Raw genomic sequence first — 57,671 nt, forward strand, 5'->3', positions numbered from 1 at the left:
ATTGAGGCCGGTGATCGGTTGCGATCACCGGGACTGGGTATGAGAAGGGTAACGGCTGAAGCCTTGGGGGTGATCCGGCGGGCATTCTGAATAGGGACGGTCTGAATAGCGAAAGGGCCGGACACCCCGACGGTATCCGGCCCTCCCGTTCCACCCGGTTTCCCGATGATGGAGAATTAGTTGCCTTCCGGCGGCGGGGTCGTGGTGTCCGGCGCGGGCTCGGACGGCACGGTCTCACCCTCAACCGGGGCTTCGGCCGGCACATCGGCCGGGGCTTCCTCGGTCATGGGGGCGGCTTCTTCCGGAACCGGAGCGGGCGCGGGGGTCGGCTCAACGACCGGCGCCTCGGCGGGGGCTGCCGGTGCCGCCTCCTTCGACTTGTCCTGGCCACAGGCGGCCAGGCCCATAACCATCAGGCCAGAAAGAACCAGGGGAAGCACGCGCATTTTTCGCTCCTTCGCTTTTATGTGACCGGTACGCGAGGGCCCATCCCCCCGTTACCGGGTACGCTTCAACATACGCACCTTGAAGCGTTAAGGGTTTGTTGACAACAACGTCGATGGATTTTTTTACCGCCGTTGATCATTTAACCGGCAACCTGCCCTCAACGCGGTCAAATCGATTGCCATCATGGGGTCGAAATGTGGCAATCCCGTGCCCTTGTGAAGGAGTTTCAAGGGCTTGGATCAGTCGAACCCTTGAGCTGCAGCCGTTGGCAGGCAAGGTCCAGCGCCGTGCGGAGTTGCTGGGCCGAATAGGGTTTCTGCACGAATCCAAGCGGCTTGGCCTGTGCCACCCGCTCCATCGTCTGTTCATCGGCATAGGCGGACAGAAAGATGCTGCGCACGCCTTGTTCCAGCCACAGGCGCCGCGCGACCTGCACGCCATCATTGGCCCCGCGCAGGCGGATATCCATCAGTGCCAGATGTGGTTCTTCCAGGGCTGTAATGGACAGGGCTTCCAGCTCCGATGCTGCAATACCGACGACGTAGTACCCTAATTCCGTCAATGTCAGGCGCACGCCCAACGCTACAAGTGCATCATCCTCCACAATGAGGACACGGACAGGAGAATCGGATAACGGGATCATCGGTATCTTGAATCCTCACAGCTTCCTTCCCCAGTGGCAGGATGCCATCAAGAGTATGTGCTTATTGAAGGGGATACCGGATTGTCCCCTCCTTAGCAACTCATCCAACCGGCTGTTGCAGCCTTAGGCCGAAAGGTCGGGGATTAGGCAATGGCATTTTTCGAAATGTACAACGCAGGAGGGATGTGAAAAATTCTATTTGACGCACGATAAATGGGTAATAATTTTATTCGACGACGCCGGTTTGAAGCCAAATTGCTGGCGCGCTTGAAATTCCACGCTGGGCGTGCCAAAGGCGCCCACGGGGTCCAGTAATGGCCGTTAAGCCAGAGGGAGTAGCCTGATGTTGCGTCGTTCCTTCCTGTCCCTTGTTGCCGGCATTGCGCTGGCCGGTGCCGCCCTGTTGCCGTCGGGCACGGTCATGGCGGCCGATCCCGGCACCGTGACGCTGGACTGGGCCTATTACAATCCCGTCTCGCTGATCCTGAAGGACAAGGGCTGGGTGGAAGAGGAATTTGGCCGCGACGGCATCCGGGTGCGCTGGGTGCAGAGCCAGGGGTCCAACAAGGCCATCGAATTCCTGAACGCCAAGGGTGTGGATTTTGGCTCCACCGCTGGTGCCGCTGCCCTGCTGGCCCGCATCAATGGCGGGCCGATCAAGTCGATCTACGTCTATTCCAAGCCGGAATGGACCGCCCTGGTCGCCCGCAAGGACAGCCCCATCACCAAGGTCGAAGACCTGAAGGGCAAGCGGGTGGCGGTGACGCGCGGCACCGACCCCTATATCTTCCTGTTGCGGGCCCTGGCCGATCATGGCCTGACGGAGCGGGATATCCGTACCGTCCTGCTCCAGCATGCCGATGGCCGTCTGGCGCTGGAACAGGGGGCGGTGGACGCCTGGGCCGGCCTGGACCCGATGATGGCCCAGACCGAACTGCTGGAAGGGTCGCGCCTGTTCTACCGTGCGCCGGATCTCAATACCTGGGGTGTGCTGAATGTGCGGGAGGATTTCGCCGCCGCGCATCCGCAGATCGTCGCCCGCGTGCTGAAGCTTTATGAGAAGGCGCGGGCCCATGCCCTGGCCAATCCGGCGGAACTGGCCGCCACGCTGGCCAAGGCCGCCAGCCTGACGCCGGAGGTGGCCGGCCGCCAGTTGGAACGCACCGACCTGTCGCACAGTGCCATTGGTGCCACGCAGCATGATACGATCCTGAAGGCAGGACTGGCCTTGCAGGAAGCCGGCATCATCGCCGCCGACGTGGGTGTGAAGGCCGTCACCGACGCCCTGATCGATCCGTCCTTCAGCGCCAGCCTGACGGCGCCGTGACGGCGGCGGCGATAACGGGGTCGAAGGAAGTATGGGATGAGTGATGCGGGACAGGGAGGCGGCCGGATGCCGGACGCCTCCCGGTGGGACCGGTTCGGCGGGGCCGTCCTGGGACTTGAGGTGCCGGTCGGCCTTCTGGCGGCATGGGAAGGGGCGGCGCATCTGGGCTGGATATCGGCCAAGCTGCTGCCGGCCCCGTCCACCGTGCTGGTGGCCGTGGCGGATCTGGCGGCCAGCGGCGACCTGTGGATGCATGTCTGGGCCACTTTGTGGCGGGTGCTGGTCGGCTTCGGGCTGGGTGTGGCGGCGGGTACGGCCATGGGAGCCCTGACGGGCTATTCCACCCTGGCCCGCCGGCTTCTGGACCCGATGCTGCAGGCCTTGCGCAATATCCCTTCGATTGCCTGGGTGCCGCTATTCATCCTGTGGTTCGGCATTTTCGAGACATCGAAGGTGCTGCTGATCGCCGTCGGCGTCTTCTTCCCCGTCTATCTCAACCTGGCCAGCGCCATCCACGAGGTGGACCGCAAGCTGGTGGAGGTGGCGCGGGCCTATCGCTTCTCGCCGCTGGAACTGGTCTGGCGGGTGCTGTTGCCGGCCAGCCTGCCGACCTATGTCATTGGCCTGCGGTCGGGCCTGGGGCTGGGCTGGATGTTCGTGGTGGCGGCAGAGTTCATGGGGGCCAGCGAGGGCCTGGGCTATCTGCTGATCGACGGGCAGATGACGGGGCGCACGCCCGTCATCCTGGGCGCCATCGTGCTGTTCGCTGTCCTGGGCAAGCTGACTGATCTGGCACTGGCCCGCGCCACGGCGCCGCTGGTCGCCTGGCAGGATGGTTTCAAGTCGAAGCGCTGAGCGAAGGGAACCCGTCATGCTGCGCCTGACCAATGTCGAAAAGCGCTATGCCAACGGCTATGTCGCCATCCGGGGCATCGGCCTTTCCGTTGAACGCGGGGAAATCCTGGCCATCGTGGGCGGGTCGGGGTGCGGCAAGAGCACGCTGCTGCGCCTTGTCGCCGGGCTGGACAATGTCAGCAACGGCCAGGTCGAACTGGACGGCACGCCCGTGACGGGACCAAGGCCGGAAATCGGGGTGGTCTTCCAGGAACCGCGTCTCATGCCCTGGCTGGACATTTCGGCCAATGTCGCCTTCGGGCTGAAGGGGCTTTCCAGGGCCGAACGGGCGTCGCGGGTGGGCGAGGTGCTGGCCCGCGTCAACCTGTCGGCCTTCGCCCGGGCGCTGCCGCGGCAATTGTCGGGCGGCATGGCCCAGCGTGTGGCCATCGCCCGCGCGCTGGTGACGCGGCCGGAGGTCTTGCTGCTGGACGAGCCGTTCAGTGCGCTGGACGCCCTGATCCGCATGGAATTGCAGGACCATCTGCTGGATGTCTGGGACGCCTATGCCGAGGATGAGCGGCCGACCCTGATCCTGGTCACCCATGATATCGAGGAGGCGCTGGCCCTGGCCGATCGCGTGGTCGTGCTGGGCGGCACGCCGGGGCGCATCCATGGCGACTATCATGTCGGCCTGCCCCGCCGGGGCCGGCGCGAACATGACAGTTTTCCGGGCTGGCGGGCCCGGCTGCTGCAGGAGTTGCGCAATGCGCGCCACCCCGGCACGGTGCAGCCCGATTACGCCATCTGACGACGCCTGAAGCCAAACGAAGCCAAACGAGGAACGATTCATGAATGCCGATGATCTGCGCAGCCTGCAGGCCCCGCTGAAGCAGCGTTACAAGGACGAGGCGACCGCCGCCATCGTCACGCTGAAGGCCGCGGGCGAACTGGACAGCGAGAATGTCGTCTGCAAGGTCGATACGGGCCGTGCGCTGGTGGAGGCGGGCCTGCACCCCGCCACCGGCGGACCGGGCAGCTTCGCCTGTTCCGGCGACATGCTGCTGGAGGCCCTGGTCGCCTGCGCCGGCGTGACGCTGAAGGCCGTGGCCACGGCGCTGGGCCTGAATGTTGCCGGCGGCACGGTCCGGGCCGAGGGCGACCTTGATTTCCGGGGCACACTGGGTGTTGCCAAGGATGCGCCCGTCGGGTTCAAGGATATCCGCCTGTCCTTCGACCTGCAGGGCGACCTGACGGATGAACAGCGGGCCACGCTGCTGAAGCTGACGGAACGCTATTGCGTCATCTATCAGACGCTGAAGAACCCGCCGTCCTTCCAGGTCGACCTGACCAGCGCTGCCTGACCGGCGATCCCGCTTTCCGGGGACCAGGCCCGGCGGATGCCGGGCCTGGTGATTGTGAGTGGATCACTGCCCCGGAATGGGGGCGTACTTGCCGTTGGACCAGCGGTAGACGACATAGTCGGTGACCTTGCGATCGCCCTTATCATCGAAGGAGAGCGGACCGATCACGGTGGTATATTCACCATCCCGCATGGCGGCGGCCACCTTTTCGGCATCCACCGACTTGGCCTTCACGGCACCCGCGGCCCAGACCTGGACGGCGGCATAGGTGTAAAGCGTATAGGCTTCCGGTTCGAACCCGCCATCGCGGAAGCGCTTCACAACGTCGGCTGCTTCGGGCTTGTCGCGGTATTCATTGCCGAAGGTCACCAGCGTGCCTTCACCCGACGGGCCGGCGATGTTCCAGAATTCCTGGTTGACGATACCGTCCCCCGACATGAACACGGCCTTCAGGCCGGCATCGGCCATCTGACGCACCAGCAGGCCGGCCTCCGTATGCAGCCCGCCGAAATAGACGATGTCGATGCCGGCATCCTTCATCTTGGTGACCAGGGCCGACATGTCGCGGTCGCCGACATTGACGGCATCGAACATCGCCTCGTTCTTGCCGCCCTTGCGCAGGGCGGCGCGAGTCGCTTCCGCCAGGCCACGGCCATAGGTGGTCTGGTCGTGGATGACGGCCACCTTGCCGTCCTTGTGATGCTTCAGAAGCCAGGCGGCGGCCACATCGCCCTGCTGATCGTCCCGGCCGCAGGTGCGGAATACGGTATCCAGCCCCTGTTCGGTGAGCTGCGGGTTCGTGGAAGCCGGGCTGATCATCACGATCCCTTCGTCCGCATAGACGCGGGCCGACGGGATGGAGACGGCGGAATTGAAATTACCGAATGCGGCCACGCCGCCCTGCGTGGCCAGGCGGTTGGCGATGGCCACCCCCTGGCTGGGGTTGGAGGCATCGTCCAGGTTGACCAGCACCAGCTTCTCACCCAGCACGCCGCCCCTGGCATTGATGTCGTTCACGGCCATTTCGGCGCCGCGCCGCATCTGTTCCCCGAATACGGCATTGGGCCCCGTCAGCGGGGCCGCCAGACCGACCACCGTATCGGCCAGCGCGGGCAGGCCCGTCAGCATGGTGGCGGCCATCAGGACGGCGGGCAGGGTTTTCTTGAGGTTCATTGTCGCCAATCTCCCGTGGGGGTGTGGAACGTGAGCGTGAAGCTATCATGCGGACCCCTCCCGTCAAATCCGTACATGGGTCGGGACTGCGTCCGGCGTGGTCTGGACTGCGTCCGGCGTGGTCTGTCGTTCTTCTCATGGCATGTCGATTGGTGCTTGATGCGCCCGCCGCGATTTGCTATCCACCGCCAACCGCCGGGGGCTTCCAGCCTGAAGCGGTGTTCCGGCATGTGTTTTGCGGCCGTGGCGGAATTGGTAGACGCGCAGCGTTGAGGTCGCTGTGGGGCAACCCGTGAAAGTTCGAGTCTTTTCGGCCGCACCATGCTGAACGATGAAAAAAGGGCGATGCCGGCCGGCATCGCCCTTTTCATTTTGGCCCGTGCCATGCCCTTCTCCCTGTCGCAGCCGTCCGGCTTTCCAGAACAAGTGTCCGTCTTTTCAGCATTCCGATCACTGCAACGCAGCCTAGCGCCCTTATCGCCGGGACCCTGGCGGCAAGCTGTCTGCTATGGCTGGACAGGGCGGGGCGGACGGGCCTAACTAGGCCCCAACAAAGACCCCTCGGATGCTGGGAGCTATTCAGGAAATGACCGACGCCTTCCGCGACGCGGCACTCGATTACCACCGTCTGCCGACGCCCGGCAAAATCGCCGTCACCCCGACCAAGCCCCTGGCCACACAGCGTGACCTGGCGCTCGCCTATTCCCCGGGTGTCGCGCATGCCTGCGAGGCGATCGTCGAGGATGAGGCGAACGCCGCCAAATATACTAGCCGCGGCAATCTGGTCGCTGTCATTACCAACGGCACCGCCGTGCTGGGCCTGGGCGATATCGGCCCGCTGGCGTCCAAGCCGGTGATGGAGGGCAAGGGCGTCCTGTTCAAGAAGTTTGCCGGCATCGATGTGTTCGATATCGAGATCAACGAGAAGGACCCGGAAAAGCTCGTCGATGTCATTGCGGCGCTGGAGCCGACCTTCGGGGGGATCAACCTGGAGGATATCAAGGCGCCGGAATGCTTCTATGTCGAAAAGACGCTGCGCGAGCGCATGAAGATCCCGGTCTTCCATGATGACCAGCACGGTACCGCCATCATCGTGGCGGCCGCCATCACCAATGCGCTGAAGCTGACGGGCCGTGACTTCGCCACCGTCAAGCTGGTCTGCTCCGGCGCCGGTGCCGCAGCGCTGGCCTGCTTGGACCTGCTGGTCGATATGGGCCTGCCGGTGGAGAATATCTGGGTCAACGACATCAAGGGTGTGGTCTATCAGGGCCGCACCGAGCTGATGGACCCGCGCAAGGAACGCTATGCCAAGGCCACGAATGCCCGGGTTCTGGATGATATCATCGGCGATGCCGACATCTTCCTGGGCCTGTCGGCACCCCGCGTGCTGACCCAGGACATGGTGAAGAAGATGGGGCCGCACCCCATCGTCATGGCGCTGGCCAATCCGACGCCTGAGATCATGCCGGACGAGGTGAAGGCCGTGCGCCCCGATGCCATCGTCGGCACGGGGCGGTCGGACTTTCCCAATCAGGTCAACAACGTCCTGTGCTTCCCCTTCATCTTCCGCGGCGCGCTGGATGTCGGGGCCACCACCATCAACGAGGCGATGAAGATCGCTGCCGTCAACGCCATCGCCCGGCTGGCCCAGGCAGAGGTGCATGACGTGGTGGCCATGGCCTATGGCGAGGCGCCGCCCAGCTTCGGGCCGGAATACCTGATCCCGCGCCCCTTCGATCCGCGCCTGATCCTGGAAATCGCGCCCGCCGTGGCGAAGGCCGCCATGGATAGCGGCGTGGCCACCCGTCCCATCCAGGATTTCGACGCCTATCGCGAGCAACTGGGCCAGTTCGTCTTCCGCTCCGGCCTGCTGATGAAGCCCGTCTTCGCCAAGGCCAAGGCGGACCCGCGCCGCGTCGCCTATGCCGAGGGGGAAGAGGAGCGCGTGCTGCGCGCCGCCCAGCAGGTGCTGGAGGATGGCATCGCCCAGCCCATCCTGATTGGCCGCCGCGAGGTCGTGGCCCGGCGTATCGAGAAGCTGGGCCTGCGCCTGCGCCTGGACGAGAATGTCCGCCTGATCGATCCGCAGAACGACCCGGCCTATAATGACTATTGGCAGACCTATCACCGGATCATGCAGCGCGGTGGCGTTTCACCGGACCGGGCGCGTCAGGTGGTGCGCACCAACCCCACCGTGATCGGCGCCCTGATGGTGGAAAAGGGGGAGGCCGATGCCGTGATCTGCGGCACGGTCGGCCTTTACGACTGGCACCTGAAGCATGTGAACGACGTGGTGGGGAAGAAGCGCGGCGCGCGCGTGATGGCGGCTCTCTCCGTGCTGATCCTGAACCGTGGCACCTTCTTCCTGACCGACACCTATGTGAATGCCAGCCCCACGGCCGCCGATCTGGCGGAGATCACTGACCTGGCCGCGGAAGAGGTGCGGCGTTTCGGCCTGGCGCCGAAAGTGGCGCTGCTGTCGCATTCCAGCTTTGGCAGCCACAACGACCCCTCTGCCATCAAGATGCGGGAGGCCCTTCAGGCCATTGCCGCACGCTGCCCCGACCTGGAGGTGGAAGGGGAGATGCATGCCGATGCCGCCATCAGCCCGGTGATCCGCACCCGTATCTTCCCCAACAGCCGTCTGCACGGGTCGGCCAACCTGCTGGTGATGCCCGACCGCGACAGCGCCAATGTCTCCTTCAACCTGCTGAAGGTGCTGGGCGACGGGCTGGCTGTCGGGCCGGTGCTGCTGGGGGCGGCCAAGCCGGCCCACATCCTGACCCCGTCGGTCACGGTGCGCGGCATCGTGAACATGTCGGCGCTGGCGGTCATCGACGCGCAGATGCACAATCCGGCCACCTGACGGTATCAAAGCGGGACGGCTGCGGCCGTCGCCCGCCCTGTGGGGGATATATGGAAGTACCGGTGAGACGCCTGCTGCATGTCGGTTGCGGGTTGAAACGGCGGGACGGAACGACCAGGGGCTTCGCGGGGGCGGGTTGGACGGAAACCCGGCTGGATGTCGCTTCGGATGTCCGGCCCGATATTGTCGGCAGCATCACAGACATGTCGATGATCCCGTCCGGATCGTTCGATGGCGTCTATTCCAGCCATGTCCTGGAGCATCTTTTTGCACACGACGTCATCACTGCGCTGCAGGAATGCCGTCGCGTGCTGTCACCCCGGGGTGTGATGGTCCTGACCTGTCCGGATATGCAGGCCGCCGCGAAAGAGATTGCCGAGGGCAGGTTGCTGGAGCCGATGTATCAGAGCGAGGCCGGCCCCGTCGCTGCCATCGACATGGTGTTCGGCCTGCGCTGGGCCATCAAGGATGGCCATGTCCACATGGCGCATCGCAGCGGCTTCACGCTCCCGGTGCTGGGCGGCCTGTTGTCGGGTGTGGGTTTCGGGCAGGTGATGGTTACCAGTCGCGGGCATCCCTTCTACGACCTTTGGGCTGTCGCGGCGAACTGGCAAGCGACGGAAGATGAGATGAGGGAACTGGCCGGCGCGCATTTCCCCGTCTGAGGGCGGGTGCCGGACCTGGACGGAAGGGGGGCCCTTGTCGATGGCAGGCGGCATGGATCAGAAGGACCAGGGATCGATCGAGGAACTGCTGGAGGCTGGCGATCTGTCCGCCGCCGCCGGCATGCTGGCCGACCTGCACCCGTCCGATGTCGCCGACCTGCTTGAACAGGCGGACGAGGATCGGCGCGAACTGCTGATCGCGCTGCTGCGCCCGCAATTCGATGCAGAGGTGCTGGCCTATCTGCCCGTCGATCTGCGTGACGAGGTGATCGAGCGGCTGGAGCCCAAGGCCCTGGCCGCGGCCGTCGCGGAACTGGATACCGACGACGCCGTCGACGTGATCCAGGATCTGGACGAGGATGCCCAGCAGGCCATCCTCGCCAACCTGCCGCCCGAGGCCCGCGCCCTGGTGGAAGAGGGGTTGACCTACCCTGAATATTCCGCCGGCCGCCTGATGGGCCGCACCCTGGTGTCGGTGCCGGAATTCTGGACGGTGGGCGGGCTGCTGGACTATCTGCGCGCCGCCGCGACGACCGATGACAGCGACCTGCCGGCCGAATTCTACGACATCTTCATCGTTGATCCAATGCACAGGGTGGTCGGCAGCGTGCCCCTGTCGCGCGTGCTGCGCGCCCGGCGCGGGGTGAAGCTGAACGAGATCCTGCACAAGGATATACGCCGTATTCCCGTTACCATGGACCAGGAGGAGGTGGCCCGCCTGTTCCGCAATTACGGGCTTGTGTCGGCGCCTGTCGTGGACGCAGCACAGCGACTGGTCGGGGTCATTACGGTCGATGACGTGGTCGACGTGATCGAGGAGGAGGCGGAAGCCGACATGCTGGCCATGGGCGGCGTGGGCGGCGACGACCTCTACCGGGCCGCCGCCTCCACGGCGCTTTCACGTTTTCGCTGGCTGGCGGTCAATGTCCTGACGGCACTGATCGCAGCCGTCGTCATCGAGCAGTTCGCCGGCACGATCGAAAAGGTGGTGGCGCTGGCCGTGCTGATGCCCATCGTGGCCAGCATGGGCGGCAATGCCGGCACCCAGGCGCTGACGGTTGCGGTGCGTGCGCTGGCGACCAAGGAACTGACCAAGGCGAATGCCGCCCGCGTCATCGGCAAGGAGGGGCTGGTCGGGCTGTTCAATGGCCTGGCCCTGGCGGTCATCATGGGTGTCATCGCCTATCTTTGGTTCAACAGCCCGCTGATCGGCGGCGTGATCGCGGCCGCCATGGTCATCAATCTGGTGTGCGCCGGCCTGTGCGGTGCCCTGATCCCGTTCGTTTTGGACCGGATGAAGATCGACCCTGCCGTGGCGTCGGGTGTTTTCCTGACCACGGTCACCGATGTCGTCGGTTTCCTGGCCTTCCTGGGCCTTGCCACCTTCGTGCTACTATAAAATGCGAAAGGCCCGGCGGATGTCCGCCGGGCCCCTTTTTACCGCCGGGATCATGTCGCCGACAGGCATCAGCCTTCCTGCAGGCGCTTCATCCAGCCTTCCATCCATTTGATGTCATAATCGCCGTTGATGAAGTCCGGCTCGGCGATGATGCGCTGATGCAGCGGGATGGAGGTGTCGACGCCGGTGATGACGAACTCCTCCAGCGCGCGACGCAGGCGCATCAGGCACTCGTTGCGGGTGTTGCCGTGAACGATCAGCTTGGCGATCATGCTGTCGTAATGCGGCGGGATGCGATAGCCGTCATAAAGCGCGCTGTCGACCCGCACGCCCAGCCCACCCGGTGCGTGGTACTGCTTCACCTGTCCGGGGGAGGGCAGGAAGGTTTCCGGATGTTCCGCATTGATGCGGCATTCGATGGAATGACCGTGGAAGCGGATATCCTGCTGCGTATAGCCCAGCGGCGCGCCAGTGGCGACACGGATCTGCTCGCGGACCAGATCGACGCCCGTGATCATTTCCGTGATCGTGTGCTCGATCTGCAGGCGGGTGTTCATCTCGATGAAATAGAACTGCCCGTCCTCGTACAGGAATTCCATCGTGCCGACGCCGCGATAGCCAAGCAGCTTGGCCGTGCGGGCGGCAAGGCTGCCGACCTTTTCCCGCTCTTCCGCATTCAGTGCGGGGGACGGGGCCTCCTCCACCACTTTCTGATGGCGGCGCTGGATGGAACAGTCGCGCTCGCCGAAATGCACCACGTTGCCATGGTGGTCGCCCAGCAACTGCACCTCGATATGGCGCGGATTGGCGAGGTACTTTTCAAGGTAGACCTCGTCATTGCCGAAGGCGGCCCGGGCCTCGCCACGGGCAAGCTGGTAGGCTTCCCGCAGTTCCTCCTTGCTGAAGGCGACCTTCATTCCCTTGCCGCCGCCGCCGGCCGCGGCCTTGATCAGCACGGGGTACTGGATCTTGTCCGCCACGGCGGCCGCCGTTTCGAAACTGTCCACCGGGCCGTCCGAACCGGGCACGCAGGGCAGGCCACGGGCGATCACGGTCTTCTTGGCCGATACCTTGTCGCCCATGACACGGATATGCTCCGGCGTGGGGCCGATCCAGGCAAAGCCATGCTCGATCACCATGTCGGCGAACTGGGCGTTCTCGGCCATGAAGCCGATGCCGGGATGGATGGCATCGGCACCCGTGATGCTGGCCGCCGACAGGATCGCCGGGATGTTGAGGTAGCTTTCCTTGGCCGAAGGCGGGCCGATGCACACGCTTTCGTCGGCAAGACGCACATGCATGGCATCGGCATCGGCCGTGGAATGCACGGCGACGGTCTTGATGCCCATCTCGCGGCAGGCGCGGTGGATGCGAAGCGCGATCTCGCCGCGATTGGCGATCAAGACCTTGTCGAACAGGCCGTCCTGGGGATACGCCGTCATGGCCTGGTCACTCGATGATCAGCAGGGGCTGGCCGAATTCGACCGGCTGCGCGTCGGCGACCAGAAGCTCCGTCACGGTGCCGCCCTTGGGCGCCTTGATCGGGTTCATGACCTTCATGGCTTCGATGATCAGCACGGTCTGGCCGGCTTTCACTGTATCGCCGGCCTTCACGAAGGGGGCCGCACCGGGCTCGGACGCGAGATAGGCAGTGCCGACCATCGGGGATTTCAGCGTACCGGGATGCTGGGCCGGCGCCACGACGGCAACCGGTGCCACTGCCACCGCGGCCGGTGCGGGCATGGGGGCCGCAGCATAAGCGGCCGGGTTGAAGCCCACCGGGGCGGGCGGGGCGGCCCGGCTGAGCCGGATGCGGCGTTCGCCTTCCGAATATTCCATTTCCGTCAGGCCGGACTCCTCCAGGAGTTTGGCCATGGTGCGCACGAACTCGGCATCCAGATCGAAGCTCGACATGGTTTTCTCAACCTTATCCAAAAGGCGCCAGGGATGTCAGGGCCGGGTCCCGGCCCGAAGCAGGCGGTCCGCCGCCTGCAGGGCCAGTACATAGCCGTGCGACCCCAGGCCGCAAATAACCCCCCGGGCGGCCATCGACACATAGGAATGGTGCCGGAATGGCTCGCGCCGGAAGATGTTGCTCAGATGCACCTCGATGACGGGCAGGTCAACAGCCGTCAGCGCGTCCAGTATGGCCACGGAGGTGTGTGTATAGGCCCCGGCATTCAGCAGGATCGCGGATCGGACGCCCCGCGCCTGCTGGATCCAGGTGACCAGCTCGCCCTCATGGTTGCTCTGCCGGAAGTCGATCTCCAGGCCCAGGCGTTCGCCTTCGGCCAGGCACAGAGCCTGCACGTCGGCCAGCGTCTCCGCCCCATAGATATGGGGCTCGCGCGTGCCGAGCATGTTCAGGTTTGGCCCGTTTAGGATGAGGATCGATGGCCTTTGCGCCAAGTTGGTCGCCCTGCTGTGGTGATCACCGGAAGCCGGGCGGTTATAACACGGCCACGGATTGGAGCAATGGGGCGCGAACATTACGTAAGGCGCCAGCCTGCCATCGCAAAATCTTGTCCCTTGATCTATCCGCTGAGGAATTAATGGTGCGTGCCAACAAGATATTGTGTTGGAGACCTTCTTGCCATCGGCGTGGAGCAGGATTGTCACAATCGGGGATCGGCCGAATGTCATAGGTCATGCCGGCTATGCCGACCGGATCATCCTGTCCGGCCGGCTAGCATCCGCGGCACGGGTCCCGAATCAAGAGGGGCGCCGGTCAGCCGCCCTTGCGCCCTTCGCGGACCGCATTGAACAGATTGACGAACTGATCGGCCTCGATGGCGCCGGGCACCACCGTATCGCCGATCACGAAGCCCGGCGTGCCGCGGATGCCCAGCTTCTGTGCCAGTTCGGCGTTGGCCTTCAATTCCGCCTCGATGGCGGGGTCGCCCATGTCCTTTTCCATCTGCTTCACATCCAGCCCGACATCCCGGGCGGCCCGGCGGATGGTATCCGTGTCCAGCCGGCCCTGATGGGACATCAGCGCCGTGTGGAACGCCTCGTACTTGCCCTGGCGGTTGGCGGCCAGGGCGGCGCGCGCCGCCTCGCGGGAGGAGGCGGCCAGGATGGGGAATTCCTTGTAGATGACACGGACCTTGCCGTCGCCCTTGACGGCGGCGGTCCGTTCCGGATGGGTGCGTTTGCAATAGCCGCAATTATAGTCGAAGAACTCCACCAGGGTCACATCGCCCTTGGGGTTGCCGCCCACAGGCGACGTGGGGCTCTGTTCCAGCGCTGCGCGATTCGCGGTCAGCGCTTCCTTTGCGGCCTGGGTGGACGCGGCCTGTTCCCGGTTTTCCAGCGCCTGGAGGGCTTCCAGGATCACTTCCGGGTTGGCGACCAGATATTCCCTGACGATCTGTTCCACCGCCGCCTTGTCCAGCGGCTTGTCGGCCGCCGTGACGGGCATGGCGGGCAGCAACCCCAGGGCCAGCACAGCCAGCCCCCGGTGCAGACGGTTCCGGCGGAAAATGAACGGGAATATCGGCATATCTGTGGTTCCATCCTTGCAACGTCCCCGCACCATGCGATGCCTGGGCGGCGCTTGCAACAGGTGGAGGTTCCACCGCTGGGGTTTCAAGACACTTGCCTACACGAACGAGGTATGCGGTGATACGCAGGTGTGTAAAGTCCGATATAATCAGTAGATAAGGCCGTGGAGGGGAATCCGCGGCCCGCAGGACGGAGCGGGTGGCACCGGATGGGCGTGAACAACGACGAATTCCTCTTCCATGAGGAGACGCCGGAAAGCCCGGTCGCCGTTGGCCCCCAGGTCGACCGGCCATGGCTGATCCTGATCGTTGATGACGATCCGGAGGTGCATGCCATGACCCGTCTGGTCATGAAGAAGTTCGTCTATAACGGCCGTCCCCTGCAGTTCCTGTCCGCCTTCTCCGCGGCGGAGGCCTTGCAGATGCTCGCCAAGGACCCTGGCATCGCCATGATCCTGCTGGATGTGGTGATGGAGACCGACGACGCGGGCCTGCGCCTTGTGCCCCTTATCCGGGAGGATCTGGGCAACAGCCAGGTGCGCATCATCCTGCGCACGGGCCAGCCGGGCCAGGCGCCGGAAGACGCCGTCATCCATGCCTATGACATCAATGATTACAAGGCGAAGACCGAGCTGACGGCCCAGAAGCTGGGAACCGCCACGGTGGCGGCCCTACGCTCCTATGAGCATATCACGGAACTGGAACGTTCCCGCCGGGGCATGGCGCGCATCATCGACGCCGCCGGCAGCCTGTTCACGCTGCGCGCCATCGACCGGTTCGCACAGGCGGTGCTGGGCGAACTGGCGCAGGTGCTGGACGTGGCGGCCGACGGTTTTGTCTGCGTCACGCGGGGCATCGCCCGCAATGATGCGCAAATCCTGGCGGCATCCGGCCGCTATGCCGACCTTGCGGGCATGCCGCTTGGCTACAGCGCCGATCCGGCCCTGTCGGCCATGGTGATGGCTGTACTGAACGGCCGTCAGCATCATTACGACGATCAGCGTCTGATCCTCTGGCTGCGCACGGCGGACGGCCGTGATGCGGCGGCCTGCCTGCATGTTGGCCGGCCGCTGGACGGGCTGGAACGGAAGCTTGCCGAACTGCTGGGCACCAAGATCGCCATCGGCTTCGACAATCTGCACCTTTACGAACAGGTGCGGCGGTCGCACAAGGCGGCCGTCATCGCCCTTGCCGGCCTGGCCGATTACAAGGACCCGGATGGCGGCGGTGACCACGGGTTGCGGCTGTCCCGGCTGGTGACGGAGATCGCCTTCGCCCTGCGTGGCAATGCCGGTTGGGACACGCCCATCGATGACGAGTTCCTGGACCTGATCACCATGGGGGCCATGCTGTACGATATCGGCATGGTCGGCGTGCCCGACCGGCTGATCACGAAGACCCTGCCGCTGGACGATCAGGAACGCCAGCAGATGGAGATGCATTGCGAGCGGGGGGCCGCCCTGCTGGAAAAGGCCTCCCGCATGGTGGAAGGCAGCAACTACCTGTCCTTCGGTGCGGCCATCGCGCGGGCCCATCATGAGCGCTGGGACGGCAGCGGCTATCCGCGAGGTCTGGCCGGCACCGCCATTCCGGCCGCGGCCCGGATCGTGGCCGTGGCCGATGTCTATGATGCCATGACCCACCGGCGAAGCTGGCGGGCCGCCGTTCCCCATGCGGAGGCGTTGCGGGCCATTCAGGAAGGGGCCGGCACCCTGTACGACCCAACCGTCGTCGAGGCCTTCTTCCAGGCCCGTCAGGCGCGCGTCCGGCCGCGTTGACGATCTGCCTTCGGGGCCCTGCCCGGGGCCCCTGCCTTCGGCTTTTGACCGGTTCAGAACTCCGAGGTCGAGACCCGGCTTTCCACCATCACGCGGATATCCTGGGCGCGTATCCATTCCGGGGAGCCGGCGGGAAGCATACGCTCCGCCCGGTCGGCATGGAATTTTGCGGCGCGGATGTCGCCGCGGGACAAGGCTTCCTCGGCGCGCGCATAGGCCAGTTGCGGCGGCATGTCGGCGCGGCTGTAGGCCGATGACAGCAGCCGCCAGGTGATGGCGGAACTGCGCTCCACCCGCGCGGCCACCGTCAGGTGGTTGATGGCTTCCTCCAGGAACCGGTCGTCGCCCACTTCCAGCAGCGCATGGCCCAGCGCATTGCGCAGCAGGCCCGAATCGGGGTTCAGACGCACCGCCTCGCGATAGGGGGCCACCGCATCCGCCACCCGCCCTTCCTCGAACAGGATCTGGCCTTTCAACTCATGGAAATAGGCATTGTCCTGTTCGGCTGCGATCAGCGCGTCTGTCATGGTGACGGCTTCGTCGGCGCGGCCGGTACGGTAGAGCGCAATGGCCCGGGCATAGCGGGCGGGGATGGCATTGTCGGTGGCCGAATAACGTCGCAGGGCGATGCCCGGCCGCATGAAGCCCATCAGCTTGGCCACCATGCGCTCATGCAGGTCATGGAAATTGTCGGGCAGGCGCTTGCCGTTGTTCTGCGACCGCGTCTCCACGAAATTGCGGATGGCCTCGATACGGTTGCGGGTCAGCGGGTGGGTGCGGACATATTCAACCTGCCGGTTCTCGGGCAGCAGTTCCTGCCCGGCCAGCCGCTGCATCATCTTCAGCAGCCCTTCCGACGACCAGCCCAGGCTTTCCAGATATTTCATGGCCGCCTCGTCGGCGGAGCCCTCCTGCGCGCGGGTGAAGGCGAAGAAGGTGCGCATCGCGGCTTCCTGGCCGCCGCCCATCAGGCCCATGCCCACATCGCCGCGCCCGGCACCGATCGCGGCGGCCAGGCCCAGCAGGGTGAAGATGGTGGCGATGGTCGCGGCGTTGGCCATGGCATCCCCCATGCGGGCCAGGTGGCCGCCGGCGATGTGGCCGGTTTCGTGCGCCGTCACCCCGATCAGTTCGTCCAGCCCCGTATCCATCAGGAATCCGGTATGGAAGAACATGTTCTGACCGCCGGCCACAAAGGCGTTCAGCGTGTCGTCATTGACCAGGGCGATCGTCACGGCCTCCGGCACGATGCCCGCCGTCTCCAAGATCGGTGTGGCATAGACGCGCAATATATGCTCGATTTCCGTGTCCCGGATGAAACTGATCGATCGGGCCTGGGCCACGGCCGGCTGTAGGGCCAGCGTGGCCGCCATCAGCAACGCCACCGCCGCATTGGCAATCCGCTTTGGAACCGCAAACATGAGTCTATCCATCGGCAACGCCCTTCGCCCCGACACTAGCCACGAAAAACATGGCGAGGGAAGGGCGACGTTGCGCGAAGCGATCGCCACGGACCCCTGGGCCCCGTCGCGCCGGGGTTCGGTGGCCCCCTTCATCGTGATGGAGGTGATGCGCGCCGCCAACGAGCGGGCCGCGGCGGGTGGTGATGTCCTGCACCTGGAGATCGGTCAGCCGGGCACGCCGGCCCCGCGCGGCGTCATTGCGGCGGCCCATGCCGCGCTGGACGCCGACCGTATCGCCTATACCGAGGCGTTCGGCATCCCGTCCCTGCGGGAGGCCATCGCCCGCTGGTATCGTGACCGCCATGGCGTATCGGTCGGGCCAGAGCGTATCGCCGTCACCACGGGGTCGTCGGCCGGCTTCCTGCTGGGCTTTCTGGCCGCGTTCGAGCCGGGGGACCGTGTGGCGCTGGCAGCACCCGGCTATCCTGCCTATCGCAACATCCTGCGCGCGCTGGATCTGGTGCCCGTGGAAATTCCGACGGGACCGGAAACCCGTTTCCAGCCGACGCCGGCCCTGCTGGCCGCCCTGGACCGGCCCGTGAAGGGGCTGATCGTGGCCAGCCCGTCGAACCCCGCCGGCACCATGCTGTCACCCGACGCCCTGCGCGACCTGGCGCGGTGGTGCGAGGAAAACGGCGTGCGCCTCATCAGCGACGAGATCTATCACGGTATCGAATTCACCGGCCTGCGGGCGCAGACGGCCCTGGCGTTCAGCGACCGGGCCTTGGTCATCAACAGCTTCAGCAAATATTTCAGCATGACGGGCTGGCGCCTGGGCTGGATGGTCGTGCCGCCGGAGCTTGTCCGGGCCGCCGAATGCCTGGCGCAGAACCTGTTCATTTCCGCCCCCACCCTGTCGCAGCGGGCCGCCGTCGCGGCGTTCGACTGTGTGGAGGAGGCCGATGGCCATGTCGCCCGGTATCGCCGCAGCCGGGAGTTGTTGCTGAATGAACTGCCGCGTGCCGGGTTCGATGATCTGGCCCCGGCCGACGGGGCCTTCTATGTCTATGCCGATGTCAGCCGCCTGACCGATGACAGCGAGGCGTTCTGCAAGCGCATCCTGGCCGAGACGGGTGTGGCCATCACGCCGGGCCTGGATTTCGACACGGCCCGTGGCCATCGGTTTCTGCGCATCAGCTTCGCCGCGGCGGAAGCAGAGGTGGCAGAGGCGGCCCGGCGGCTGGTGGCCTGGTCGGGCCGGCGGTGATCACTCCGCCGCCGTCGCCGGCTGTGCCTCCGGATCGTCCTGCCTGGGCATGGGAAGGCCGTTGATGGTGGCAACGGCCAGCGCGGCGATATAGGGCAGGGACTGCACCACCAGCATGGCCGACCAGATATAGGCGTCGCGATTGTCGCCGCCTTCGCGCCAGCCCACCAGGAAGGCGGTGATCCAGAGCAGGATCATCAGCACCACCTCTTCCCGCGCATGCAGGAAGCCCTGGATCAGGGCTGGCTGGTCCTCGCACTTGGGCGTGCGCACAAAGGGGCGGCCCTGCGTGAACAGGCCCGTCCAGACGGCGCGGCCCACCGTATGGGTCAGCGCCATGCCGGCCACCGCCGCATTCACCTTGTCCAGGAACCCGCATTTCACCCGCGCCGCATAAAGCCACAGGCCGCACGCCACCTTGAAGAAGAACACGCCCAGGGTAGGCATGATGAAGACGGTGGGCGGGAACTCGAAATATTTGGGGGCAAGCAGCAGCCCCATGGACCAGAGAATGCCGCCCATCACGAAGCCCATATGCGCGGCATCGGCGAACCAGGGCAGCCAGCCCGTCACGAAATGATATTTCTGGCCGAAGGTCAGCTTGGTCCCCGACGGCAGGAACTCCCGCCAGTGCCGCTTGATGATCTGCACAGCCCCATAGGCCCAGCGGAAGCGCTGCGTCTTGTAGCCGGCGAAACTGTCGGGTACCAGTCCCTTGCCGAAGCTGTCGGGCATGTAGACCGACTCCAGCCCCTCCTCGAACAGTCGCAGGCCCAGCTCGGCATCCTCGCAGATGCACCATTCGGCCCACCAGCCCACCCGCTTCAGGATGGAGGTCCGGATCAGGGTCATGGTGCCGTGCTGGATGATGGCGTTCCGCTCGTTGCGCTGCACCATGCCGATATGGAAAAAGCCCTGATATTCCCAGTTGATCATCCGATGGAACGGGTGGATGTGCCAGTCGCGGTAGTCCTGCGGGCTCTGGACGAAGGCAACCTTCTGGTTCTCGAAATAGGGGATGGTGGCCGACAGCCAGTCCGGCGTGACCTGATAATCGCTGTCGATGACGCCCACCACTTCGGCATCCGGCGCCGTCACGGCCAGTCCGAAATTGAGTGCGCCGGCCTTGTATCCCGGCCATTTTGCCAGATGGAAGAAGCGGAAATGCGGGCCCAGCCTGGCGCAATGCGCCTCCAGCGGCTTCCACACCTCCTCGTCCTTGGTGTTGTTGTCGATCACCAGAACTTCGAAGTTGGGATAATCCATCTTCGCCAGCGCGTTCAGTGTCTCGATCACCATGTGTGCCGGTTCGTTGTAACAGGGCACATGGATGGAAACCTTGGGATAGTAGCCGCTGGTATTGACCTTGACGGGTGTGAATTTCCGCTTCCAGCGGTCGGTCCATACCACCTCGGTCAGTTCCAGACCATCGATCAGAACGACGATCAGCAGCAAAATCTGCGCGCAGATCAGGATCAGGAAGGCGACGAAGGACATGGTGTTCATGCCCGTCGTCATGGCTTCCGTCGCGGTCCAGACCAGGCCCGAGGCGATGGCCTGGATCAGCGCGCCATAAAATAGCTGCCCGCCCGGCCGCAGGTCATCGCGGGACAGCACGAACCAGAACATGGGGATGAAGGCCAGCGCCACGGCGATGGCGCACAGCACGGGCCAGCCCGGCACCTCGAAGACCCCGCCTTCCATTGGGAACTTCATGCTGCGATGGGTGTCCCAGATGCCCCAGTTTGCCTCGGCCTCACCGCCGATCTGCCGCTTCCACGGCTGGTCGAAGCCTTCCATGATGTAATAGTCCCAGCGGTTGTCGCCCGCCAGGTTCAGGAAATTCCGGATGAATTGTGCCTGATTGACCAGGCTGGCCTGCGCCCCGCCGCGATAGGGCCCGTCGGACGGCCATCCGGCCTCGCCGATCAGGATGTGCTTGTCGGGATATCTGGCGCGTACTTCGTCATAGCCGCGGCGCACCTGATCCATGGCCTGCTCGATGGGCACCTTCTCCCAATAGGGAAGCAGGTGGATGGTGATATAATCCACCGCCTCGGCCAGTTCGGGATGCTTCATCCAGACATAGGGTGGCTCGGCGGTGGAGACGGGCACGTCGAGCTGGCGTTTCACGCGCTGGACATAGTCGATCAGGGCCTCGACCTCCAGGTCGCCGCGATACATCACCTCGTTGCCGACCATGACGCGCGTGACATTGGGATTGGCGCGCGTCACCCGGACCAGGGAATTGATCTCCTGCTCGTTCTTGCCCAGGTCGCCCGAAATCCAGGCGCCGGCCGTCACGTCGAGGTCATATTTGGCGGCGATCTCCGGGATCACCTCCAGCCCGTCCGTGGCGGAATAGGAACGGATGGACCGGACATAGGGGGCTACGACGCCCATGTCGCGTTCGATATCGGTGCGCGACGGGTGGCGCCCATCCTGCGGGTTCTGATTTTCCTGGTAAGGGCTGAAGGCGACGCCGGCAATGGTCCCGGCCCAGAGCTTCTCCGGCGTGGTCGGCCGGTTGGACAGCGCCCAGGCCCCGATATTGCCCAGGACCAGCAGCACCAGCACCGCCCAGGCCGATGCCCGCATCTTCAGGATTTTGCCCATCGTCTCGTCTTGCCCCCGGAGCCCGCCCGCAACGGCGGTAACCAACCTGTTCTGGCAGCCGTTTCTGTTATTTTTGTGGAAAGCGCAATGATGATCGACATCAAGACCGTCAATCACCATAACCCAGGGCCCGTTCATTGGTATAGTTCGGGGATAAGGGTACAGAACGGAGGGCAGCGGGATGGAAGACGGGTTCAGGCTTGATGAGCGGCTTGCCGGGGATACGATCACGCTGGGGGACTGGCCGCTCAGCCGGCTGCTGCTGATGCGCAACCGTTTGTTCGCCTGGCTGATCCTGGTGCCCCGCCGGGCCGGTGCGGTGGAAATCCACCGCCTGACGCCGGCCGATCAATCCCTGCTGATGCGGGAGATCGCCGCGGCGGGCCGGCTGCTCGAACATGTCTTCACGCCCGACAAGGTGAATATCGGTGCGCTGGGCAATCACGTCTCGCAATTGCATGTGCATGTTATCGGGCGCCGGCACACTGACCCGGCCTGGCCCGGCCCCGTATGGGGTGCCGGGCATAGTGCGCCCTATGGCGGGGACGAACTGGCGGCCCTTGCCGACCGGCTGTGGGAAGCCGCGCGACAGGAATTTCCCTGACCATCCGGCCGGGCGGCCGGAATCAACCGGGTGCCGCCCGATATTCCAGCCGCAGCCAGCGGCCTGTGAAAAGCGCACCTACGCCGGCAAGGACACAGCAGCCCAGCGACGCGGCCATGGCATAGCGGATGCCCTCCACCCCCTCTGTCGGGGTCAAGGCATCGCTGACCATGCCGACGAACAGCGGCCCGATGGCACCGCCGATGCTCTGGAAGATGGGAATGGTGGCGGCGGCCAGTGCGCGCGACTGGTCATGCACCAGCCCGACCACGACGGTGATGACCGGCGGCGCCCAGAAACCCAGGAAGAAAGTGAAGGCGCCGAACCAGATGACCGATCCCAGGGCATCGGGCCAGAACAGCGACAGCAGCCCCGTCGGGACACAGGCCAGCAACCCGTACCCCGCCGTCCAGATCAGCCAGCGCACATCGCGCCCGCCCATCTTGTCGGCGATGGTGCCGCAGCAGATGTTGCCCAGCAGCAATCCCAGCGCCAGGGCCGTGCCCATTTTCAACCCGACTTCCCCCGAAGACATGCCATGCACGCGAATCAGGAAGGCCGGCATCCAGGACAGCATGGCGAAGGCGGCGATGGATGCAAACAGGGCGATGGCAATCAGCGCGCGATAGGTGGTCAGGTCCAGGAAGGACAGCAATGTGCGGAACAGGCCCTGGATCGGGGGGGCATCGGTCGCCCTGGCCGGGCGGGCGGGCTCCGGCACCGTCAGCCAGAACAGCAGCCCGATCACCAGGCCCGGTGCCCCTACGACCAGGAAGGTGGTCCGCCAGCCCAGCACCTCGTTCAAGGTGCCGCCCAGATAGACCCCGAACGCGATGCCGAAGGCGCTGCCGCAGCTCATCAGCGCGAAGATGCGGGTGCGGCGCTGCGGCGGGAACAGGTCGGCCAGCAGGGAATAGCTGGCAGGCGCGCTGCCCGCCTCGCCCACGGCCACCATCATGCGGCCGAAGGCCAGTTGCACATAGCTGGTGGCAATCCCGCAGAACATGGTCATGGCGCTCCAGAACGCCACGCACAGGGAAATCAGCGTGCGACGGTTCCCCCGGTCCGAAATGCGGGCCAGCGGAATGCCGGCAATGACGTACAGCACGGAGAAGAAAACACCGGTCAGCAGCCCGATCTGCGTGTCGCTCAGCGACAAATCCTCCTTGATGGACTGGATCAGGATCGTGACGATCTGGCGATCGACATAGCTGATGAAGGCGACGATCATCACCATCGCCATGATGTAGCTCTTGCGCAATGCGGACCAGGACCCGGGTGCCGGCGGCTGTGCGGCCATTGATCTCTTTCCTCCCACGGTTTTTCTGTTTTCTGCGGCCGCCACCGATACCGGGACGGTCACGGCGCGGCCGGCCGCAACTTAACGTGCAACGGCCCCATTGACCGCATGTAAAGGCCACGGAAGCAGGGGGCCGGCTGCTCCGCATCGGGGGCGACGGCGGGGAACCGGTCCAGCAGCAGTCCCAGCGCCTCCTGCATTTCCGCCCGGGCCAGTTGCGCGCCGATGCATGACCGGATACCCCGGCCGAAGGCCAGATGGGCCGTCGGTTCCGGCCGGTCCAGCCGCACCTCGTGCGGGCATTCGAAGCGGGCGGGGTCACGGTTCGCCGCGGCATGCAGCAGGATGATCACTTCCCCTTGCCGGATGGTGGTGGCACCGACCTGCGTATCGGCCAGACAACGGCGATGGCGGAACTGCACCACGTTCAACAGCCGCAGCGCCTCTTCCACCAGCGCCGGCAGGGCCGTGTCGCGGTCGGCCGCCACGCGGTCCTTCACTGCCGGATCAGCCAGCAGAAGGTGCAGCGCGTTGGCGATGCCATGCACGGACGTGTCGGAGCCGGCGAAGAACAATTCCCGGCAGATGCCCATCACGCCGGCCTCATCCAGGACGACCCCATCCTTGGGGGCATCCAGCCAGACCCGGCTGATGAAATCGTCGCCCGGCCGCTCGCGCCGGTCCCGCACATAGGGCAGCAGCATGGCGTTCAGCCGTTCCGATGCCGCCAGGGCTGCGTCGCGCAGCACCATGTCGCGGTAACCGGATGCGATGAAGCGCACGATGGCCTCGTTGGCGTCCAGTATCTGGCCCACCGTCCTGTCATCGGTCGGCATGCCCAGCAGGGCGCAGATGATCCGCGGCGGAATTTGCGCCGCATATTGCTCGGCCAGATCGGCCGTGGCGGCCCCTTCCAGGCGGTCCAGCAAGCCGGTGATCACGGGCCTTATGTGACGGCCGCGGAAGACACGGACACTATCGGCGGATAACAGCCGGAAATGGAAGCGGCGCAGCTTCATATGCTCCGGCTCCCGGCTCAGGGTGATGTTGGCGCCACCGCCCTTGATGGCCACCGTGATCGGGTCGGCGTCCAGGTACATGTTGGCGAAGCGCGTTTCATTGCGCTCGCAGTCCAGGCATTGCTGGAAATCATGGACCAGCCAGGCCTGCGCCCCTTCGTCCCACACCGGCGACGGACCGGCCAGCAGTCCGGCATAGAAACCAAACGGGTCCTTGTCCGTGAAGTCCAGGATACCGGCCGCATGCGGGCAACCATCCTGGCTGTTCTGGTTCATCCGGCCGTCGGGCATCCCATCCTCCCCATTCCCTGTGGTTGGCACGGGCAGCGTAAGCGGGGGCAATTTCGTGTGAACCTCTCGATTGGCAGGTTCCCGGTATGGCCGGGGCATGGACAGTGGCCGCGGGTCTGTTGTGCCGCCGATCGATGATGGCGACAGAGCCCGTAATGCAGACATGGGTATGGATCTATCTTGCATCGCCGGCGCGATGCAGGCCAATCCTGCCGACAAAGGCGCGATCCCGCGAAGGACACGCCATAGGGAGGTATGCATGAAGAGGAAATCCGGTATTTCGTACGGTATTTCAGTCCTGGTACTGTCGCTGGCCGCCGATTCCGCTTGGGCCCAACCTGTTCCGATGTCCGAAGACGCGATGCAGCTTGACGAGATCGTTGTTACTGCGCGCAAGCGGGCGCGCGGTGAAAGCCTTCAGGAGACGCCGATTTCCGCGACGGCCTTTGGTCCGGCGCAGATGGAGAATTTCTTCGTCAACGATATTGTCGATGTCGGCCGCCTGGCCCCGTCGGTGGCCTTGCAGCCTTCCGCGCAGAAGGGCGTGCAGAATTTCGCCATCCGTGGCATGGGCGTGTCGGGTTCCACCCCGTCGGATGAGCCGGCCGTCGGCATTTTCCAGGATGGCGTCTATTGGGGTTCCAATTATGGCGCGCTGGGCGACCTGTTCGACGTTGAAAGCGTGGAAATCCTGCGCGGTCCGCAGGGCACCCTGTTCGGGCGCAATGTCACGGGTGGTGCCGTATCCTTCCGCAGTGCGCGGCCATCCTTTTCCGACAGCACGAAGGCCACGGTCGGGATCGGCAATTACGGCAGCTACGAGGCGTCGGCCGTGCTGAACCGCCCGTTGGTGCAGGACAAGCTTGCCGCCCGTCTGGCGGTGCAGAGCCGCTGGCTTGACGGCTATTTCACCGATGCCACGACCGACAGCGACTATGGCGAAAGCCATTCGCTGATCGTGCGGCCCAGCCTGCGCTTCACGCCCAACGACAATCTGGACGTGACATTGATCGGCGAATGGTATTCGGAGAAGGGCGACCCCGTGGTGGCGCGGGGCGTTTCGCCCTCCACCCTGCCGGGCTCTCCCCTGACCCTGCCGCAGCAGGAAGGCTATCTCACCCCGGCCAATTTCTGGACTGTGGCCCCGGACACGCGCGGCAGCAACGATATCGATGTGCTGTTCGGCGTGCTGGAGGTGAACTGGAACCTGGGCGGTGGCGTGCTGACCTCCGTCACCGGCTATCGCGACGTGCGCACGCGCGTGCTGACCGATTTCGACGGCACGCCCAGCCGTGCCTTCCTGCAAAGCATTGCGCAGGACCAGGATCAGTTCAGTTCCGAACTGCGCTATGCCATGCCGCTGTCGGACAGTTTCGACTTCACCACGGGACTTTACTATTTCGAGCAGAATTTCAATTTCCGCGAGGGGCGGGACCTGAACAACGGGACCCAGCGCCTGGCCACCCGCTCTCTGCTGGACAATGACAGTTTCGCCATCTTCGCGGAGGCCGACTGGCGGCCGCTGGACCGGCTGACCGTGACCGTCGGTGCGCGGTACACGGAGGAGACGAAGAAGGCGCAGGCCGCGCCGTTCGGCGCCTGCGCGCTGGATTTCTCCACCTGCACCCTGTCGCCGCAGGCCAAGACCGACGACAGCAACCTGTCGCCCAAGCTGGGCCTGGCTTACAGGCTGACGGATGACCAGCTTCTGTTTGCCTCCGCCACGCGCGGCTTCCGCAGCGGCGGTTTTTCCTTGCGTGGCACGCCCATCATCGAACCGTACAAGGCCGAACAGGTCACGGCCTATGAAATCGGCTACAAGGCCGATCTGCTGAACCGGCACCTGCGCTTCAACCTTTCCGCATATAACAATGATTACAAGGATCTGCAGCGTACCGTGCTGGGCACCAGCCCGACCCAGGGCGTGGTGCAGTCCGTCTTCAACGCCGCCGACGCCACCATCCGGGGCATCGAGGTGGAAGCGACGGCCATCCTGACGGAACATCTGTCGGTATCCGGCAGCTACGGCCACACCGATGCCGAGTATAAAAGCTTTGCCGGCGTTGCCGATCCGGGCAGCCGACAGTTCGTGCGCGTACCCAAGGACAGTTTCAACCTGACGGCCAGCTATGAGCGCACCCTGGCCGATGGCGGGGCGTTCAAGGCGAACCTGTCCAGCAGCTACACCGGTGCCTATTTCTTCGACGATCCCAATCTGCTGAAGCAGAAATCATACAATTTGCTGGACGCCAACCTGAACTATACGACCCCGTCGGGGGTCTGGACCGTTTCGGTCTATGGCAAGAACCTGACGAAGGAGGAATATGCCTTCTGGGGTTCCACCCTCGGCTTCCTGGGCCAGAACAGCTTCCCCGGTGCCCCGCGCACCTGGGGCCTGCGCCTGACGGCGGAATATTGACGGGTGGGGCAGGGCACCGCGGCGGGCGGGCTGCCCCGGTGCCTTTGCTTCAGCGGAAAAGCTGGCGGCCGGCCAGATCCAGCATGATTTCCTCCGATCCGCCGCCGATGGCATTCACCCGCACCTCGCGATAGATGCGCTCGACCTTGGACCCCGTGATGTAGGACGCGCCGCCAAGGACCTGCGCGGCTTCCCGTGCCGCCAGTTCCAGGGTGCGGGTTGCCTGCACCTTCAGCATGGCGGCACTGGCCGGGGTCAGGCGGCCTTCGCGGCGCATCCAGGCGCATTGATCGACCCAGGCCTGCGTTCCTTCGATCATCAGCGCGATGTCGGCCAGCTTCACGCGGATGGTCTGATGGTCCACCAGTCGCTTGCCGAACGTCTCGCGCGTCAGGGCCCATTGTGCCGCCTCGCGCAGGCAGACGCGGGAATGGGCACAGCATTGCATGGCCATCAGCAGCCGCTCATCGTTGAAATTCTGGACGATGCGCAGGAAGCCCTCATTCTCCGGCCCGATCAGGTTTTCCGACGGCACCTCGACATTGTCGAAGTAAAGCGTGGCCGTGTCCGAACAGCGCCAGCCCATCTTGTCCAGCTTCGTGCGGGTGAAGCCGGGACTGTCCGCCTCCACCAGCAGCAGCGAAATGCCGCCCATGCCGGGGCCGCCCGTGCGCACGGCCACCGTGAAATAGTCGGCCCGCATGCCGGACGTGATGAAGGTCTTCGATCCGTTCAGCACATAGCGGTCGCCGACCCGTTTCGCGCTGGTCTTCAGCGCGGCGACATCGGACCCGCCCGAAGGTTCGCTGATGGCCAGCGCCATCAGCTTTTCGCCCGCCAGCACGGGCGGGGCGATGCGGCGCTTCAGTTCGTCCGATCCCAGGCGCAGGACCGGCGGCAGCGCCATGGAATGGGTCATCAGGGAAGCATGCAGTCCGCCTGCTCCCGGCCTGGCCAGTTCCTCGGCCTGGGTGAGGCCGTGGAAGATGTCGACCCCTTCGGACAGGCCGCCATACTCCTCCGGAAAGCCCAGTTGCAGGATACCGGCCTCTGCGGCCTTGGCATGCAGCGACCGGGGAAGTTCGCCTTCCGCTTCCCAGCGGTCGATATGGGGGGCGACCTCCCGTTCCACGAACCGGGCCACGGATCGGGCTACGGCGTCATGGGTCTCATCATAAAAGGGCGAGCGCGCCCGCCATTCATCGAAGGTGAGCATGGATGTCCTTTCAGATTTTCGGGCGATGCGGCGCGGGGCCTATCCGGCCAGTGCGGTGCGCAGGTGATCGGCCACCGCCTCAACCGCAGGGCCGGCGGCGGCGATGGCGCCGCCCATGAACAGGAAGCCATGCATCTGGTCGGCACAATGCACATGGGTGACGGGCACGCCCGCCGCCGCCAGCGCATCGGCATAGGCCCGGCCCTCGTCACACAGCGGATCGAAGCCGCAGGTCAGGACATAGGCCGGCGGAAGAGCGGCATGGTCGTCCGCCAGCAGGGGTGACAGGTGCTGGTCTGTCACGTCCGCCCCTGGCCCGGCATAGAGATTCCGGAACCAGCGCATCATGCTGCCGGTCAGCATCCCGTCGCCATCGGGCAAGGCATAGGAGGCGGATCGCATGCGAAGATCGGTGACGGGATAGAGCAGAACCTGCATCCGCAGGTCTGGCCCGCCCCCGTCACGCAGGGTCAGGCAGGTGACGGCCGCCAGATTGCCGCCGGCACTGTCGCCCCCGATGGCCAGCCGTGAAGGATCGATGCCCAGATCGGCGGCCAGCGTCACCGCCTGGCGGACGGCGGCCAGCGTATCGGCCAGGGCGGCAGGGAAAGGGTGTTCCGGTGCCAGCCGGTAATCCACGGACAGGATCGCGATTCCGGCCCGGCTGGCGATGGTTGCGCAGAAACTGTGGCATCCATCCAGATCGCCCAGTACCCAGCCGCCGCCATGCAGGTGGACAAGGGCCGGCAGGGGAATGTCTGCGTCCACGCCTTCCGGCCGGTAAAGGCGGGCGGGCAGCGGACCACCCGGTCCGTCCAGCACCAGATGGCGCAGGGCGTGTGGCGGGGCGGGCGGGGCCAGCATGGGCCCCATGGCGGCCACCGCCGCGCGGGCGGCAACGACACCCATGGCATCCAGCGACGGGGCACCCGCGGCGGCGGCCATGTCCAGCAGGCGGCGGGCATCCGGGTCCAGCGGCATGGTCATGGTTCCTTTCCGGTTTCCCGGCGCAGATGCGCCGCCTCGTCCGCCACATAGGCACGGATGGCTTCGGCTTCGTCTTCGCTCAGAAACTGGCGGAAGCCGATCATGCCGCGATCCTGGAAGATGCCCTCCATGACCACCTGCCGCCAGGCCTCCGCATCCTCCAGCACGCCGGAGCGGCGCAGGTCGGGCAGGATGCCGCCCGACAAGGTGCCCAGCCCGTGGCAGCCGCCGCAATTATCGGCATAGAGCAGTCGGCCCTGTTCGATCCGGTCCGGTGGTGCCGGGACGGCGGCTTCGCTGGGAGGGGGCAGGACGGCTTCCAGCGGCGGCAGGTGGGCGGTTCCATCCAGGGCGAAGGCCAGGATGCGCCCGTTTGGCTGGGCCTGCGGGCCCTGGAAACTGGGCAGTGCCAGCGGCACGGCGCCGCCGGCACCGGCCATGACGGCGATATAGTGCCGGCCACCCGCCTCGTAGCTGACGGGTCCGGCCATGACCCCGGTCTGCGCCGCGAAGTGCCACAATTCCGTACCCGTGGCCGCGTCATAGGCCATGAACCGGCCGTCGAAGGTTCCCTGGAACACCAGCCCGCCGCCCGTGGCCAGCGTGCCGCCGTTCCATGGCATGCCGTGATCGGCCCGCCAGACCTCCTTCTGCGCGACCGGGTCCCAGGCGGACAGCCAGCCCTGCAGCCCTTCCTGCATGGCCTGGCGCGACGCGGCGTCGCGCGGCAGGGGCAGGCGCATCAGATCATAGCCAAGGTTCCAGCGTCCCTTGCGGTAGGTGAAGGCCCGGTCACGGTGGTAATAGCCGGGAATGACCTGAACGGGGATATAGACCAGCCCCGTCTTCGGGCTGAAGGACATGGGATGCCAGCTATGGGCGCCGGCGGACCCGATGGTCGCGATGAAGGGCTTTTCCAGATATCGCGCTTCCGGTGTCAGCGCGGGCCGCCCTGTTTCCAGGTCGATATGCGTCGCCCAGTTGGTCGGGGCGTATTTTTCCGCCGATAACGGCTTTCCGGTCCGGCGGTCGATGACATAGAAGAAGCCGTTCTTGGGGGCATGCAGCAGGACCTTGCGCATGTCGCCGTCCAACGGCAGGTCGGCCAGCATCATCTGCTGCGAGGCCGTGTAATCCCAGCTTTCGCCCGGCACCTGCTGATAGTGCCAGCGATAGGCCCCCGTATCGGGGTCCAGTGCCACGATGGAAGACAGGAACAGGTTGTCGCCCTTGCCCTCCGACCGGATGACATGGTTCAGCGGCGAGCCGTTGCCGACCCCGATATAGAGCTGGTCCAGGTCCGGATCATAGACGATGCTGTCCCAAACCGTGCCGCCGCCGCCATATTTCTTCCAGTAATCCTCACCGCTCCATGTCTCGCGGGCCAGCCTTTCCAGGATGGTGTCCGATGCCGCCCCGTCCTTGCGCGTCGGATCACCCGGCACGGTGTAGAAGCGCCAGACCAGCCCGCCCGTGGCACCGTCATAGGCGCTGACATAGCCGCGCACGCCATATTCGGCACCGCCATTGCCGATATAGACCTTGCCCTTGGCCGCCCTCGGGGCACCTGTGATGGTATAGGGCTTGTCCGGATCGGTGGTCTGTACCGACCAGAGAAGCGTGCCCGTCCTCGCATCCACCGCCTGCAGCCGGCCGTCCAGCGTGGCGAGGTACAGCTTGCCATCGGCATAGGCCGGGCCGCGATTGACGACGTCGCAGCAACTGTTGAAGGCGGCCGGCCCCGGCACCTCGGGATCATGGATCCATAATTGTCGTCCCGTGGCCGCGTCCACGGCCACCAGCTTGCTCCAGGCCGTAGTCGTGTAAAGCACGCCGTCGATGACCAGCGGCGTGCCCTCCTGTCCCCTGTTGGTATCCAGGTCGTGATACCAGGCCAGCCTCAGCCGGCCGATATTGGCCGGGCTGATCCGGTCCAGCGGGGAATAGCGCTGTTCCCCATAGGTACGGCCATGGCTGGGCCAGTCCTGCGCCTGCTCATCGGCACGCAGCACGCGATCCGATGCGGGGGCACCGCCACCGGCCAGAAACAGGCCGGCCAGCAGCAGAAAGGGCAGGGTATGCCTAGCCATGAAGCTGCACATAGACGGATTTGGTTTCAAGGAACGCCTCCATCCCCTCTGTTCCCATTTCCCGGCCCCAGCCAGACTCCTTGAAGCCACCGAACGGCATGGTCGGGTGCATCAGGCCATAGCTGTTGATCCAGATGTTTCCGGCCTCGATCCGGTCGGCCAGCAGGTGTGCCTTGTTGACGTCACCCGTGAAGATGCCGGCACCCAGGCCATAGCGCGTGCCATTGGCCGCGCGTACCACCTCGTCCAGGTCGTCGAAGGGGGTGGCCACCAGCACGGGGCCGAAAATCTCCTCCGACGCGATCCGCATGTCGGCGCGGACATTGGCGAACAGGGTGGGTTCCAGGAAGAAGCCGGCCCCGTCGCGCGCACCGCCGCCGGCCACAAGTTCCGCCCCCTGCGCCCGGCCGCTGTCAATGAAATCGCGCACCCGGTCGCGCTGCCGGGCGGAGATCAGGGGGCCGATCACGGTATCGGGGTCCAGGCCCGACCCGACCTTCAGCCCCTTCATGAAACCGGCGATGCCGTCGACCACCCGGTCGAAGGAACGACGCTGGACGAACAGACGGGACCCGGCGAAGCAGACCTGGCCGCTATTGGCGAAGATGGCCATGGCGGCACCGGGGATGGCCTGGTCCATGTCGGCATCGTCGCAGACGATGCAGGGCGACTTGCCTCCCAGTTCCAGCGTCACCCGCTTCAGATTGCCGGCCGATGCCGCCACGATCTGCCGGCCGATGGCGGTGGATCCCGTGAAGGAGATCTTGTCGACGCCGGGATGGGCGGCCAGGGCGGCACCCGCCGTCGCCCCGTGGCCGCTGACAATGTTCAGCACCCCCGCCGGCAGCCCGGCTTCCAGCGCCAGTTCACCCAGGCGCAGGGCCGTCAGCGGCGTGTTCTCCGCCGGTTTCACCACCAGGCAGCAGCCGGCGGCCAGTGCCGGCGCCACCTTGATCAGGAAGGCGCCGATCGGCCCGTTCCAGGGCAGGATCAGCCCGGCGACGCCGACCGGCTGGCGCCGGGTATAGGCATGCACATGCTGGCCGCCGCCCGACAGGGCGGATGAGGCGTTGCGGCCGAAGATATTGGCCGTCAGCCCGGCATAATGGCGCAGCCAGGATGCGCCGGCGCCGATGGCCCAATTGGCGAAGCCCAGCGGCATGCCGTTGTTGCGTACCTCCAGCCAGGCCAGTTCCTCGCCGTTCGCCTCGATCAGGTCGGCATATCGCCACAGAATGCGGGCGCGTGCATCCGATGTCAGGCCGCGCCATGCTTCACCTTCATGCGCTGCGCGCGCCGCCGTCACGGCCGCATCGATATCGGCCGCATCGCCATCCGGGGCCTGGGCGATGACCTCGCCCGTGGCGGGGTCCAGCACGTCAAGGACACGGCCGGTGGCGGGGGGCCGCCATTCACCGCCGATCAGTTGGGCGTGCCGCTGTTCCAGAAAACGCTCTCCGGCCTGCGGGCCGGCCGCTGCCATCATGCTCATGCCGCACCTTCCTTGCCGGTGCTGTCGGTGGCGGACAGGGTGAAGCCCGCATAGCCCGCGGCTGCAACCCTGTTGCAGATGTCGCGGTACGGTCCGACGCCGCCGACATAGATCATGAAGACATTGGGCTTGCCGGGGATGTTGGCCCCGACATACCAGGACCGGGTGGTCGGGATCAGGGTGGCGTGCGCCACCTCGCCCACATGGCGGACCCAATCCGTTTCCGCCTGCTCCGTCGCCTCAATCCGGGTGGCGCCGATGCTTTTCATATGGTCCAGACAGTCGCCGATCCATTCGACATGTTGTTCGATGGAAACGACGACATTGCTGAAGACGGACGGGCTGCCTGGCCCCGTGATGGTGAACAGGTTGGGGAACCCGGCCAGTCCCAGGCCCAGATAGGTGCGTGGACCATCCTGCCACTTGTCCCGCAGGCAAAGCCCGTCGCGCCCCCTGATATCCATGGCCAGCAAGGCGCCCGTCATGGCATCGAAGCCCGTGGCGAAGATGATGACATCCAGTTCGTATTCACCGCCATCCGTGCGGATGCCTTTTTCCGTCACGGCCCGGATGGGCGCGTCGGCATGATCGACCAGCGTCACGTCGGGCCGGTTGAAGGTGGCGTAATAGTTGGTATCCACGCAGATGCGCTTGGCCCCGATGGCATAGGAGGTGGGGCACAGTTTCTCCGCCACCGCGGGGTCCTTCACGATCTGCCGGATCTTGCGGCGGATGAAATCGGCCGCGATCTCGTTCGCCTGCCGGTCGACGACCTGATCGGAGAAGGTGAACATGTACCAGGCGCCGCCGCGCCGCCAGCGTTCCTCCAGCGCCGCCTCCCGTTCCGCCGGGGTCATTTCGGCTGCTGTCCGGCCGGGTGGCACCGGTTCCTCCCCCGGTACCCGCAGGTCGCTGTTGCCATGGATCAGCCCGGCACGCAACTGCCGCCGGATTTCCCCATGGCCGACCTTGACCGCCGCGCGATAATCCGGGGCCAGCGGCGCGTTGCGGGCCGGCACGCTGTAGGCCGCGGTGCGCTGGAAGACATGGGTGTGCCCGGCCTGTGCCGCGACGATGGGAATGATCTGGATGCCCGACGATCCCGTGCCGATGATCCCGACGCGCTTGCCGGTGAAATCGACGGGTTCATCGGGCCAATGGGCGGACTGGATCACCTGTCCCTTGAAGGCGCTGATGCCGGGAATGTCGGGCAGGCGGCTGGAAGACAGGCACCCTGTCGCCATGATGCAGAAGTGCGCCGCGATCTCCCGCCCGTCCTCTGTCTGTACACGCCACAGGTTGGCGGCCCCGTCATGATGGGCGGCGGTGACGCGGGTGTTGAAGCGGATGTCGCGACGCAGGTCCAGCCGGTCGGCCGCGAAGCGGATATAGGCCAGGATTTCCGGCTGCGTGGCGAATTTCTCCGACCAGTTCCATTCCCGGACCAGTTCATCCGAAAAGGAATAGGAATAGACCACGCTTTCCACATCACAGCGCGCACCGGGATAGCGGTTCCAGTACCAGGTGCCGCCGACATCCGGCCCGGCTTCCAGCACCATGGCCCGCAGGCCCGACTGGCGCAGACGGTGGAGCATGTAGAGGCCCGCGAATCCTGCCCCGACGATGATGGCGTCAAGGGTGTCCGGCGCTGCCCCGGGGGGCTGGCCGGTGCTGCTGATCGTCACTGTTTTCCTCCCCGACACTTTATTTTCCATGATAGGGGCGGGCGATGCCCTGTCCCCTATCCGCCGACAGGGTCCGGGGTCATTCCCGTACCCAGCGGCAGCGGCCATCGCCCAGGGCAAGGCTTCGGCCCCTGCCGCCGACAGGACCCGGACCGTCAGGTGTGGACAGCCAGGACAGGGTTTCCCCGTCATCACCCGGCACGGCGGCCAGGAAACGGGCGCCTTCCGGTGTGCGGGCCACGATGGTGGCCCCGCGCGGCGTACCCTCCCGTCCATAGGGCATGACGAAGCTTTCCAGCACGCCCGGCCCCTCATACATCTCCAGCAGGTCCGGTGCCGGGCCGCGCAACGCATCGGCATCGGCCTGGACATCGTATTCCTGCGGAAAGGGGTTGGCGGCCGGCGGGCGGCTGGACAAGGCAATGGCGTGGTTGTGGGTGGCATAGCCGCCATTGGCCACGATCAGCCCCGTACCGGCGCCGGCCCGCAACCTTTCCACCATGGCGGCGGCGGCATGGGTCATGCAATTGCCGATGGGACCGCCGCCGAAGGTCAGGCCGCCATAGACGCTGTGCGGCCGGTCCACCGGCCAGCCCAGGCGGCGGCGGGCCATCTTGGGCACGCAGGGAAAGCAGCTGTAAAGCTCCACATGGTCCAGAATCCCCATCACCAGACCGTTGGCGGCCAGGGTGCCGTCGATGGTGGCGTTCAGGCTGGCCGATGCCGTGAAGCCGTCGCGCCGCAGGAAATCTGCCGGCTCATGCGCGGCCGCACCGGCGCCCACAAAGATCAGGCGATGTTCGGGCACGCGCAGTTCACGGGCCATGGCCAGGCTGGTGACGATCAGGGCGGCTCCCTGGTTCACCGCGCTGTTGGCGACCATCAGCTTGGTATAAGGAAAGCTGATCATGCGGTTGGCGGGGCCTTCGGCCAGTATGCCGGCTGGATCCACGGGCTGATGCAACCAGGCGTTCGGGTTGGCCGCCGCCACCTTTGACATGCCGGACCAGATCAGGGCCGTTTCGGCCTGCGCCTCCGCCAGGGTCTGTCCCCAGGCGGCGCGCGTCGCATTCTCGTAAAGCGGATAGACATCGGCCGGCGTAACCAGGCCATAGCGGCGGGCCAGGGGTGTGGCCCCGGCCTCCGCCGCGGCGGCCAGGGCGTTGGCCATGGCACCGCCGCCATCCCGCCGCGCAGCCGTGCGCAGGGCCTCGCCCCCCGTGATGGCGGCGATACGCACCTCGCCCCGGCCGATGGCGTTGGCGGCGCGGTTCAACAGTTCGACTGGCCCATGGCCACTTGCGTCCCCGGTCAGATGCAGGTGGCCGGGCCGGGCGGGCAGGCGGTCGGCCAGAGCCGCGTCGATGGCCGGGTCGGGGAAGGATATCTGGTTTACCACCCCCAGCCAGTCCAGCCGGCCCAGCAGCGCCACCCCGGCATCCTGCTCGGCTGCGGCCAGGGCTGCCAGCATCAGCCCGGCGGAATCCAGTCCCGGCTCCTCCGGTCCCGGCCGGTCATTGACCTGGCCGACACCGATGATGACGGGCACCAGAGCCGCCCGCGTCATGTCCGCCACTCCGGCTGGCGTTTCTCGATGAAGGCGCCGGCCCCCTCCTTCACATCGGGACCGGACAGGACGATGCCGTTCGCATCATCCTGCAGGGCCAGCAACTCAGCCTCTCCCTGGTCCGCGGCGGCGCGGACGACACGCAGGCTCTGCCGCACGGCCAGCGGCGACATGGAGGCCACCAGTTCGGCCAGGCGCAGGGCCTCGTCCAGCACCTCTGCGGGGGTGGGGACCAGACGGTTGACGATACCCAGCGCATGGGCACGTGGGGCCGGCAGCGGCTGGCCCGTCACCAGCATCTCGATCGCCAGCGGGCGGGGCAGGTAGCGGGCGACGCGGAAGGAGCCGCCGGCCCCGGCAATCAGCCCACGCTTCACCTCTGGCAGCACGAGTGCGGCCGTTTCCGCGGCCACGATCAGGTCACAGGTCAGTATCATCTCCGTGCCGCCGCCATGGGACGGTCCCTGCAGGGCCGCGATCCAGGGTTTGGACCGCCGTGCCTGTACAAAGCCCGCGAAGCCGGTTTCCGGCCGGGCCAGCGACATGCCCCGGCCGGCCGCGACCTCTGCCAGATCGGCCCCGGCGCAGAAGATCGGACCCTCGGCCCGCAGGATGGCAACGCGGATGGCGTTGTCGGCCTCGATCTCCTGCACGAAGCCTTCGATTGTTTCCGCCATCGCAGCACTGATGGCGTTGCGCGCCGCCGGGCGGTTCAGGGTGACGATGGCGACATGGCCCCGGCGTTCCAAGGTCACGGGGGCGGGTGTCTGTTCGGTCATCACGTCTCCTTCCGCCAGACGATGAGCCCGTCCAGCGCCTCTATTTCCGCGCCCGCCACACGCAACGGGTTCACTTCCAGTTCGGCCAGCCCGCCACCCAGCGACAGGGCGGCATCGCCGATATCGACGATCACCTGGGCAAGCCGGTCGATGTCGGCCGGCGCCGTGCCCCGGAACCCGTCCAGCAGACGCGCCCCGCGCAGGCCGCGCAGCAGGCCGGCGGCCTGGGTCCTTGTCACGGGCAGGGGGGCGATGGCCAGATCGGCCAGCACCTCCACCAGCACGCCGCCGAAGCCGACGGCGATCACCGGCCCCCAGGTCGGATCGCGGCGGACGCCGATCAGCAGTTCCAGCCCGCCGCCACCCCGCATGGGGGCGATGGACACGCCCTCCAGGCGGGCGCCGGGCCGCGCGCGGATCACGTCGGCCATGATGGCCTCAAAGACCGCTCCGGCTTGCGCTGCCTGCACGTTCAGGCGGACGCCGCCCACCTCCGTCTTGTGGGCGATGTCGGGGGAGACGATCTTCAAGGCCAGCGGCCCGCCGATATCACCGGCATGCCGCATCGCCTCGCCGGCGCTGCGTGCCAGGCGTTGCGGCACCACGGGCACGCCCCGACCCTCCAGGAACGTCAGAACGGCCTGTTCGGTGTCCAGGGGCGGCGGCTGGTCCAGCTTGTCCTGCACCAGGGTCGGCGCCACGCCGGTTTCGTCCACCCGCGCCGACCAGCGGATGGCGTTGCCCGCCGCACGCAGGAAGGCGTCGATGCCCGTCATGACATGCGGCAGCCGATGCTCGGCGATGGATTGGCGGGCATAATCATTCAGCGACTTGCCACAGGTGGAAACGACGACGCTCGGCGTCTCGATGGCGGCGGCGGCGCGCCCGATGGCGGTCAGGGCCGGCGGCAGGCTTTGTCCTTCCGCCGTCGGCACGGCGATGCCGACACCCAGCAGCCCGATGCCCGGCGCACCCGCTGCCAGCGGAATGACACGGCCGAACAGGTCGGGGTCACGCATGGCGGCCCCCGTCACGTCCAGCGGATTAAGCGTCGACCCCAGGTCGGACAGCACGCCGCGCAGGGCAGCGACGGTGCCGGGGTCGTTGGGTGGCAGCCGCACGCCATGCGCCTCCGCCGCATCGGCGACCAGGGTGCAGGCCCCGCCGGAAATGGAAAGGAAACCCAGCCCGTCGGCCGACAGGCGGCCCGTGGCGGCCAGTAGCCCGGCGGTGTTGATCAGATCCTCCGTCGAAGCGACGCGGATCACGCCCAGACGGTCGCAGACGGCATCGAAAACCGCGTCATCGCCGACCAGTGAACCGGTATGGGCCTGCGCCACCTGCGTTGCCAACTGGCTGCGGCCGATCTTCAGCACGACGATGGGCTTGGCCTTCGTCCGGGCCCGTTCGGCGGCCCGGACGAAGGCGGCCGGATTGCGGATGGTCTCGGCGAAGACGGCAATGGCCCTGGTGCTTTCATGATCGACCAGGTAATCGATGATTTCGGCCAGACTGACCTGCGCCTCGTTGCCGGTGGCGGCCACGAAGCTGGTCCCGATATTCTGACCATGCGCATATTCGGCCAGTTCGGCCGCGGTCGCCCCGCTTTGCGACAGGATGGCGATGGACGGGGGCAGGAAGGGCTTCACGACCGGGATCACGGACACCGGGATGCCGGCTTCGACATTGTTGTAGCCGAGCGAATTGGGTCCCCAAAGGGTGACGCCGAGCGCCTCGGCCTGGGCGACCAGCGCGTCCTGCCGGCGGCGTCCCTCTTCTCCTACCTCCGCATAGCCGGATGTCAGGATGGTGGCATAACGGATGCCCGCCGCCGCTGCATCGGCCAGGGCATCGGGCACGGCATCGATGGGTACGAAGATGAAGGCGACATCAACCGGCGCGCCGATGTCCCGGCAGGAGCGGTAGCCCTTGACGCCGAACGTGTCGACACCGGTCCGGTTGACGGCATGCAGCGCGCCCTGATACCCGAAATCCTTGAAGTTGCGCAGGATCAGGATCGTCCAGATCGATTTCTCCGACGCCCCGACCAGCGCCACGGAACGCGGCGCCAGCAGCGGGCTCAGTGGGTGGGCCTGCATGCTCATCGGTCGTCCTCCACGAATGCCATCATGCGGCCCACGGCGTCGGCGAAATCCTCCTTGAATTCCTGCACGACAGCGGTGGCGGAGCGGACGTTTTCCACCAGCCCGACGCCCTGTCCGACGAAATAGGTGACCAGGTCGCGGGCCGGTGCCTCCGGCCGCTCCGCCGCCTTGTCGATCAGTTCGAAGGTGGGGATGGAGATCATGGCCATCAGCGGCATGGGCAGGGCACCGGGGCTGCCGGTGCTGTCCCAGGCCGCATGCCAGCCGGACCGTAACTGCCGCGACGGCTTGCCCGTGCGGGTGCGTGAACGCACCGTATCGCGGGAGGTGGCGGCCACCATCTTCTCGCGGAACACCTCGCTGGTCTCCGCCTCCGTGGTGGCCAGCCAGACGGAACCGGTCCAGGCGCCGGCGGCACCCATGGCCATGCACCCGGCCATTTGCGCGCCCGTCATGATGCCGCCGGCCGCCAGCACGGGGACGGGCCGGATGGGGGCGATGGCACGGATCACCTCCGGCACCAGGACCAGGGTCGATACCTCGCCGCAATGGCCGCCGGCCTCGCCGCCCTGCGCGATGATGATGTCAACGCCGGCCTGGACCTGCCGGATGGCATGTTCCTTGGCCCCCACCAGCGCGCCGACGGGAACGCCATGCGCCCTGGCCCGCGACAGCATGGAAGGCGGGGCGATGCCCAGCGCGTTGACGATCAGCCGGATCGGATGGCGGAACGCCACATCCATCAGCGCTTCACCCACCTCCGGCAGGGTGGCAGGCAATTGCCGGGTGACGACATCCCCTGGCCCGGCATTGATGCCGTGGCGTTGAAGCAGGTCCACCGTGAAATCGACATGCTTGGGGGGGATCTGCCCCATCAGCCTGTCCATGTTCAGTTCGCCACCCAACGTCTGGTGTTCCGGGATCAGGATGTCGATGCCATAGGGCTTGCCATCGACATGTTCGTCGATCCAGCGCAGTTCGGTTTCCAGGCTTTCCGGCGTGAAGCTACTGCCGCCCAGCACGCCGAAGCCGCCGGCCCGGCTGACCGCCGCGACCACGTCGCGGCAATGGCTGAAGGCGAATAGCGGGAAATCCACGCCGATCAGGTCCTTGATGCTGTTCATATGCCACTCCGCTGGCCGGGAGGGGGCGGCCCCCTTGCCCGGCATTTCGGGTCACCCTTGCCCCCGGAACGGGTCGGCCCGTTCCGGGGGGCGCTATCAGAAGGTGTAGCCGACCTGCACCATCACCTGACGGCCGCGCGTCGGGATGGCCATCACCTGCGACGGCGTGCCGGCCGTGGTGGGCGCACCGGGCTTTTCCTGCAAATAGCCGTAGAACTCGTTTGTCAGGTTGCGGCCGATCAGCGAGATTTCCCACGAACGGTCGAAATCCAGCCGTGCCGCCGCGTCCAGCACCCAATAGCCCTTCAGGACGCCGCCGGGATTGTGATTGTCGGTGCCATTGATCTTGCTGGTGTAGCGGGCATTGCCCGACAGGCCCAGGTCCCAGAGATCGGCCACCGGCACGGTGTAGTTGAAGCCGCCATTCAACGACCAGTCCGCCGCGCGCGTCAGCGGCCGGCCGGCCATTTCCTGGCCATAGCTATCGTCGGCGGTGCCTGTGATCCCGTCGGGCCCGGCGCTCAAGGACACGTTGCAGCCCATGGCGAAGGTCTGCCCGCCATAGCAACTGCTGATATAGTCCTTGTAGCGGCTGCGGTTATAGGCGACGGAGCCGTAGATAGAGAAATCCGGCGTGATGCGGAAATTCGCATCCAGTTCAAAGCCTTTGGAGCGGGCGCTGGCGGCATTGGCGACCGTGAAGGATGCCAGCGCCGCATTGAAGGCGTTCACCTGCAAATTGCTGTAGAGATAGGAATAGGCCGCTGTGGTCAGCGTCAGGCGCCGGTCCAGAAGCTGGGCCTTCACGCCCACTTCCTGGCCTTTCACCTTTTCCGCCTCGAAGTTGAAGTCGTCGGCCGTGACTGAGGCCGGGGTCAGCACGGCCGAAAGGCCGAGACCACCGGATTTGTAGCCGGTCTTGTAGGCGATGTAGGTCGTGACCTCCGACGTGGGACGCCAGCTCAGCGTCGCCTCGGGGGAATAGTTGCTGTCGCGGAAATTGTCGGTCAGGACAGAGGTGGGGGGCAGGAAGACCGTGCCCGACAGGGCCGGCTGGACATAGGAATTGTAGAGGTAGGAATCCTTGGTCTCGCGCGTGTAGCGCACGCCGCCGGCCAGTTCCACGGTGTCCGTCACGTCCCAGATCAATTGTCCGAACACGGAATAGGCCTTGCCCTTCGTGCCGCTGGGCTTTTCCCAGGTATGGTACTTGCCCGTCGCCGGGTCGGCCGGCAGCAGCAGGATGCGGCTGTTATTCTCGAAATAAAGATCGGTATCGCCGTAATAGGCGCCCAGCAGGAAGTTCACCGGCCCGTCGAAGGAGGACAGCAGCCGGAACTCCTGGCTGAAACTGTCGAAATCCTCCCGTTCCGATGCTCCGATGATGTAGTAGGAGGTGGCATCGAAACTGTCGCTGTAGCGCGACCGTGTGCTGAAGAACCCCGTGACCGAGGTCAGGGCCAGATTCTCCATCGTGTAATTTGCCGACAGGGAGGCCAGGTAGACCTTCACGTCACTATAGGGCTGCTGTTTGGCATAGGGCCAGTTGTCGGCCACACCATCCGCCAGCCCGGCCGAGGAATAATATTTGTCCAGCTTGCATTCGCCATAGGGATCAACCATCCCCGACACGCCCCCGGCGGGCCGGGCGCCGCAATAGAACAATTGCTGGCCGGCCGCCGGGCCGTCATCGCTGTAATCGCTGGCCGACAGTTTCAGCGTCGCGTCAAAATTGCTGTTCTCCGGCTTCCAGGTCAGGGTCAGGCGGCCCAGCACCTCCTCGTCACCGGGACGGCGCACACCGGGGACGGACGTGGGCACGGGCCCGCCGATATTGCGCAGCCAGCCGTCCATGTTGCGATAGCGCACGGCCAGCCGCGCACCGACGGTGTCGCTGAGCGGGCCTGCGATGGCGCCTTCGGTGATGATCTCGTCGGCCACCGTCTCATACCCGACACGGGCATAGCCCGTAACCGTGTCGGTCGGCCCGGCAGAGGTGATGGAGATGACGCCGGCCGGGCTGTTCTTGCCGAAGAACAGGGCCTGCGGACCTTTCAGCACCTCGATGCTTTCCACATCGAACAGGCCCTGGGTGATGGCCCGCCCACGGGACGTCTGGACCCCGTCGATATTCAGGGAAACGGTCTGCTCGAACCCGGCCTGGCCGGGGGACGTGCCGATGCCGCGCAGGGTGATGGTGGCCCCGCCGCCGCTGGACACGCGGTCCATCGACAGGCCCGGGGAATAGTTGGCGATGCTGCGGATGTCGGTGACACCGAAATTCTGCAAGGTTTCGTCGCTGATCGCCGACACGGCGACGGGTACGGAAATCAGCGTTTCCGCCCGGCGGCGGGCCGTGACGATGATTTCCCCCAGGAAATCCTGTCTGGCCGTGTCGGCCTGCCCGCCCTGGTCGGAAGCCTGCGCATGGGCACCCGGCATCGGGGCCAGCGCCAGAATTGCCAGTGCGGCGCAGCCGGCGGCCAGATATCGCCGACGGATTCCGGGCCTGTTTCCAAAGATCATTGTTTCCTCCCGTTCATTAGGCCGAACAGCGCCGGCCGGAAGGGCGGGTGTCTGTTCGGAGCAGCGGGTAGATCCCGCCTTGCATCCATTCCTGTCTGGCTGAAAGCGTCAGGGGGCGAACCTATCCGTGGAGGGGGTATGCCCCCTGACGGCCGGGCGGTTCAGGTCTTTCCTATCCGCCGGAAGGCGACGACGGGGCGCCGGGAACCACAGGATGGCGCCCATGTCCGTCAGCAGGAGTTTCCCCGATGAACATGCCCGTTTCCGTCGCCCCCCTGTTCCGGCCGTTCCGGGCGGGCGGCCTGGACCTGCCCAACCGTATCGTCATGGCGCCGATGACGCGCTGGCGTGCGCCCGGCCAGTATCCAGGGGCCGACATCGCCGCCTATTACCGCCGCCGCGCGCAGGATGGGGTGGGCCTGATCATCACCGAGGGGACGACCATCGATCATCCCGTCGCCTCGCATTCGGAACGGACGCCGGCATTCCACGGCCGCGCGCTGGAAGGCTGGCAGCATGTCGTGACGGCGGTCAAGGCGGCGGGCGGGCGGATCGTGCCCCAGCTTTGGCATGTCGGCGCCATGCGCCCGCCTTCCTATGATGCGCCCAACCGCGACCTGCCTGTTTCCAGCCCCTCCGGGATCGCCAAGCCCGGCGGACGCCCTATCGCCGACCCGATGACGGTAGCGGGGATCACGGCTGTCATCGATGCCTTCGTGCGGGCGGCCCTGGATGCCAGGCGGCTGGGATTCGACGGGATCGAAATCCACGGTGCCCATGGCTATATTGTGGACCAGTTCCTGTGGGATGCCCTGAACCGGCGTACGGATGCCTATGGCGGCGGCCTTGACGGGCGCAACCGTTTCGCCGTGGAACTCGTCACCGCCGTGCGGGTCGCCATCGGGCCGGATTTTCCGCTGATCCTGCGCCTGTCGCAATGGAAACAGCAGGATTATGCGGCGCGGCTGGCCACGTCACCCGACGAACTGGCGGCCATCGTGCAGCCGCTGGCGGCGGCCGGGGTGGATGTCTTCCATTGTTCCCAGCGCCGCTGGTGGGAGCCGGAATTTCCCGGATCACCCCTCAACCTGGCCGGCTGGGTCAAGCGTCTGACGGGCCGGCCCGTGATCAGCGTCGGCAGCGTCGGGCTGGGGACGCCGATGTCGGTGACCGAACATGGGGCTGACGCTTCGGTCGCCTTCGACCCGGCGCCGCTGGCGGACGCGCTGACACGCGGGGATTTCGACCTGATCGCCGTGGGCCGTGCCTTGCTGGCCGACCCGCAATGGTGCGGCAAGGTGCGGGCCGGCCGGTTCGACGATCTGGTCCCCTATGGCCGTGACGTGCTGGACAGGCTGGAATGAAGGGCTTTCAGGTTTTCCAGCAGGGGCAGGGCGAACAGGTCGTTCTGGTCGCTGGTGAACATGTGGCCCACGCCCCTGGCCAGCCTTACCTGCAATTGAGGGGTCAGCCGGTGGAAGGCGGCCACCCCCGCGTCGGTCATGATTTCGCTATGTTCGGCCCGGACCAGCAGCACGGGGCAGCGCAGCCGGGCCGCCGCCCGTTCCATGAGGGACCGTTCGGCCGGCGGGTTGATGAAGGCGGGATTGGCCATGCGCGGGTCCCATTGCCAGTAAAGGCGCCCATCGTCTCCCCGCCGCATGACACGCGCCAGCGTGGCCGGATCGGCTGGGCGCTTGCGGCCGGGCAGGCCGGCCAGGGCATCGGCCGCGGCCTGCAGGTCGGGATAGCCGTCCGTGCTGGCCTGCATGAAGCGGCTGATGGGCGCCACGCCGGCCGGGTCCACCTGTGGGATCACATCGGCCAGCAGCAGCATCGCCGCATGGTCCGGCAGGTCCGCTGCCGCCACCAGGGCCACCTGACCGCCGCGCGACGCGCCGGCCAGAACCGTGGGCCGGCCCAGATGACGCAGGACGCAGCGCAGATCCCCCGCCATGCTGTCCAGGTCATAGCGCCCGTCCGGCGCCCATTCGCTGTCGCCATGGCCGCGCATGTCGATGCTGATCCCATGGTATCCGGCCTCGGCCACCCGGCGGGCGGCCCCGCGCCAGGACCGGCGGCTTTGTCCGCCGCCATGCAGGAACAGGACGGGCGGGGCGTGCGGATCGCCGACGGCGTCCGCCACCAGCCGGACCCCCTCGCCGGGCAGGAATATCGTGCGGAACACCATGGGATCAGCCGTTTGTGTTGGCCGGGGTGGAAGCCGGATACCACCGCCCGTCGCCACGGCTCTCATAAGGGGCGGCCACCTCGATCAGCACGCCATGCGCGCTTTTCGGGCCGACCCAGCCCCATTCCTGCCATGTCATGTCCGGGTCGCGGTTGGTCGTCCCGTCGCCCAGCACCTGCATGCCTTCCGCCCGCAGCCGCGCCAGGCTGCCCGGAACGTCGGTGGTGGTGAAGCACAGATGATGCACATGTTCTCCCTTGGCGGCCAGCCGGTCGCCAAGGGGTGTGCCGGGTGCCGGCTGGATGAGCTGGATTTCCGTCGAATGGTTGGCGACGAAGGTCGCCCAGCGCATGTCCTGGTCGGCACCACTGGAAAAGCCGTCGTAACGCACGACCGGTTCCTTCAGGGCATCGGGGTCGAGCACGCGCAGAAGGGTGGTCCAGTCCGCGATGGCCTGGTCCAGGTCGCGGACCAGAAGGCAGACATGGGCGAAGGGGCCGCTGGGCATGGGGGTTCCTCAGATTTCCGGTGTATCGGGCTTGCTGTCAGGGGGGCGGCAGGATCACGGCCCGGCCCTGGATGATGGGGCGGTCGCCGTCGGCGGTCAGCCAGACGTCGCAGATGGCCTGCCGCCCGTCGGTCTCCACGACCCGCCCACCGGCTGTCAGCCGGTCACCGTCATAGGCATTGTCGACGAAGCGGCTTTCCAGCGACGCGATCCGCGCACCGGGAAAGGCGCCCGCCAGCATGTTGATGATATAGGCCAGGTTGGCCGGCCCCTGGTTGATGACCCGGTCGCCCAACCCCCTGGCCCTGACGAAATCGGGGTCCAGATGGATGGGGTTCGGGTCGCGCAGATACAGCGCCCAGTCACACATGGTCCGGGCGCTGACGGTGACGGTGAAGGCGGGCAATTCGCTGCCCACGGTGGGTGGGGGCATGGTCATGACAGCAGCTCCCGGCGCGGCAGCACCCAGACATTGGTGGCTTCCAGCACGACCGTGCCATCGGGGCCGTGCAGGCGAAGGCGATATTCCAGCATGTCCATCAGGCCCAGCTTGCGGCTGGGCTTGCGGGTCAGGCCGATGATCTCCCCCGTGACGCGGTAGGCCACGCCCGTGCGCAGCGCATCCTGGAAATCGACCCGCGAACTGGCCATCATCGGCCCCTGTTCGATATCGAAATCGCACAGGGCGCAAAGGCCGGCGACGGTCTGGCCCATGGCCACCTGGGTCGCGATGTAATAATAGGCCGGATGGGCCGTGCCATCGGTGGCCGGCTCCACGCCCGTGGACCGGCACAGGGCCGCGTTTTCAGCCTTGTCGATGACATAGGTGCCGTCACCGTCCAGCCTGTGGCCGGCAACGGGCGGGGCGGGGGGATAGGTCATCATGAACCTCCGTATGAACCTCCGTGGCTGGCGGGTCGGGCCTGACCGCTGCCGGCGCCGCTGGCGATCATCAGGCAGTTGGAAAGCCCGCCATCGACGGGCAGGTCGATGCCGGTGATCTGCCCCGCATGGGGCCCCAGCAGGAACAGGATGGCGTTGGCCACGTCGGTGGCCGTGCCCAGCTTGCGTAGGGGGATGCCGGCTTCACGCTGCGCCCGCCGCTGCGGGTCGGCATAGCCGGCGGCCGTCATGGGCGTCAGGGTCGGACCGGGCGACACGCAATTGCAGCGGATGCCGTCCGGCCCCCATTCGACCGATAATTGCCGCACCAGCATCAGCAGGGCCGCCTTGGCCGGGGCATAGGCGCCCAGCGCGGGCGTGGGCTGCGTGGCGGAAATGGAACCGGTGGCGACCATGGCACCCCGGCTTGCCTTCAGATGGGGATGGGCGGTGCGGGCCAGCAGCCAGACGGCCCGTGTATTGACGGCGAACAGCCGGTCGTAATCCTCTGTGCCCATGTCGGTCAGGCCGCCGCCGGCGATCATGCCGGCATTGGCGACCAGCCCGTCAATGCCGCCCATATGGGCCAGGGCGGTGACCATGATGCGATCCGCGCTGTCCGCGGCCGCGACATCGATGGCCAGCGTGGCGGCAGCCGGGCCGATTTCATCGGCCAGCGCCGCCAGCCCGTCCCTGTCGCGATCCACCAGCAGGAAACGATGGTCGCCGCGGATCAGGTCCTGATCCAGAAGCCGTTCGGCGGTGGCGCGGCCGATGCCGTTGGCCGCGCCCGTGATGATGACACGCATGGTTCCGGTCCCCGCCGTCAGTCGTTCAGGTCCAATTCGCGCATCAGCGCGGTGCGCAGCTTGAATTTCTGGATCTTGGAAGCCGACATGGGCCATTGCGGCACGAACTCGCCGATGAAGCGGATGTGGCGCGGCACCTTGAAGCCCGCCAGTTGCTGGCGGACGAAGCCCGTCAGCTCTTCCGCGGTGACCGTGCTGTCGGGTGTCCGCTCGATGAAGGCGGCGGGTATCTCGACCAGCCTCGCATCGGGCAGGCCCACCACCTGGGCAAGCTGCACCGCAGGGTGACGGGCCAGCACGGCCTCTATCTCCGCCGCGGCCACGTTCTCGCCGCCGACCTTTAGCATCTCCTTGAACCGGCCATGGAACATCACATGCCCATGGTCGTCCAGCGACCCGATGTCGCCGGAATGATACCAGCCGTCCGCGTCCAGAACCTGCGCCGTCTTGTCCGGGTCCTTGTAATAGCCATCGAACAGGCTGTAGCCGCGCACCAGGATTTCGCCATGCCGTCCCTCCGGCAGGTCCTGACCGGTTTCGGCATCTGTGATGCGGATTTCCACGCCGGGCAGGGCGAAGCCCAGCCGCTGGAAACCCAGTTCCGGTTCCATGGAGAACCCGCCGGTGGAGGCGATGCCGCTGGTCTCCGTCATGCCATAGGTGCCGCACTGCAGGGCGTTCGGCATCTTCCGCCGGTAAACGGCCCCCACCGCCTCCGGCATCATCACGAAACAGCTATTCATCAGCCGGACGCAGGACATGTCCGTATCCTCGAAGTCGGGATGCGCGATCATGGCCTGATGGAAGGTGACGAAGGGCAGGAAGACCATGGTCGGCCTTTCCTCCCGGATCTGACGCAGGCTGGCCCCGGCCTCGAAATGCGGCAGCCCGATGAAGGTGCCCGTGGCATCGATGGCCAGCAGCAGACCCGACAGGGCGGCGATGTGGAACAGGGGCAGCGGCGACCACATGCGGTCCCGGCCGGTGAAGCCCCAGCGATAGCGGCCCAGGTTCGCCGCCTCTCGCACGATGGCCTCGTGGCTCAGCAGGCAGCCCTTCGGATTGGCAGACGTGCCGGACGTGTAAAGGATCATGCAGGTGTCGCGCACCCGCACGCAGAGCCTGGCATGATGGATCGTCCGTTCCGCCACGCCGTCGATTCCGGCCTCAAACCGGGCCGCATCGATGAAGCCGGGAACCGGTCCCGTCTTTCCCGTCAGCACGATGCGCCGCAGATGCGGCGTGTCGGGCAGTGACAGGGCGGCGGCATCCACAGCATCCGCCAGCCCCGGAAAGGCTTCGCGCAGCCGGGCCGTGAAATCCACCTGCTCGGGCGTGTCCGCCGTGGTCAGGATGGTCGTCAGATCAGCATTGGCGGCGACATAGGCCAGTTCGGCCGGCCGGTAGCGGGCGTTCATCAGCACACTGACCCCGCCGCACAGGGCCACGGCGAAAAGGTCGGTCACCAGATCGATGCCCGACGGATAGAGAAGCCCCACATGCTGACGCGGGCGCACGCCCAGCGCCCACAGACCGCGTGCCCGCCGCATGACCCGCCCCGCCAACGCGGCATAGGTCAGCCGCGCATCTGGAAATACCAGGGCTTCCTTGTCCGGTGCCCGGTCGCATGCGCCCAGCAGCAGGTCGCCCAGCGTTGTCGCCGACACCCGCATCAGGGCCAGATCCTCACCCGTCCGTTCCACTGCCGTTCCACTCCCTTGCACGACATTCTTGATCATGGCGTGACGATGCCGGGCCGGAACGCGGTTTCCACCTGTCCATCGATAGGTGTCCGGGTGGGGGTGGCATGGGAAGACGGGGCATCTTCCCATTTCCGAATTGTGGACCGATCACGATGGAAGCTTTCATCTATGATCATGTGCGCACGCCGCGCGGCCGGGGACGGCCCGACGGGTCGCTGCACGAGATCACGGCCGTCGAGTTGCTGACCCAGATCCTGCGGAGCCTGCGCGACCGCAACGGCCTGGACACAGGCCTTCTGGACGATGTCGTCATCGGCTGTGCCCAGCCGGTCGGTGAACAGGGCGGCGTCATCGCCCGTGCCGCCGTTCTGAACGCCGGTTATGCCCAGACGGTGGCCGGGCAGCAGATCCACCGCTTCTGTGCGTCGGGCCTGGAAGCCGTGAACAATGTCGCGGCCCAGGTGATGTCCGGCATGAGCCAGGCCGGCATCGGCGGCGGCGTGGAAAGCATGAGCCGGGTATTCATGGGTGCCGACAGCGGCGCCTGGAGCGCTGATCCGCGCGTCGCCTACCACAATTACTTCATCCCGCAGGGCATCGGCGCCGACATGATCGCGACGCTGGACGGTTTCAGCCGCACCCAGGTCGATGCCTATGCCCTGGAAAGCCAGCGGCGTGCCGCGCAGTCCTGGCGGGAGGGGCGCTTCACCCGCTCCATCATCCCCGTCACCGATGTGCTGGGAGAGGTGGTGCTGGACCGCGACGAATATCCGCGTCCCGACACGACGCTGGAGGGGCTGGGCGCCCTGAAGCCGGCCTTCACCGGCCTGGCGGCGCTGGGGTTCGACCAGGTGGCGCTGGCCCGCTATCCGCAGATCGAGGCCCTGGCCCATGTCCATACCGGCGGCAATTCATCGGGCATCGTGGATGGTTCGGGGGCCGTGCTGGTGGGCTCGGACGCCTTTGGGAAGAAGGCGGGGCTGACGCCCCGTGCGCGTATCCGCGGCTTCGCCTCCATCGGGTCGGAACCGTCGATCATGCTGACCGCGCCGGCCGCCGTCAGCGAAAAGGCGCTGAAGAATTGCGGCATGCAGAAGGGCGATATCGACCTGTTCGAATTGAACGAGGCGTTTGCCAGCGTCGTGCTGCGCTACATGCAGGTCATGGATATTCCGCATGACCGGATCAATGTCTGTGGTGGCGCCATCGCGCTGGGCCATCCGCTGGGGGCCACGGGCGCCATGATCCTGGGCACGGCGCTGGACGAGCTGGAGCGTCGCGGCCAGCAGACAGCCCTGGTCACCCTGTGCGCCGGCAACGGCCTGGGCACGGCTACCATCATCGAACGGGTGTGAAGCCATGAACATGCGTCATATTTCCATCGCAAAGGGTGCCGATGGCATCGCCGTCCTGTCGCTCGACAATGCTGATGAAAGCGTGAACCTCGTCTCTGCGTCCTGGCTGGCGGAGATGGAGCAGGCCATCGCCGACCTGACCGCCGATGCCGCCGTGACAGGGGTCATCCTGACATCCGCCAAAAAGGGTTTCATGGCCGGTGCGGACCTGAAGCTTCTGGTCGACGGGTTCGAGACCATGGACCGGCGTCAGGCCTATGCATTCAGCCAGCGGGCCACGGCCATGCACCGCGCCATCGAGAAAGGTGGCAAGCCCTGGGTCGCCGCCCTGAACGGGCTGGCGCTGGGCGGCGGGTTCGAACTGGCGCTGGCCTGCCATTACCGCATCCTGGTGGATGACAGGCGGGCCGTCGTCGGCCTGCCGGAGGTGAATGTGGGCCTGTTGCCGGGGTCCGGCGGCACGCAACGCCTGCTGCGCCTGGCTGGGGCGAGGGCGGCCGTGGACCTGTTGCTGTCGGGCCGGGCGGTCAAGCCGGACGAAGCACTGAGGCTGCGGATCGTGGACGAGGTGGTACCGGGCGCCGAACTGCTGGACGCGGCCCGGTCCTGGCTGCAATCGGGGCCCGACCCCGTGCGGGCTTGGGACCGCAAGGGGTATCAGGCGGCGGAGGCGCGGGGCGTGCTGGTGCCGGAAACGGCCGTCCTGTTCACGACGGCCACGGCCGGCGCGGCCAAGGCCGGGCGCAACCTGCCCGCACCCATCGCCATCCTGTCCTGCGTGTTCGAAGGCATGCAACTGCCCTTCGACCGTGCCTTGTCGGTGGAATCCAAATATTTCGCGCGCCTGCTGACCGATCCCGTGGCCCGTAACATCATCCGCACCAGTTTCCTGTCGAAACAGGCGGCGGAACGCGGCCTGCGCCGGCCGGCCGGCGTGCCGCCGTCGCGGGTGGCCAAGGTCGGCGTGCTGGGGGCCGGCATGATGGGGGCCGGCATCGCCCTCGTGTCGGCCCAGGCAGGGATCGACGTGGTGTTGATCGACCGCACGTCCGAACTGGCCGAAAAGGGCAGGGGCCATGCCGCCGGAGTGCTGGCGCGGGAGGTGGAGAAGGGACGGCGCACCGCCACCGATGCTGCTGCCATCCTGGCCCGCATCCACGCCACGACCGATTTCGCCGGCCTGGACGGTGTGGATCTGGTGGTGGAGGCCGTGTTCGAGGATACCGCCGTGAAGGCTGCGACGACGGCAAAGGCCGAAGCCGTGATCCCGGCCGGTGCGATCTTCGCCTCCAACACCTCCACCCTGCCCATCACGCAACTGGCCGAGGCATCGGCGCGGCCGGAGCAGTTCATCGGACTGCATTTCTTCTCGCCCGTCGAACGGATGGGGCTGGTGGAAGTGATCATGGGCCGGCGCACCAGCCCCGAAACGCTGGCCAGGGCGCTGGATTTCGTGGCGCAGTTGCGCAAGACGCCGATTGTCGTCAATGACAGCCGCGGCTTCTATACCAGCCGTGTCTTCCAGACCTTCATCCATGAAGGGGCGGCGATGCTGGCCGAGGGCGTGCCCCCGGCGGTGATCGAGAATGCAGCGCGTGCCGCCGGCATGCCCGTCGGACCGTTGGCCCTGCTGGACGAGGTCACGCTCGACCTGCCGCTGAAGATCGTGGACCAGACGATCGCGGAGGAAGGTGACCGCTATACCCCGCCGCCCGGCGTACCGGTCCTGCGCCACATGCGTGACGTGCTGGGGCGCGGCGGCCGCAAGGCAGGCGGCGGCTTCTATGAATATCCGGCCGGCGGGCGCAAGCATTTGTGGCCCGGTCTTGCCGGGCATTTCCCCGCCCGCAGCGACGTGGATGGGGCGCAGTTGACGCGCCGCTTCCTTTATATCCAGGCCATGGAAACGGCCCGCTGTCTGGAAGAAGGGGTGCTGATCACGCCACAGGATGCCGACCTTGGCGCCGTCTATGGCTGGGGCTTTCCGTTATGGACCGGTGGCACCCTGTCCTATATCGACACGGTCGGCATCGAGGTGTTCGTGGCGGAGGCGGACCGGCTGGCCCAGGCCCATGGCCCGCGCTATGCCCCGTCGGCCTGGCTGCGGCAACGGGCGGCCAGGGGCGAGGGGTTCTATCCGCCGGCGGGGGCAACGCCATGCGCCGCCTGATCTTCCTGCCCGAACATGACCAGTTCCGCGACAGCGCCCGGCGCTTTTTCCAGAAGGAGGTGGCCCCGCATGCGGAGCGCTGGCGCGCCCAGGGCCATGTGGACCGGGACATCTACCGCAAGGCCGGCGCGGCGGGTCTTCTGCTTACCTGGGCGGAGGAAGGGTTCGGCGGTTCCGGCATCACCGATTTCCGGTTCGAGCAGATCATCATCGAGGAGAACATCATCCATGGTGAGATCGGTTTCTACATCAACCTGCATTCCAACCTGGTTGCCCCCTATATCGATGCGTTGGGCACCCAGGAGCAGCGGCAGCGCCTGCTGCCCGCTTGTGTCAGCGGGGATCGCATCCTGGCCATCGCCATGACGGAACCGGGCGCCGGCTCCGATCTGGCCGGCATGCGCACCCGGGCGGAGGACAAGGGTGACCATTGGCTGCTGAACGGGGCGAAGACCTATATCTCCAACGGCATCCTGGCCGATCTGGTCATCGTTGCGGCCCGCACCGTACCGGACCGCAAGCATGGGTTGGGCCTGTTCATGGTGGAAGCCGGGATGGAAGGTTTCGCCCGCGGCCAGCGGTTGAAGAAGATGGGGCTGCATGCGCAGGACACCGCGGAACTGTTCTTCCACGACGTGAAGGTGCCCAAGGCCAATGTGCTGGGGGACGCGACGCAGGGCTTCTTCTACCTGACCCGTTTCCTGGCCAAGGAACGGATGGTGGCGGCCATCGGCTCGCTGGCGGCGGCGCAGGCGGCCTTCGACCTGACGCTGGACTATGTCAAGGAACGCCGCGCCTTCGGTCGGCCCATCGGTGCCTTTCAGAACAGCCGGTTCGTCCTGGCGGGTCTGAGGGCGGAAATCGACGCCATCCAGACCTTCATCGACCAGTGCGTGATGCTGCTGAACGACGGCGCCCTGGCGCCGGAGGAGGCGGCCGAATGTAAGCTGCTGGCGACGGAACTGGAAGGGCGGGTGGTTGATGCCTGCGTACAGCTCCACGGCGGCGCCGGCTATATGGAGGAATACCGGATCAGCCGGCTTTTCACCGATGCCCGCGTGTCGCGCATCTTCGCCGGGTCCAGCGAGATCATGAAGGAAATCATCGGCCGGGGCCTTGGCCTGGACGAACGCAAGATGGGGTAGGGCCATCGGCCACCTTTCCCCTTGAGACAATAAAATCCCCGAGGAGCTTTCACATGGATTTCAATCTTCCCGAGGAATACCGCGCCTTCCGCGATGGCGTGCGGCGCTGGGTCGATACCGAGGTGCCGAAAAGCTGGGCCCGCGACCTGGAGAAGGACGAGCATCATTATCCCTACGCGCTTTGGGACAAGTTCACGCAAGCCGGCTTCCACGGCGTGGGCATACCGGAGGCATTCGACGGCCAGGGCGGCGATGTGCTGATGCAGATGCTGTTGGCCCGCGAACTGGCCCGTTCGCTGGGCGGCCTGGCCTGGATCTGGGGCATCACCTCCTTCGCAGGGTCCAAGTCGATCGGTCTTTACGGCAGTGAGGCGCAGAAGAAGAAATATCTGCCCCTGATCGCCACCGGACAGTTGAAGGCGGCCATCGCCTTCACCGAACCTTCCGGCGGCACCGACCTGCTGGGCGGCATGCGCACCAGTGCGGAACGGGTGGAAGGCGGCTGGAAGCTGAACGGGGAGAAGATCTGGAGTTCGTCGGCCCATGTCGCCGACTATCTGCTGGTCATCGCGCGCACGGACAGGAACGTCACCAAGAAACACCAGGGGCTGACCCTTTTCTGGGTGCCGGCCAAGACGGAGGGCGTGACCATAACGCCGCTGGCCAAGCTGGGCATGCGGTCCATGGGGTCCTGCACGGTGCATTTCAACGATGCCTTCGTGGCGGATGAGAACGTGCTGGGGGAGCCCGACAAGGCCTGGTACATGCTGCTGCCGACACTGAACAACGAACGCATCATGGTCGGCGCCTTTTGCCTGGGCGTCATCGATGGCGTGCTGGAGGATGCGCTGGATTATGCCAGACAGCGTAATGCCTTCGGTCGTCCCATCGGCAGTTTCCAGGCCATACAGCATTATATCGCCGACGTGGCGACCATGCAGGTGACCACCGAACTGATGCTGCATTACTGCGCCTGGAAGCAGGCATCCGGACAGCCGGTGGGCAACGAGGCGAACATGCTGAAGCTGATCGCATCGGAGAATGCCAACAAGGCGGCCGACCTGGGCATCCAGATTCTGGGGGGCATGGGCTATTCGGCGGAAACCGACATGCAGCGCTATTGGCGCGACAGCCGCCTGTGGCGCATCGGACCCATCACGAACGAGATGGTGCGCAATGGACTGGCCGAAAGCCTCGGCCTGCCCCGATCCTTCTGACGGGGGACGGGCCATGGGACCGCTTCGCCTTCATTACGGGGGGGGGGGGCGGGACGCGGCATCGGCCGCGCCATCACCCTGGGACGGGCCGGCACGCCCGACGATGCGGCCGGTGCCGTCTATCTCATCTGCCTGCCCGAAGCCGGTTACATCACCGGCCAGCTGATTACCTGTCGCGGCGGCTACACACTATGGAATGCCGTTCCGATAGGGGGTACCCTATCCTTGGATAGGGGCCGAACGACGTGGCGGAACATAGATTGACCCCATGTTCCCGCCCAAGCAGGGAAAGGCCATGCCCGAGATCATGATCGTGATGCGCAGTGGCGAAACCCGCCCCGTTGACGGGGCGGAGGGGCAGTCGGTGATGCTGGCTGCCCGCGATGCCGGGATCGATGAGCTTGAAGGGTTTTGCGGCGGATGCTGCGCCTGTGCAAGCTGCCATGTCTATGTCGATCCGGCCTTCGCCGGCCGCTTGCCGCCCATCGGAGCGGACGAGGATGAGTTGCTGGAGGGTTCCGGCCATCGCCGACCCCATTCCCGCCTGTCCTGCCAGTTGTCCATGACGGATGCCCTGGCCGGTCTGCGCCTGACCGTCGCGCCGGAAGGCTGACGGGCACCGCCATCTGAAGAGGAAGAGGGAGAAAAGGCACAGCGGACAGCACGAAACAAAAAGTTCACACCCCAACACAACAACAAAAACCGTGTGGCATTGGGAGGAGGAAGAACATGGGCATCATTCCCACTTTGGTCGGATCGGCGCGGTTGCGCAGCGGGCCGCTGGTCAGACGTTCCCGTCTGGATGCGCTGCTGGATGGCGTGGACGCATCCCGTGTCACGCTGGTGCAGGCGCCGGCGGGCTATGGCAAGACCACCGTTCTGCGCTTCTGGGGCGAGGCACTGCGCCACCGTGGCCGACCCGTCCTGTGGCTGGCTGCGCGGGCCGGAATGGCGCGGCCGGAGGACATGTGGTCCTGGCTGTGGATGGCCGCCACGCGGGCGGGCCTGGACTGGCCCGCCTTCGGGCTGGACAGCCCGATGGATGAACTGCTGGCCCATCTTGTCACCGATGGCGGCCCCTATCCCGTCCTGATCCTGGATGATGCCCACCTGCTGCCGCCCGATGCTTTGCTGGTTGTGGAGCGGATCATTGCCAGCGCGCGCGACGCCCTGACCACGATCATCAGCGCGCGCGGCCGCAACAAGGTGCCCGTCGCCCGCTTGCGGTCCCTGGGTATGCTGCTGGAGGTGGGGCCGGCCGATCTGCGGTTCACACCGACGGAGATCGCTGATTGGCAGGCAGCCATCGCAGAGGCCACGGCCGGGAGCACAGGTGTGGATGCCGATGCGGATACCGTCGCCGCCCCCCTGATGGCACGGGCCGGCGGCTGGGCCGGCGGGCTTGTCATGGGCCAGCGGGTGACCGGCATCGATGCGGCCGAGCGCTGGACCCGTTTCACGCTGGAGGTCGGCGACTATTTCGAGGAGGAGGTGCTGGCCGGCATCGATGGTGACCGTCGGGCCTTCCTGATCGACACGGCCGTCCTGGAGACATTGACGCCGGCGGCCTGTGACGCGGTGACGGGCCGTACCGACAGCCGCCATCTGCTGATGGAACTGGAGGCGGCGGGGCTGTTCGTGTCCCTGGTCGATATCGATGCGGCCCGTTACGCCCTGCACCCGCTGTTCCGCCACCTGTTGCGGCGGCGGCTGACGGAAGATGCGCCGGAACGGGCATCGGAGCTTCATCGCCGCGCCAGCCTTTATTTCGTGTCGCAGAACCAGCCTTTGCCGGCCATCGATCATGCCAGGTCCAGCGGTGATCTGGAATTCCTGGCCGAATGCCTGGAATCGGTGGCTGAATCGGCCACCTATGCGGGCCACCTCCTGCATCTGGACGAGGTGGCGAACGTCCTTTCCTGGCCGTTGCTGCAAGGTCGGCCCGTCCTGTTGCTGTCGCTTGCCTGGCGGCGCATCCGGGCCCTTGCCCTGGCGCCGGCCGAACAGATGATCGATGCCGCCGCCGCCTGCATCGATGCCCACGAGGCGGCGGGGACCATGCCTTCCCATCAGGTCACCCATCTGCGCCGGCTGGTCGAACACCGGTACATCACCATGGCGGCCGCACGTGACCAGATGGCGCTGGTGGAGGGCAGGGCACAGGCGCTGCTCGTCGAACTGGGGGACGATTATCCCTATCTCAGTTGCACCATGCTGGCCCAGCTCATGGCGGCGCGACGCGAACTCTACCATTTCCGCGACATCCTGAAGCTGGAGGCGGAGACGCGCCGCGCCCTGGAACAGCCCGGCGCGCGCTTCGCCTCCATCGCGCTGAAATCCTCGGTTGCCCCTACCTTCATGGTGCAGGGCAAGGTGGATGCGGCCCGGACCCTGCTGCGCGAGGCGCTGGACCTGGCGGAGGATTTCGCCGGCAAGGGGTCGGCCCTGGCCGCGCTGCCGGCCCTGCCGCTGGCCGAACTCCTCTATGATTGCGGGGATTTGTCGGAAGCCGACGATCTGGTGCGACGGCATCTGGGTCTGGCCCGCCAGCTTGGCTTCCTGGACCAGCTTGCGGCCGGCCATCTGGTCCATGCGCGGCTGCTGGCGGCGCGCGGCCAGGTGCCGGCGGCGCTGGCCGCGCTGGAGGAAACGCATCTGGTGGCCATCGAATGCGGCCTGGATCGGCTGCGCGCCTATGTGGTCGGTGAACAGGTGCGGCTGCTGTTGCGCGATGGCCAGCCGCACAAGGCCGCCGCGGCGTTCGAGGCCGGCGACCTGTCGCCGGAGGTGGAGCCGCTGCCGACCCTGAACCCGACCCGCCGGCAGGAGAGCATCGCCGTCGCCTGGCTGCGGCTGGAGATACAGAACCACCGGCTGGTTCGGGCGCGCAAGGTGGCCAAGCGCTGGAATGCCTTTGTGCGCCGGGCCGGTGCCGTGCGTTCCACAGTGGCCTTCGAACTGCTGCTGGCCCAGATCGCGCTGCTGGAGGGGGACCGGTCGGAGGCGCGCCGCGCCGTGCGGGAGGCCGTGACGCTGGCCGCCCCCGCGGGCTGGACCCGCATCTTCCTGGACGAGGGGGAGGCGGTGGGCACCCTGCTGGTCGATGCCTATGGTCATGGACCCGTCATGGATACGCCGGTCGACCGGTTCGCTGCCAGGCTGGCGGCATCCTTCACGGGCATCATCCCCTTCCTGGAGGAAG

General features: G+C 66.1%; 45 protein-coding genes and 1 tRNA gene (1 of these 46 running past the window's edge). 19 read left to right on the forward strand and 27 right to left on the reverse strand.

Annotated features, from left to right (window positions below; genetic code table 11):
• Positions 1-176: 176 nt before the first annotated feature.
• Positions 177-446: a hypothetical protein gene (locus ACM9LZ_RS20355; protein ID WP_416621355.1), complete on the reverse strand. Its 270-nt coding sequence runs from the start codon at positions 444-446 to the stop codon at positions 177-179.
• Between the two features lie 227 nt (positions 447-673).
• Entirely contained in the window at positions 674-1,090 is a 417-nt protein-coding gene (locus ACM9LZ_RS20360; RefSeq protein ID WP_416621356.1) for a response regulator, read from the reverse strand.
• A 343-nt stretch (positions 1,091-1,433) separates the two neighbouring features.
• Between ACM9LZ_RS20360 and ACM9LZ_RS20365 the strand changes: the two genes are divergently transcribed.
• From ACM9LZ_RS20365 to ACM9LZ_RS20380, 4 genes are all read left to right on the forward strand, one after another.
• On the forward strand, positions 1,434-2,417 hold the full coding sequence (locus ACM9LZ_RS20365) for an aliphatic sulfonate ABC transporter substrate-binding protein (RefSeq protein ID WP_416621357.1): 984 nt from the start codon (positions 1,434-1,436) through the stop codon (positions 2,415-2,417).
• Between the two features lie 66 nt (positions 2,418-2,483).
• A complete protein-coding gene (locus tag ACM9LZ_RS20370) occupies positions 2,484-3,272 on the forward strand; it encodes an ABC transporter permease (protein WP_416621358.1) in 789 nt (262 codons plus the stop codon).
• A 16-nt stretch (positions 3,273-3,288) separates the two neighbouring features.
• The gene (locus ACM9LZ_RS20375; protein ID WP_416621359.1) at positions 3,289-4,062 is read left to right on the forward strand and encodes an ABC transporter ATP-binding protein; all 774 of its coding nucleotides are present in this window, start codon (positions 3,289-3,291) and stop codon (positions 4,060-4,062) included.
• A 40-nt stretch (positions 4,063-4,102) separates the two neighbouring features.
• Complete coding sequence (locus ACM9LZ_RS20380; RefSeq protein ID WP_416621360.1) at positions 4,103-4,615, forward strand: OsmC family protein; 513 nt, start codon at positions 4,103-4,105, stop codon at positions 4,613-4,615.
• A 63-nt stretch (positions 4,616-4,678) separates the two neighbouring features.
• On the opposite strand, the gene ACM9LZ_RS20385 is transcribed toward ACM9LZ_RS20380, so the two are convergent.
• A complete protein-coding gene (locus tag ACM9LZ_RS20385; protein ID WP_416621361.1) occupies positions 4,679-5,788 on the reverse strand; it encodes a branched-chain amino acid ABC transporter substrate-binding protein in 1,110 nt (369 codons plus the stop codon).
• Between the two features lie 237 nt (positions 5,789-6,025).
• Between ACM9LZ_RS20385 and ACM9LZ_RS20390 the strand changes: the two genes are divergently transcribed.
• The 4 genes from ACM9LZ_RS20390 to mgtE all read left to right on the forward strand — a co-directional run bounded on the left by ACM9LZ_RS20390 (position 6,026) and on the right by mgtE (position 10,718).
• Positions 6,026-6,110, forward strand: a tRNA-Leu gene (locus ACM9LZ_RS20390).
• A gap of 264 nt (positions 6,111-6,374) precedes the next feature.
• Complete coding sequence (locus tag ACM9LZ_RS20395) at positions 6,375-8,654, forward strand: NADP-dependent malic enzyme (RefSeq protein WP_416621362.1); 2,280 nt, start codon at positions 6,375-6,377, stop codon at positions 8,652-8,654.
• A 62-nt stretch (positions 8,655-8,716) separates the two neighbouring features.
• Complete coding sequence (locus ACM9LZ_RS20400) at positions 8,717-9,319, forward strand: class I SAM-dependent methyltransferase (protein WP_416621363.1); 603 nt, start codon at positions 8,717-8,719, stop codon at positions 9,317-9,319.
• 52 nt (positions 9,320-9,371) lie between these two features.
• The gene (gene mgtE / locus ACM9LZ_RS20405; protein WP_416621364.1) at positions 9,372-10,718 is read left to right on the forward strand and encodes a magnesium transporter; all 1,347 of its coding nucleotides are present in this window, start codon (positions 9,372-9,374) and stop codon (positions 10,716-10,718) included.
• Positions 10,719-10,786: 68 nt separating this feature from the next.
• Here mgtE and accC read toward each other — a convergent pair whose 3' ends face one another.
• The 4 genes from accC to ACM9LZ_RS20425 form a co-directional block, all read right to left on the reverse strand.
• Positions 10,787-12,136 carry an acetyl-CoA carboxylase biotin carboxylase subunit gene (gene accC, locus ACM9LZ_RS20410; protein WP_416621400.1) on the reverse strand — a complete coding sequence of 450 codons (1,350 nt, stop codon included), beginning with the start codon at positions 12,134-12,136 and terminating at the stop codon, positions 10,787-10,789.
• A gap of 31 nt (positions 12,137-12,167) precedes the next feature.
• Positions 12,168-12,632, reverse strand: a complete 465-nt coding sequence (gene accB / locus ACM9LZ_RS20415; RefSeq protein WP_416621365.1) for an acetyl-CoA carboxylase biotin carboxyl carrier protein — start codon at positions 12,630-12,632, stop codon at positions 12,168-12,170.
• A gap of 36 nt (positions 12,633-12,668) precedes the next feature.
• A complete protein-coding gene (aroQ, locus tag ACM9LZ_RS20420) occupies positions 12,669-13,127 on the reverse strand; it encodes a type II 3-dehydroquinate dehydratase (protein WP_416621366.1) in 459 nt (152 codons plus the stop codon).
• A 319-nt stretch (positions 13,128-13,446) separates the two neighbouring features.
• Positions 13,447-14,220 (reverse strand): DsbA family protein, encoded by a 774-nt coding sequence (locus tag ACM9LZ_RS20425; RefSeq protein WP_416621367.1) that lies wholly within the window; start codon positions 14,218-14,220, stop codon positions 13,447-13,449.
• Between the two features lie 216 nt (positions 14,221-14,436).
• Here ACM9LZ_RS20425 and ACM9LZ_RS20430 point away from each other — a divergent pair, with 216 nt between their 5' ends.
• The gene (locus ACM9LZ_RS20430) at positions 14,437-15,999 is read left to right on the forward strand and encodes a DUF3369 domain-containing protein (protein WP_416621368.1); all 1,563 of its coding nucleotides are present in this window, start codon (positions 14,437-14,439) and stop codon (positions 15,997-15,999) included.
• A gap of 53 nt (positions 16,000-16,052) precedes the next feature.
• Here ACM9LZ_RS20430 and ACM9LZ_RS20435 read toward each other — a convergent pair whose 3' ends face one another.
• Positions 16,053-17,420, reverse strand: a complete 1,368-nt coding sequence (locus ACM9LZ_RS20435; RefSeq protein ID WP_416621369.1) for a M48 family metalloprotease — start codon at positions 17,418-17,420, stop codon at positions 16,053-16,055.
• Positions 17,421-17,559: 139 nt separating this feature from the next.
• Here ACM9LZ_RS20435 and ACM9LZ_RS20440 point away from each other — a divergent pair, with 139 nt between their 5' ends.
• A complete protein-coding gene (locus tag ACM9LZ_RS20440) occupies positions 17,560-18,669 on the forward strand; it encodes an aminotransferase class I/II-fold pyridoxal phosphate-dependent enzyme (protein ID WP_416621401.1) in 1,110 nt (369 codons plus the stop codon).
• Here the strand turns inward: ACM9LZ_RS20440 and ACM9LZ_RS20445 are convergent, their stop codons facing one another.
• The gene (locus ACM9LZ_RS20445) at positions 18,670-21,285 is read right to left on the reverse strand and encodes a glycosyltransferase (protein ID WP_416621370.1); all 2,616 of its coding nucleotides are present in this window, start codon (positions 21,283-21,285) and stop codon (positions 18,670-18,672) included. It lies immediately after the preceding gene.
• Positions 21,286-21,466: 181 nt separating this feature from the next.
• Here ACM9LZ_RS20445 and ACM9LZ_RS20450 point away from each other — a divergent pair, with 181 nt between their 5' ends.
• On the forward strand, positions 21,467-21,889 hold the full coding sequence (locus ACM9LZ_RS20450; protein ID WP_416621371.1) for an HIT domain-containing protein: 423 nt from the start codon (positions 21,467-21,469) through the stop codon (positions 21,887-21,889).
• A 22-nt stretch (positions 21,890-21,911) separates the two neighbouring features.
• Here the strand turns inward: ACM9LZ_RS20450 and ACM9LZ_RS20455 are convergent, their stop codons facing one another.
• The gene (locus ACM9LZ_RS20455) at positions 21,912-23,189 is read right to left on the reverse strand and encodes a spinster family MFS transporter (protein ID WP_416621372.1); all 1,278 of its coding nucleotides are present in this window, start codon (positions 23,187-23,189) and stop codon (positions 21,912-21,914) included.
• 59 nt (positions 23,190-23,248) lie between these two features.
• Positions 23,249-24,499: a cytochrome P450 gene (locus ACM9LZ_RS20460; RefSeq protein WP_416621373.1), complete on the reverse strand. Its 1,251-nt coding sequence runs from the start codon at positions 24,497-24,499 to the stop codon at positions 23,249-23,251.
• A 346-nt stretch (positions 24,500-24,845) separates the two neighbouring features.
• On the opposite strand from ACM9LZ_RS20460, the gene ACM9LZ_RS20465 reads away from it, so the two are divergent.
• Positions 24,846-26,918, forward strand: a complete 2,073-nt coding sequence (locus ACM9LZ_RS20465) for a TonB-dependent receptor (RefSeq protein WP_416621374.1) — start codon at positions 24,846-24,848, stop codon at positions 26,916-26,918.
• Between the two features lie 49 nt (positions 26,919-26,967).
• Here the strand turns inward: ACM9LZ_RS20465 and ACM9LZ_RS20470 are convergent, their stop codons facing one another.
• From ACM9LZ_RS20470 to ACM9LZ_RS20515, 10 genes are all read right to left on the reverse strand, one after another.
• Entirely contained in the window at positions 26,968-28,134 is a 1,167-nt protein-coding gene (locus ACM9LZ_RS20470) for an acyl-CoA dehydrogenase family protein (protein ID WP_416621375.1), read from the reverse strand.
• A 39-nt stretch (positions 28,135-28,173) separates the two neighbouring features.
• The gene (locus tag ACM9LZ_RS20475) at positions 28,174-29,121 is read right to left on the reverse strand and encodes an alpha/beta hydrolase (RefSeq protein WP_416621376.1); all 948 of its coding nucleotides are present in this window, start codon (positions 29,119-29,121) and stop codon (positions 28,174-28,176) included.
• A complete protein-coding gene (locus tag ACM9LZ_RS20480; protein WP_416621377.1) occupies positions 29,118-31,211 on the reverse strand; it encodes a PQQ-dependent dehydrogenase, methanol/ethanol family in 2,094 nt (697 codons plus the stop codon). The genes ACM9LZ_RS20475 and ACM9LZ_RS20480 overlap by 4 nt, the downstream gene beginning before the upstream one ends.
• A complete protein-coding gene (locus ACM9LZ_RS20485) occupies positions 31,204-32,703 on the reverse strand; it encodes an aldehyde dehydrogenase family protein (RefSeq protein ID WP_416621378.1) in 1,500 nt (499 codons plus the stop codon). The genes ACM9LZ_RS20480 and ACM9LZ_RS20485 overlap by 8 nt, the downstream gene beginning before the upstream one ends.
• Positions 32,700-34,388, reverse strand: a complete 1,689-nt coding sequence (locus ACM9LZ_RS20490; protein ID WP_416621379.1) for a flavin-containing monooxygenase — start codon at positions 34,386-34,388, stop codon at positions 32,700-32,702. The genes ACM9LZ_RS20485 and ACM9LZ_RS20490 overlap by 4 nt, the downstream gene beginning before the upstream one ends.
• A gap of 79 nt (positions 34,389-34,467) precedes the next feature.
• A complete protein-coding gene (locus ACM9LZ_RS20495; RefSeq protein WP_416621380.1) occupies positions 34,468-35,955 on the reverse strand; it encodes a hypothetical protein in 1,488 nt (495 codons plus the stop codon).
• Positions 35,952-36,734 (reverse strand): enoyl-CoA hydratase-related protein, encoded by a 783-nt coding sequence (locus ACM9LZ_RS20500; RefSeq protein WP_416621381.1) that lies wholly within the window; start codon positions 36,732-36,734, stop codon positions 35,952-35,954. Before ACM9LZ_RS20500 ends, ACM9LZ_RS20495 begins: the two co-directional genes overlap by 4 nt.
• On the reverse strand, positions 36,734-38,839 hold the full coding sequence (locus ACM9LZ_RS20505; RefSeq protein WP_416621382.1) for an acetate--CoA ligase family protein: 2,106 nt from the start codon (positions 38,837-38,839) through the stop codon (positions 36,734-36,736). Before ACM9LZ_RS20505 ends, ACM9LZ_RS20500 begins: the two co-directional genes overlap by 1 nt.
• Entirely contained in the window at positions 38,836-39,963 is a 1,128-nt protein-coding gene (locus ACM9LZ_RS20510) for a nitronate monooxygenase (protein ID WP_416621383.1), read from the reverse strand. The genes ACM9LZ_RS20505 and ACM9LZ_RS20510 overlap by 4 nt, the downstream gene beginning before the upstream one ends.
• Before the next feature lie 96 nt (positions 39,964-40,059).
• Positions 40,060-42,489, reverse strand: a complete 2,430-nt coding sequence (locus tag ACM9LZ_RS20515) for a TonB-dependent receptor (protein WP_416621384.1) — start codon at positions 42,487-42,489, stop codon at positions 40,060-40,062.
• A gap of 248 nt (positions 42,490-42,737) precedes the next feature.
• Between ACM9LZ_RS20515 and ACM9LZ_RS20520 the strand changes: the two genes are divergently transcribed.
• Positions 42,738-43,853, forward strand: a complete 1,116-nt coding sequence (locus ACM9LZ_RS20520; protein WP_416621385.1) for an NADH:flavin oxidoreductase — start codon at positions 42,738-42,740, stop codon at positions 43,851-43,853.
• Here the strand turns inward: ACM9LZ_RS20520 and ACM9LZ_RS20525 are convergent.
• From ACM9LZ_RS20525 to ACM9LZ_RS20550, 6 genes are read right to left on the reverse strand one after another with little or no spacing between them, the layout of a single operon-like run.
• A complete protein-coding gene (locus ACM9LZ_RS20525) occupies positions 43,820-44,680 on the reverse strand; it encodes an alpha/beta fold hydrolase (RefSeq protein WP_416621386.1) in 861 nt (286 codons plus the stop codon). The genes ACM9LZ_RS20520 and ACM9LZ_RS20525 overlap by 34 nt on opposite strands.
• Before the next feature lie 4 nt (positions 44,681-44,684).
• The gene (locus tag ACM9LZ_RS20530; RefSeq protein WP_416621387.1) at positions 44,685-45,188 is read right to left on the reverse strand and encodes a VOC family protein; all 504 of its coding nucleotides are present in this window, start codon (positions 45,186-45,188) and stop codon (positions 44,685-44,687) included.
• Positions 45,189-45,225: 37 nt separating this feature from the next.
• Positions 45,226-45,627 carry a MaoC family dehydratase gene (locus ACM9LZ_RS20535; protein ID WP_416621388.1) on the reverse strand — a complete coding sequence of 134 codons (402 nt, stop codon included), beginning with the start codon at positions 45,625-45,627 and terminating at the stop codon, positions 45,226-45,228.
• Positions 45,624-46,073, reverse strand: coding sequence for a hypothetical protein (locus tag ACM9LZ_RS20540; protein WP_416621389.1), 450 nt, complete (start codon positions 46,071-46,073; stop codon positions 45,624-45,626). The genes ACM9LZ_RS20535 and ACM9LZ_RS20540 overlap by 4 nt, the downstream gene beginning before the upstream one ends.
• Complete coding sequence (locus ACM9LZ_RS20545; RefSeq protein ID WP_416621390.1) at positions 46,070-46,879, reverse strand: SDR family NAD(P)-dependent oxidoreductase; 810 nt, start codon at positions 46,877-46,879, stop codon at positions 46,070-46,072. The genes ACM9LZ_RS20540 and ACM9LZ_RS20545 overlap by 4 nt, the downstream gene beginning before the upstream one ends.
• 17 nt (positions 46,880-46,896) lie before the next feature.
• Positions 46,897-48,618 (reverse strand): class I adenylate-forming enzyme family protein, encoded by a 1,722-nt coding sequence (locus tag ACM9LZ_RS20550; RefSeq protein ID WP_416621391.1) that lies wholly within the window; start codon positions 48,616-48,618, stop codon positions 46,897-46,899.
• A 116-nt stretch (positions 48,619-48,734) separates the two neighbouring features.
• Here ACM9LZ_RS20550 and ACM9LZ_RS20555 point away from each other — a divergent pair, with 116 nt between their 5' ends.
• From ACM9LZ_RS20555 to ACM9LZ_RS20580, 6 genes are all read left to right on the forward strand, one after another.
• A complete protein-coding gene (locus ACM9LZ_RS20555) occupies positions 48,735-49,937 on the forward strand; it encodes an acetyl-CoA C-acetyltransferase (protein ID WP_445376504.1) in 1,203 nt (400 codons plus the stop codon).
• A gap of 4 nt (positions 49,938-49,941) precedes the next feature.
• A complete protein-coding gene (locus ACM9LZ_RS20560) occupies positions 49,942-52,107 on the forward strand; it encodes a 3-hydroxyacyl-CoA dehydrogenase NAD-binding domain-containing protein (protein WP_416621392.1) in 2,166 nt (721 codons plus the stop codon).
• Positions 52,095-53,252 (forward strand): acyl-CoA dehydrogenase family protein, encoded by a 1,158-nt coding sequence (locus ACM9LZ_RS20565; RefSeq protein ID WP_416621393.1) that lies wholly within the window; start codon positions 52,095-52,097, stop codon positions 53,250-53,252. Before ACM9LZ_RS20560 ends, ACM9LZ_RS20565 begins: the two co-directional genes overlap by 13 nt.
• Before the next feature lie 53 nt (positions 53,253-53,305).
• The gene (locus ACM9LZ_RS20570) at positions 53,306-54,469 is read left to right on the forward strand and encodes an acyl-CoA dehydrogenase family protein (protein ID WP_416621394.1); all 1,164 of its coding nucleotides are present in this window, start codon (positions 53,306-53,308) and stop codon (positions 54,467-54,469) included.
• Between the two features lie 295 nt (positions 54,470-54,764).
• Entirely contained in the window at positions 54,765-55,082 is a 318-nt protein-coding gene (locus tag ACM9LZ_RS20575; RefSeq protein WP_416621395.1) for a 2Fe-2S iron-sulfur cluster-binding protein, read from the forward strand.
• A gap of 116 nt (positions 55,083-55,198) precedes the next feature.
• Positions 55,199-57,671, forward strand: partial view of a winged helix-turn-helix domain-containing protein gene (locus tag ACM9LZ_RS20580; protein WP_416621396.1) — the 5' portion only. It continues 227 nt past the right edge of the window; only the first 2,473 of its 2,700 coding nucleotides appear in the window; the start codon lies at positions 55,199-55,201; its stop codon lies beyond the right edge, outside the window.

The organism is Niveispirillum fermenti (assembly GCF_048066175.1).
GTDB classification, from domain to species: Bacteria; Pseudomonadota; Alphaproteobacteria; order Azospirillales; family Azospirillaceae; genus Niveispirillum; species Niveispirillum fermenti.

What these genes read in the sequence shown, in the direction of transcription:
- ACM9LZ_RS20355 (WP_416621355.1), bottom strand. Translation starts at nt 446, where the DNA reads ATGCGCGTGCTTCCCCTGGTTCTTTCTGGCCTGATGGTTATGGGCCTG.
- ACM9LZ_RS20360 (WP_416621356.1), bottom strand. Translation starts at nt 1,090, where the DNA reads ATGATCCCGTTATCCGATTCTCCTGTCCGTGTCCTCATTGTGGAGGAT.
- ACM9LZ_RS20365 (WP_416621357.1), top strand. Translation starts at nt 1,434, where the DNA reads ATGTTGCGTCGTTCCTTCCTGTCCCTTGTTGCCGGCATTGCGCTGGCC.
- ACM9LZ_RS20370 (WP_416621358.1), top strand. Translation starts at nt 2,484, where the DNA reads ATGCCGGACGCCTCCCGGTGGGACCGGTTCGGCGGGGCCGTCCTGGGA.
- ACM9LZ_RS20375 (WP_416621359.1), top strand. Translation starts at nt 3,289, where the DNA reads ATGCTGCGCCTGACCAATGTCGAAAAGCGCTATGCCAACGGCTATGTC.
- ACM9LZ_RS20380 (WP_416621360.1), top strand. Translation starts at nt 4,103, where the DNA reads ATGAATGCCGATGATCTGCGCAGCCTGCAGGCCCCGCTGAAGCAGCGT.
- ACM9LZ_RS20385 (WP_416621361.1), bottom strand. Translation starts at nt 5,788, where the DNA reads ATGAACCTCAAGAAAACCCTGCCCGCCGTCCTGATGGCCGCCACCATG.
- ACM9LZ_RS20395 (WP_416621362.1), top strand. Translation starts at nt 6,375, where the DNA reads ATGACCGACGCCTTCCGCGACGCGGCACTCGATTACCACCGTCTGCCG.
- mgtE (WP_416621364.1), top strand. Translation starts at nt 9,372, where the DNA reads ATGGATCAGAAGGACCAGGGATCGATCGAGGAACTGCTGGAGGCTGGC.
- accB (WP_416621365.1), bottom strand. Translation starts at nt 12,632, where the DNA reads ATGTCGAGCTTCGATCTGGATGCCGAGTTCGTGCGCACCATGGCCAAA.
- ACM9LZ_RS20425 (WP_416621367.1), bottom strand. Translation starts at nt 14,220, where the DNA reads ATGCCGATATTCCCGTTCATTTTCCGCCGGAACCGTCTGCACCGGGGG.
- ACM9LZ_RS20435 (WP_416621369.1), bottom strand. Translation starts at nt 17,420, where the DNA reads ATGTTTGCGGTTCCAAAGCGGATTGCCAATGCGGCGGTGGCGTTGCTG.
- ACM9LZ_RS20440 (WP_416621401.1), top strand. Translation starts at nt 17,560, where the DNA reads ATGGAGGTGATGCGCGCCGCCAACGAGCGGGCCGCGGCGGGTGGTGAT.
- ACM9LZ_RS20445 (WP_416621370.1), bottom strand. Translation starts at nt 21,285, where the DNA reads ATGGGCAAAATCCTGAAGATGCGGGCATCGGCCTGGGCGGTGCTGGTG.
- ACM9LZ_RS20450 (WP_416621371.1), top strand. Translation starts at nt 21,467, where the DNA reads ATGGAAGACGGGTTCAGGCTTGATGAGCGGCTTGCCGGGGATACGATC.
- ACM9LZ_RS20455 (WP_416621372.1), bottom strand. Translation starts at nt 23,189, where the DNA reads ATGGCCGCACAGCCGCCGGCACCCGGGTCCTGGTCCGCATTGCGCAAG.
- ACM9LZ_RS20460 (WP_416621373.1), bottom strand. Translation starts at nt 24,499, where the DNA reads ATGCCCGACGGCCGGATGAACCAGAACAGCCAGGATGGTTGCCCGCAT.
- ACM9LZ_RS20465 (WP_416621374.1), top strand. Translation starts at nt 24,846, where the DNA reads ATGTCCGAAGACGCGATGCAGCTTGACGAGATCGTTGTTACTGCGCGC.
- ACM9LZ_RS20470 (WP_416621375.1), bottom strand. Translation starts at nt 28,134, where the DNA reads ATGCTCACCTTCGATGAATGGCGGGCGCGCTCGCCCTTTTATGATGAG.
- ACM9LZ_RS20475 (WP_416621376.1), bottom strand. Translation starts at nt 29,121, where the DNA reads ATGACCATGCCGCTGGACCCGGATGCCCGCCGCCTGCTGGACATGGCC.
- ACM9LZ_RS20480 (WP_416621377.1), bottom strand. Translation starts at nt 31,211, where the DNA reads ATGGCTAGGCATACCCTGCCCTTTCTGCTGCTGGCCGGCCTGTTTCTG.
- ACM9LZ_RS20485 (WP_416621378.1), bottom strand. Translation starts at nt 32,703, where the DNA reads ATGAGCATGATGGCAGCGGCCGGCCCGCAGGCCGGAGAGCGTTTTCTG.
- ACM9LZ_RS20495 (WP_416621380.1), bottom strand. Translation starts at nt 35,955, where the DNA reads ATGACGCGGGCGGCTCTGGTGCCCGTCATCATCGGTGTCGGCCAGGTC.
- ACM9LZ_RS20500 (WP_416621381.1), bottom strand. Translation starts at nt 36,734, where the DNA reads ATGACCGAACAGACACCCGCCCCCGTGACCTTGGAACGCCGGGGCCAT.
- ACM9LZ_RS20505 (WP_416621382.1), bottom strand. Translation starts at nt 38,839, where the DNA reads ATGAGCATGCAGGCCCACCCACTGAGCCCGCTGCTGGCGCCGCGTTCC.
- ACM9LZ_RS20510 (WP_416621383.1), bottom strand. Translation starts at nt 39,963, where the DNA reads ATGAACAGCATCAAGGACCTGATCGGCGTGGATTTCCCGCTATTCGCC.
- ACM9LZ_RS20515 (WP_416621384.1), bottom strand. Translation starts at nt 42,489, where the DNA reads ATGATCTTTGGAAACAGGCCCGGAATCCGTCGGCGATATCTGGCCGCC.
- ACM9LZ_RS20520 (WP_416621385.1), top strand. Translation starts at nt 42,738, where the DNA reads ATGAACATGCCCGTTTCCGTCGCCCCCCTGTTCCGGCCGTTCCGGGCG.
- ACM9LZ_RS20525 (WP_416621386.1), bottom strand. Translation starts at nt 44,680, where the DNA reads ATGGTGTTCCGCACGATATTCCTGCCCGGCGAGGGGGTCCGGCTGGTG.
- ACM9LZ_RS20530 (WP_416621387.1), bottom strand. Translation starts at nt 45,188, where the DNA reads ATGCCCAGCGGCCCCTTCGCCCATGTCTGCCTTCTGGTCCGCGACCTG.
- ACM9LZ_RS20535 (WP_416621388.1), bottom strand. Translation starts at nt 45,627, where the DNA reads ATGACCATGCCCCCACCCACCGTGGGCAGCGAATTGCCCGCCTTCACC.
- ACM9LZ_RS20540 (WP_416621389.1), bottom strand. Translation starts at nt 46,073, where the DNA reads ATGATGACCTATCCCCCCGCCCCGCCCGTTGCCGGCCACAGGCTGGAC.
- ACM9LZ_RS20545 (WP_416621390.1), bottom strand. Translation starts at nt 46,879, where the DNA reads ATGCGTGTCATCATCACGGGCGCGGCCAACGGCATCGGCCGCGCCACC.
- ACM9LZ_RS20550 (WP_416621391.1), bottom strand. Translation starts at nt 48,618, where the DNA reads ATGATCAAGAATGTCGTGCAAGGGAGTGGAACGGCAGTGGAACGGACG.
- ACM9LZ_RS20555 (WP_445376504.1), top strand. Translation starts at nt 48,735, where the DNA reads ATGGAAGCTTTCATCTATGATCATGTGCGCACGCCGCGCGGCCGGGGA.
- ACM9LZ_RS20560 (WP_416621392.1), top strand. Translation starts at nt 49,942, where the DNA reads ATGAACATGCGTCATATTTCCATCGCAAAGGGTGCCGATGGCATCGCC.
- ACM9LZ_RS20565 (WP_416621393.1), top strand. Translation starts at nt 52,095, where the DNA reads ATGCGCCGCCTGATCTTCCTGCCCGAACATGACCAGTTCCGCGACAGC.
- ACM9LZ_RS20570 (WP_416621394.1), top strand. Translation starts at nt 53,306, where the DNA reads ATGGATTTCAATCTTCCCGAGGAATACCGCGCCTTCCGCGATGGCGTG.
- ACM9LZ_RS20575 (WP_416621395.1), top strand. Translation starts at nt 54,765, where the DNA reads ATGCCCGAGATCATGATCGTGATGCGCAGTGGCGAAACCCGCCCCGTT.